Genomic DNA, 57,671 nt, shown 5'->3' with positions numbered 1-57,671 from the left:
ATCACGGCGCGGTCGCCGGGCAGCAACCGGCGCGCGGCCAGGTTCCCGGCCAGCCTGCGGGTGCGCTGCTCCAGGTCGGCCCAGGTGACGGCGCGGCGCGCGTCGCGGAAGGCGACGCGGTCGCCGCGCTCCGCCGCGTGCAGGCGCAGCAGTTCGGGCAGGGGACGGATCAGGTCGCTTCGCAGCATCTCTCCCACATCCGGTTTCGGGGGCCCGGTCATCCGCGCAGCCACCCACCTTGGCCCGTGCGCGCAGCGGGCGCACGGGCCAGATCCACCCGGACGGGGGACGAAATTGCCGCTGGATTACCGGCCGCGCCCCACCCGGTGGAAGGAGGCAACCGGCGGGCACAGCTCCAGCAGGTCCGCGGGGGCGCGCAGCACCGCGTCGGGCTCGGCGGCCAGCAGCGCGGCCACCTCGCTCTCCCCCCACAGCGCGGCCACGGCCGTCACGCCCGCGGCGCGCGCGCTGGCCAGGTCGGTGACCGCGTCGCCGACCATGAGCGCCTCGCCGGGGTCGAGCGCGAGGGCCGCCAGCCCGGCGAGCACGATGTCCGGGGCGGGCTTGGGCCGCTCGACCTCATCCGAGCCGACGACGATCTCGAACAGCCCCAGCAGCCCCACCGCGTCCAGCAGCGACCGGGCGCGCGGCCCGCTCTTGCCGGTGGCCACGGTGAGGCCGTACCCGCGAGCGCGCAACTCGCGCAGCAGCTCGGGCACGCCGGGGAAGACGGTGACCCGGTGCGCGAGCCGGTAGCTCTCCCGCACGAACGGGCCCTCCATCTCCAGCGGCAGCCCCATGATCCGCATGATGTCGGGGAAGTACCGCCCGAGGTGCCGGTTGTACTCCTCGAACGGCGGCTCGCCCGGCCCGACGACCTCCGCGTAGGCCAGGTGGAACGCCTCGCGCATCACCGCGAAGCTGTCCACCAGCACCCCGTCCAGGTCGAACACGACCCCGCGCGGCGCGGCCCTCACGCCGGGACCCCGACCGGCTCGCGGGCGTAGACCCGCTCGACGACGCCCACCACCCAGCGGGACTCGCGGGCGGTGCGCCCGCGCGCGGCCGGGTCGGTCAGCGCGGCGGGGAGCCCGGCGAGCTGCCGCAGGTACTCCGAGCCGACGGGTTCGCGCTCCACCGGCACGCTCGTGCGCACCCCGGCCGAGGTGCGCACGAGCTGCGGCTCGGGCACCCGGTTCGGGCTGAAGCCGAAGGTGCAGCGCAGCACGGCGGTCCCGGCCGCGCCCTCGACGGCGATGGTGGTCTCGTCGCGCGGCTCGTGCGAGGCCCAGCGGGCGCGCAGCGACACCGACACGCCGCCCGAGGTGACCAGCAGCGCCCGCGCGGTGTCCTCCACGTCCCGCTCCCCCGCGCGCTCCCGGTCGCCGCGCCAGGCCGCGACGCTGTCCCCGGCGGACAGGAAGTCCGCCGAGGTGGCGCCCACGACGGTGGCGGGCTCGGGCGTGCCCAGCAGGGGGATCGCGGTGTCCAGCAGGTGCCAGCCGAGGTCGAGGAGGGCGCCGCCGCCCGCGTGCCGCCGGGTGGTGAACCAGGGGGTGCCCGGCACGCCCCTGGCGCGCACCCAGGACAGGTCGACGTGCCGGATCGGGCCGAGGGCGGGCACGAGGTCGTAGAGCGCGCGCACGTCGGCCCGGTGCCGGGCGGCGCTGCCGCCGAGCAGCAGCCCGCCGCCGGACGACTCGGCCTCGGCGAGGCTGTCGGCCTCGGCGGAGGTCAGGCACACCGGTTTCTCCACGAACACCGCGAACCCGCGCAGCAGCAGGTCGCGGGCCAGGTCGTGGTGCAGGTGGTTGGGCACGGCGAGCACGACCAGGTCCACCCGCGACCGCTCCAGGGCGCCCGCGTCGGCGTGCGCGGCGGCGTGCGGCGCGCTCTCCAGGAAGCGCGCGCGGGCCTGCGGGTCCGGGTCGACGCCCGCGACGACGGTGGCGCCGGGCAGGGCGGCGAGCCGGGGCAGCCAGACCGCGCCCGCCGCCCAGCCGAGTCCGACGAGGGCGACCCTCACACCTCCTCCAGGGCGCTCGCGACGGCCTCGGCCACCAGCGGCATCTGCTCCTCGGTTCCCAGCAGCAGCCGGTGGTGCAGCCACACGCAGTCGCGGCTCAGCGCGTCCGAGACCGGGCAGGCGCGGGCGAGCGCGTCCACCGTGGTGTCGGGGGCGGAGCGCTCCCAGAACGCGTCGGTGCGGTAGATCGCGCGGAACCCGGCGAACGCCGGGACGCCGCGCTCGATCAGCGCGTCGACCAGGCGGGCGCGGCGCTCCTCGCCGATGCCGGGGACCTGGAACATGGCCATGTAGTGCGGGTTGCGGTCGCAGCGCGGGTCGGCGCCCTGCGGGACGACGCCGGGCACCTCGGCGAGCAGCCGGGACAGCTCGGGCCAGCGGCGGGCGCGCACGTCGATCTGCGCCTCGAGCCTGCCGAGCTGGGCGCGCAGCACGGCGGCGGAGAACTCGTTCATGCGGAAGTTCGACCCGGACGTGCTGTGGCGGTAGGCCCGGTCGGTGAGCGGGCGCCCGCAGGCGTGCCGCAGGAACGCCTCCTCGTAGTGGTCCCCGTCCGGGAAGAGCACGGCCCCGCCCTCGCCTGCGGTCATCAGCTTGCCGTTCTGGAAGCTGAAGGCGGCGATCGACCCGAGCGCGCCGACGGGCTTGCCGCGCCACCGCGCGCCGTGGGCGTGCGCGGCGTCCTGGAGCAGCGGGACGCCGGTCTCGGCGGAGAGGGCGCGCAGCGCGTCCATGTCGGCGAGCTGGCCTGCCATGTGCACGGGCATGATCACCCTGGTGCGCTCGGTGATCGCGGCCCGCACGGCGGCCGGGTCGAGGCAGTAGGTGTCCGGGTCGACGTCGACGGGGACGACGACGGCCCCGAGCCGCTGGGCGGCCTGCGAGGACGAGATGAAGGTGAACGCGGGCACGATCACCTCGGTGCCGGGCCCGGCGCCCATGACCTCCAGGACGAGCTCGAGGGCGTGCGTGCCCGTGGTCACCGCCAGCGCGTGCCGGGCGCCGTGGGCCTGCGCGAACTCGCGCTCGAACGAGGTGACCTCGTCCCCGGCGATCCGCCACCACCGGCCGCTGTCGAGCGTGCGCAGCAGCGCCTCGCGCTCGGTCGAGTCGAACTGCGGCCAGGCGGGGAACTCCAGCTTGTGCGGGGCCTTCAGGTGCACGGCGGTCGCCCTCGTCTCTGCTCTGGGGTCGTTTCTCGGGTCCGGTACGCGGCCGAAGCTAACGGCGGTCGGGAGAGCCCCCCAACCCCCTGACAACCCCCTAGGTCCCCCCTGGATCAAGCCGGTTGCCCGCCACTCCCACCACGGGGCGGGCCCCGTCAGCACAATCGCACCAGTCCGCTTCACGTCTCCGCGCTCTGCGAGGTGCCCCGGTGCCAGACCTGCTCCTGCTGAACGGCCCGAACCTGGGAATCCTGGGCCGCCGCGAACCCGAGGTGTACGGAACCGCGACGCTCGCCGACATCGAGGACGCGGTGGCCGACGAGGTCGCGGACCGGGGGTGGAAGGTCGTGGCGCGGCAGCACGACGGCGAGGCCGAGATGATCGGGACCATCCAGGACAGCTACGACACGGTGGGCGCGATCGTGAACCCCGGCGCCCTGATGATCGCGGGCTGGTGCCTCCGGGACGCCCTGGCGAACTACCCGGCCCCGTGGGTGGAGGTCCACCTGTCGAACGTGTGGGCCCGCGAGCCGTTCCGCCACCAGTCGGTGATCGCGCCGCTGGCGACGGGTTTGATCGCGGGCGTGGGCGCTCTGGGCTACCGCCTTGCGGCGCGAGCGCTGCTGGAGCGGGTGGCAGGCTGACCGACTGACCGGCTGAGCGCCCTGGTCAGCCGGACTGTGGACGGCGCCTGGCGGCACGTCCTCGATCGGGTGGTCGTCAAGGACGGCTCCGCCGGTGGACCGGGGTGGGTCGACGACGTCGACTCCGGTGTCGTCCGGTTCCAGGGGCGGACCGACCACCAAGATCCGCCTCGCGGTCTGCGGACGCGGTCTGCCGACGCGCGTCCCGATCACCCAGTGCCAGGCCGGGGACAACCCTCAACGGGTGAGACCGCGCGCACTCGGCGGCGGGCCGGTCGGGGTGGGCCGGGTGTCCACAGGGGATGGGCGGGTCGACCGGGCGGGGATCGGGGTCCCGGCGCGGCCGACCACACGCGGGAGCGCGCGATCCTATCCGCGGCGGCCGGTGCCGGTCACACATTTTCACCTCGGCGCAAAAGCCCAGGCCACCCCCGCTTGAACGGATTCCGAACAACACCAGAATTGCGCGCCGAGGATCCGGTCGAGGAATACTGAATTCTCGCGTTCCCGTACTTGACACACGTGGCCCCACTACCGCGATGACCCCCATGCGGTCGGCACCGGCCACGCTCAGTGAGCAAAAAACATTCGGTGTCCGAGGTAGTTGAACTGGGGCGACAGCGGAACCCGGTCTGCCGGAATCGATTCAGCACCCCCTGGAGCCCGGCAACCCCTCACCGGGGGCACCCCAAACAGCCTATTGTCACCCAGTTTGCCCGATTGCAACACTCTGCCCACTGGGTGAGATGAACGGCGAAGGGGAATAAGCTCCGGCACAACCTCCTGCGGACGCGGCCGATTTCGGTCGCCAATCCGCTCCAGAGCCGTGCACTCATTCAGCGCTCGCACCTCGCACCTCATTTCGCACGCACATCGCAAACACGGGAGAAGACCGCTCCGGGCCCAGTGCCCCGGTGCGCTGACGCGCGCCCGGAAACGCCCGGCGGTCGGTCCCGGCACCGGACTTGGGGGTTCATCGTGCCCGACACCGCACGGCGGCGGTTAGCCAGCTTCTCCTTGAGCACGAAGGCCGACGTCGACCTCGCGCGACGGTCCAACAGCACGGCGGTGCGGTTCGCGCGGGCGGACGCCCTGCTGCACGAGCTGTTCCTCGACGCGGCCCGGACGCACGCCGGGCGAACGGCCGTGGCGCATCCCGAGGGAGCGCTCTCGTACGCCGAGCTCGCCGACCGCGCGAGCGCTGCGGCGCACCGGCTGCGGGACGCGGGCGTGGCCACCGGCGACGTGGTCGCGATCGTCATGGAGAAGGGCTGGGAGCAGGTCGTCGCGGCGCTGGGCGCGCTGATGGCAGGCGCGGTGTTCGTGCCGGTCGACCCCGCCAACCCGGCCGAGCGGCTGCACCACCTGCTGGAGCACTCGCTGAGCCGCGCGGTGCTCACCCAGCCCGCGCTCGTCGACCGCCTCCCGTGGCCGGAGGGCCTTCCCGTGCAGGCGGTCGACGCCGAGGCCCCGGCGACGCCGCAGGAGCCGCCGACCGTCCACAGGGGACCGGACGACCTCGCGTACGTGATCTACACCTCCGGGTCGACCGGCCTGCCCAAGGGCGTGATGATCAGCCACCGGGGCGCGGTGAACACCATTCTGGACATCAACTCGCGCTTCGACGTCGGCCCCGACGACCGGGTGCTCGCGCTGTCCGCGCTGAGCTTCGACCTGGCGATCTACGACGTGTTCGGCACGCTCGCCACCGGCGCGGCGATCGTGGTGCCGAAGCCGTCCGCCCGACCCGACCCGGTGCACTGGGCCGGTCTCGTCGCCGAGGCGGGCGTCACGGTGTGGAACTCGGTGCCCGCGCTGATGGAGCTGGCCGTCGCCGCGGCGAAGCCCGGCCAGCTCGACCCGCTGCGGCTGGTCCTGCTCAGCGGGGACTGGATCAGGGTCGGCCTGCCCGCCGACGTCGCCGAGGCCAACCCGCGCGCCCGCGTGATCAGCCTCGGCGGCGCGACGGAGGGCTCGATCTGGTCGATCCTGCGCCCGGTGGACGAGGTCGACCCGGCGTGGCCGAGCATCCCGTACGGCAGGCCGATGGCGAACCAGACCTTCCACGTGCTCGACAAGGCGATGGCGCCGTGCCCGGTCGGCGTGCCCGGCGAGCTGCACATCGGCGGCGCCGGTGTCGCGCTGGGCTACTGGCGCGACCCCGAGCGCACCGCCGCGCGGTTCGTCACCCTGCCCGCGACGGGCGAGCGGGTCTACCGCACCGGCGACCTCGGCCGCTACCTGCCCGACGGGGAGATCCAGTTCCTCGGGCGCGACGACTTCCAGGTCAAGGTGCAGGGCTTCCGGATCGAGCTGGGCGAGGTGGAGGCCGCGCTGCGCGGGCACCCCGGCGTGCAGGACGCGGTGACGGTCGCCGAGCGCGACGCGGCCGGGTCGGGGCGGCTGGTGTCGTTCGTGCTGGCGGAGGACGCCGGGCTCGACGGGGCGGCGGTGCGCGCGCACGCGGCGGCGTCGCTGCCGCCGTACATGGTGCCGAGCGCGGTCGTGGTGGTGACGTCGTGGCCGCTCACCGACAACGGGAAGGTCGACCGGGGCGCGCTGCTGCGGGCCGTGCCGCGCGAGGGCGCGGTGTCGCGGGCGCCGGAGGGGCCGTTGGAGGAGCTGCTGGCGGGCCTGTGGGCCGAGGTGCTGACCCGCGACGAGGTGGGCGTCGAGGACGACTTCTTCGCGCTGGGCGGGCAGTCCCTGCTCGCGACGCGGATGGTGCTGGCCGTCAACGCGCTGTTCGACGTCGAGGTGCCGGTGCGCGCGGTGTTCGAGGCGCCGACGGTGGCCGCGTTCCGAGGCTGGCTGGCCGAGGCCGGGCTGGACGTCGCCGCGCTGGAGGCCGCCGCGAGCGGGATCCTGGCGGGCGACGGGCAGGACGACGAGCGGGGCGCCACCCACCCGGTCGGCCGGTGACGCGCCGATGACGACGTCCGTCTCCCGCGCGGGGCGCGGGTCGCTGCTGCGCGCCCTGCGCGCGTCCTCGGGCATCGAGCGCCGCCCCGACGCCGAGCGCGCGATCCCGTCCACGGGCCAGCAGCGCCTGTGGTTCCTCGACCGCCTGTCCCCCGGCGCGGCCTACAACGTGCCGCTGGCGTTCCGGCTGCGCGGCGCGCTGGACCTCGCGGCGCTGCGCGCGGCCGTCGCCGGGGTGCTCGCCCGCCACGAGGCGCTGCGCTCGACGTTCACCGAGGTGGACGGCGCGCCCCGACTCGTCGTCCACGACGAGGTCGTGGTGGTCGTCGACCCGGTGGCCGTGGACCCGGCGCGGTGGCGGGACTGGCTCGCGGGCGTCGTCACCGCGCGGTTCGACCTCGCCGAGGGCCCGCTGGTGCGGGTCGGCCTGGCGCGCCTGGGCCCCGACGAGCACCTGCTGTGCGTGGTGGTGCACCACGTCGTGTTCGACGGCTGGTCGCTCGACGTGCTGGTGCGCGAGCTGTCCGCCCTGTACGCCGGGGAGGCGCCCGCCCCGCCCTCGGCCCAGTTCCCGGACTTCGCCGCCTGGCAGGCGGAACGCCTCGCGGGCGGCCGGGGCGAGCGGGACGCGGCGCACTGGCGGGCGGCGCTGGACGGCGCGACCGACCCCCTCGAACTGCCGCTGGACCTGCCGCGCCCGGTCGTGGCGACGCAGCGCGGCGGTGACGTGCCGCTGGCGCTGTCCGAGGAGACCTCGGCCGGGCTCCGCGCGCTGGCCGCCGAGCACGGCGGGACGCTGTTCCCGGTGCTGCAGGCGGGTTTCCAGGCGCTGCTGGGCCAGTACGCCGGGCGCGGGGACGTCGTGGTCGGCACCCCCGCCGCGGGGCGGACGCACCCCGGCACTGAGGGCGCGATCGGGTTCTTCGTCAACACCGTGCCGCTGCGCGTGGACGTGGCGCGCGCGGGCTCGTTCCGCGCGCTGGTGGCGCGCTGCCGCGAGGTGGTGCTGACGGCGTACGAGCACCAGGACGTGCCGCTGGAGGCGCTGACCGGCGCGGACGGGCAGAACCCGGTGCGCGCCTGGGTGCAGCTCGACGGCGCGCCGAGGTCGTTCACCACCGGCGACGGCCTGTCGTGGGAGCCGGTGCCGGTCAGCAACGGCGGCGCGCGGTTCGACGTGGCGATGACGTTCACCGACGGCGGCGGGCCGGTCACCGGGGTGCTGCGCTACGCGCGGGACCTGTTCACCCGCGCGACCGCGGAGCGGGTGGTCGCGCACCTGGTCGCGCTGCTGGACGCCGTGGCGGCCGATCCCGACCTGGACCCGTGGCTGGTCCCGCTGTGGACGCCGGAGGAGCGGCGGCTGGTCGACGAGGTCAACGGCGCCGAGGTGGAGCTGCCCGAGGCCGCGCTGTGCCTGCACGAGCTGACCGCCGCGCAGGCCGCGCGGACCCCGGACGCCGTCGCGGTGCGGGACGACGACGTCGCGTGGACCTTCCGCGAGGTCGACGAGCGCGCCAACCGGCTCGCCCGGCGGCTGCGGGAGCTGGGCGCGGGCCCCGGTTCGGTGGTCGCGGTGTGCCTGCGGCGCTCCGCCCACCTGGTGCCCGCGCTGCTCGGCGTGCTCAAGGCGGGGGCCGCGTACACGCCGCTGGACCCGGACCACCCGGTGGCGCGGCTGCGGCACGCGATCGCCGACGCCCGGCCGGTGGCGCTGGTGACCGACGCCGGGCTGGCGGGCGGTCCGCTCGCGGACGCGCTCGCCACCGCGCCGTCGGCCGTGCTGCTCGACCGCGACGCCGACGCGCTCGCCGCGCTGCCCGGCACGCCACCGGGGACCGGCGTGACGACCGGGCACCCCGCCTACCTGCTGCACACCTCCGGGTCCACCGGGCGGCCCAAGGGCGTGCTGGTGCACCACCGGGCGGTGGTGAACCACATGCTGTGGATGGCCGACGTGCTGCGGCCGACCGAGGCGGACGTGGTGCTGCAGAAGACGCCGTTCAGCTTCGACGTGTCGCTGTGGGAGCTGTTCCTGCCGCTGCTGACCGGGGCCGGGATGGTGCTGGCCAGGCCGGGCGCGCAGCGCGACCCGGACGCGATCGCCGAGCTGATCGACCGCGCCGGGGTGACGCTCGTGCACTTCGTGCCGTCGATGCTGCGGGCGTTCCTCGACCACGTCGGCCCGCGCGCGCTCGCGGGCGTCCGCGCGCTGCTGTGCAGCGGCGAGGCGCTGCCGCGCGAGCTGCGCGACCGCGTGCTCGGCTCGTTCGACGGCGAGCTGCTGAACCTGTACGGGCCGACCGAGACGGCGATCCACAGCACGTGGGCGCGCATGACGCCCGACGACGTCGGCACGTCCGTCCACATCGGACGTCCGGTGTGGAACACGACCGCGCACGTGCTGCGGCCCGACCTGCGCCCCGCGCCGTTCGGGGTTCCCGGCGAGCTGTTCCACGGCGGCCGGGCGGTCGGGTCCGGCTACCTGGGCCGCCCCGGTCTCACCGCGGAGCGGTTCGTGCCCGACCCGCGCTCCCCCGGCGGGCGGCTCTACGCGACCGGTGACGTGGTGCGCTGGCGGCCCGACGGCGTCCTGGAGTACCTGGGGCGCGAGGACCACCAGGTCAAGGTGAACGGGCAGCGCGTCGAGACCGGCGAGGTGGAGGCGGCGCTGGCGGCGCACGCCGGGGTGCGGCAGGCCGCCGTGACGCCGGTGCCCGACCACGCGGGCGGCACCGCGCTCGCCGCCTACTTCGTCCCGGCGGGCCCGGACGTCCCGACGGCGGCGGAGCTGCGCGAGCACCTGGCCGCGCACCTGCCCGCCGGGTGGCTGCCGAGCCACTACGCGGCGCTGGAGTCCTTTCCCACCACGAGCAGCGGCAAGCTCGACCGCGGCGCGCTGCCCGCCCCGAGCGCGGAGCGCGCCGGGCCGTCGGCCGAGCCGGTGACCGCCGCCGAGCGACTGGTCGCGCGGGTGTGGCGGGAGGTGCTGGGCCGCTCCTCGGTGAGCCGGGACGACGACTTCTTCGCGCTGGGCGGGCACTCGCTGCTGCTGATCAAGGTCGTCGCGCGGATCGAGGGCGCGACCGGGGTGCGCCTCGGCGTGCAGGCCGCCTACGAGGCCCCGGTGCTGGCCGACCTCGCCCGGCTGGTGGACGGCGGGCGCGGGGTGCGCTCGCTGCCGCCGGTGCGGCCCGCCTCCGGCGAGCCCGTGGCGTCCTACGGGCAGCAGCGCATCTGGTTCCTCGACCGGCTGACGCCAGGCGGCTCGGCCTACAACGTGCAGCTGGTGCTGCGGCTGCGCGGTGAGGTCGACGCCGGGCGGCTGCGCGCGGCGCTGACCGAGGTCGTGCGCCGCCACGACGTGCTGCGGACCGTGCTCGACGACCGGTCGGGCGCGCCCGTGCCGCGCGTGCTGCCCGCCGGGGGAGTCCCGCTGCCCGTGCTGGAACCGGGCGGCGACGACCGGGACGAGGTCGTCCGGCGGTGCGCGGGCGCGGAGGCGCGGCGGCCGTTCGACCTGGCGGCGGGGCCGGTGCTGCGCGCCGCGCTGATCGGGTTCCCCCGTGATCCGGTGCTGGTGCTGACGGTGCACCACATCGCCACCGACGCGTGGTCGCTGGACCTGCTCGTCGACGAGCTGACCGCGCTGCACCACGGGCACGCGCTGCCGGAGCCGGGCATCGGCTACGCGGACTACGCGGCGTGGCAGCGCGAGCGGGTGGCGGGCGAGCACCTGGCGGCGGAGCTGGAGTTCTGGCGGGCCGCGCTGGACGGCGCGCCGCCGGTCCTGGAGCTGCCCTCCACGCGCGTGCGGCCCGCCGCGGCCACCCACCGGGGTCGGGTGCTGCGCTTCCGCGTCGGGGCCGACCTGGTGGCGGCGGTGGACGCGCTGGCCGCGCGGCGCGGCGCGACCCGGTTCATGGTGCTGCTGGCGGCGTTCGCGGTGGTCGTGGGCAGGAGCGCGGGCACGCCGGACGTGGTCGTCGGCACGCCGGTCGCCGGGCGCGGCAGGCCGGAGCTGGAGCCGCTGCAGGGGTTCTTCGTCAACACCGTGCCGCTGCGCGTGGACCTGTCGCGGGCGGCCACGTTCGCCGACGCGCTGGCCGAGGCGCGGCGGACGTCGCTGGCCGCCTTCGAGCACCAGGACGTGCCGTTCGAGAAGCTGGTCGAGCACCTGGCCCCGGAGCGCGACCTGGCGCACCAGCCGATCCACCAGGTGATGTTCGAGGTGCACCGGACCCGGCCGGACGCCGACGCGTGGGCGTCGGTGCTGCCGGTGGGCGTGGACAACGACACCGCGAAGTGCGACCTGACGCTCGTGGCCTCGGACCGGGGCGGCGAGCTGGACTGCGGGTTCCGCTACGCCGTGGACGTGCTGACCGGGGAGGACGTGGACGCGCTGCGCGAGCGGTGGCTGCTGCTGCTGGCCGCGGTCGTGGCGGAGGCAGCCGACACCGAGGAGCTGTCCGGGCTGGGCCTGCCCGCGCCGGTGCGCGCCGACGGCGGTCCCTCGGTCGGGCTGGACGCGCTGACCCTGTTCCGGGACCGGGCGCGGACCCGGCCGGACGCCGAGGCGCTGGTGTGCGGCGACGAGCGGGTGGCCTACCGCGACCTGGAACGCCGGGTCACCGCGCTGGGCGACCGGCTGCGGCGGGCGGGGGCCGGGCCGGAGCGGCTGGTCGCGGTGCACCTGCCGCGCGGGACCGACCTGGTGGTGGCGCTGCTGGCCGCGTGGGACGCGGGCGCGGGCTTCGTCGCGCTGGACCCGGAGCTGTCCCCGGCGCGCAAGGCCGCGGTGCTCGCCGACGCGCGCCCGGACCTCGTGGTCACCGCCGAGCCGCTGGACACCACCGCGATCCCGGTGCCGCCGACCGGCGCGCGCCCGGACGCGGCTCCCCGCGAGCCCGCGCACCCCGACCACCGGGCGTACGTGGTCTACACGTCCGGGTCCACCGGCACGCCCAAGGGCATCGCGGGCACCCGCCGAGGCGTCGCGAACTACCTGGCGGACCTGGCGACGCGGCTCGGGCCGGAGGACACCGCGCTGGCGGTCACGACCGTGTCGTTCGACGCGGTGCTGCGCGACCTGCTGCTCCCGCTCGCCCTCGGCGCGCGGGTGGTCGTGGCGCCGGGCGGCGGCGCGGACCTGGACGGCGTGGTGGACGCGCTGGTGGCCGAGCGGGTCACCGCGCTGCCCGCGATCGTGCCGTCGCTGCTGCGGGCGGTCACCGCGCGCGCCGCCGAGCGCGGCGTCACCGCGCCGGACCTGCGGTCGGTGCGGGTCAGCGGCGAGGTGCTGAACCCGGCGGACGTCGCCGGGGTCGTCGCGATCGCCCCGAACGCGCGCGTGGTGAACCTGTACGGGCCGAGCGAGACGACCATGACCACGACGTGGCACGCGGTGGACGCGCCGGACGCCGCGTCGCGCGTCCCGGTCGGCAGGCCGATCGGCGGCGCGGCCGTGGAGGTGCTGGACGCGGCGATGCGGCCGGTCGGGGTCGGCGTGCCCGGCCGGGTGCACATCGGCGGCGCGGGGCTGGCCCGCGGCTACCACGGCAAGCCGGGGCTGACCGCGGCGCGGTTCGTGCCGCACCCTCGGCGGCCGGGCGAGCGCCTGTACGACACCGGGGACCGGGGCCGGTTCCTGCCGGACGGGACGCTGCAGTACCTGGGGCGCGCCGACGACGACCTGAAGGTCAACGGCGTGCGCGTCGACCCGGCCGAGGTGGAGGCGGCGCTGGCCGCGCACCCGGCCGTGGCCGAGGCCGCCGTGCGCGCCCACGACCCGGACGGCCGCGGCCCCCGGCTGGTGGCGTGCGTCGTGGCCGCGGCCGGGCACGCGCTGCCCGCGTGGCCCCGGCTGCGCGCGGACCTGGCCGAGCGGCTGCCGACGACGCACGTCCCCGTCGGCTACGTCGAGCTGGACCGGCTGCCCAGGACCGCGACCGGCAAGCTGGACCGCCGGGCGCTGCCCGTCCCCGAGGTCGGACCGGAGCACGGGGCGGGGCCGCGCAACGAGGTCGAGGAGCTGATCACGCGGATCTGGGCCGACGTGCTCGGCCTCGACTCGGTCGGCGTGGCGCAGGACTTCTTCGCGCTGGGCGGGCACTCGCTGCTGGCCGCCCGCGCGACCGCGCGGATGGGCGAGGTGCTCGGCGTCGCGGTGCCGCTGCGCGCCCTGTTCGAGCACTCCACGGCCGCCGACCTGGCGGCGTGGGTCGACGACCTGGGCGAGGGGGCCGTGCCGGACCCGGTGGCCGGGGACGCCGACCGGTCGGCGCTGTCGGCGGCCCAGCGGCGGCTGTGGCGGCTGGAGCGCGGCGCGGGCCGGTACGCGCTGTACAACGTGCCGGTCGTGCGCAGGCTGCGCGGCGCGCTGGACACCGCGGCGCTGGCCGCCGCGCTGAGCGGGGTGGTGCGCCGCCACGAGGCGCTGCGCACCGTCTTCCCCGAGCGCGCCGGAGGGCCGGTGGCGCGCGTGCTGGAGCCGCGCGCGGTGGTGCTGGACGTCGTGGACGACGTGCCGGAGTACACCTCGCGGCCGTTCGACCTGGCGCGCGGTCCGCTGCTGCGCGCGGGCCTGCACCGGCTGGGGCCCGACGACCACGTGCTGTGCGTGGTGGTGCACCACCTGGTCGCGGACGGCTGGTCGGTGGGCGTGCTGCTGCGCGAGGTCACGACGCTCTACCAGGGGCTGCCGCTGCCCGAGCCGGTGCTGCAGTACGCGCACTTCGTGCGCTGGCAGGACGGTCTCGGCCCGGCCGAGGAGGACCTGGCGCACTGGCGGGCCGCGCTCGCGGACGTCGAGCCGCTGATCGAGGTGGCGGCGGACTACCCGGCGCTGACCGGCGAGCGGCGACCGCCGAGGGGCCGGGTCACGCTCGTGCTGCCCGACGACGCGGCGGCCGGGGTGCGGGCGCGGTGCGCGCGGCTGCGGGCGACGCCGTTCATGGTGCTGATGGCCGCGTTCCAGGTGGCGCTGGGCGAGCGCTTCGGCAGGGCCGGGTTCGCCGTGGCCGCGCCGTCGGCCAACCGCGACCGGGCCGGGCTCGACGGCATGATCGGCTTCCTCGCCGACATGGTGCTCCTGCGCGCCGAGCTGCACGACCGGCCCGGCCTTGACGAGGTCGTGGCGCGGGTGCGCCGCCAGGCGCTGGACGCGCACGCGCACCGGCGCGTGCCGTTCGAGGCGCTGCTCGACGCGCTGGCGCCCGACCAGGCCGACAGCCACGCGCCCGTCGCGCAGGCGCTGTTCAACATGCAGGACTTCCCGCACGACCGGGTGCCCGTCCCCGGCCTGGAGGTCGAGCGCACGGGCGCGAACGAGGTGTGGGCGCGCTACCCGCTCACCCTGTTCGCCCACGACCGCCCCGACGGCGTGCTGCTCGACCTGGTCCACGACCGGGAACTCGTCGACGGGCGGCTGGCCGGGGAGCTGCTGGACGCGATGTCCCGGCTGCTGGCCGAGGACTGGGGAGGAACGCGGTGAACCCGCTGCGCGAAGGACCGTTCCTGCGGCTGTGGAGCGGCCAGACGATCGCCGAGCTGGGCTACCACCTGTCGCTGGTCGCGCTGCCGCTGGTGGCGGTGCTGCAACTGGGCGCGACCCCCGCGCAGATGGGGCTGATCGTCGGTGTCGGCATGGCCCCGTTCGCGTTCGCGTGGCCCTTCTTCGGGGTGCTCGTGGACCGGGTCGACCGGCGCAGGCTGCTGCAGATCACCTACGTCGGCAGGGCGGTGCTGCTCGGCTCGCTGCCGGTGGCCGCGCTGCTGGGGTCGCTGGGCGTCGCGCAGCTCGTCGCGGTGCAGTTCCTGGTGAGCCTGCTGCACGTGGCGTTCAGCGTGGTGCACCCGTCGCTGCTGCCGTCGGTGGTGCCCGCCGAGCACCTCGTCGCGGCCAACAGCCGGGTGGAGATGACCCGCTCCGGCGCGATGATCATCGGGCCGTCGGCGGCCGGGTTCCTGGTGGAGCTGCTGTCACCGGCGAACACCGTCGCGATCGACGCGGTGTGCTACGTCGTGGCCGCCGCGCTGCTCGCGGGCCTGGCGCTGCCGTCGAAGCCCGAGGTGGCGAGGCCGGCGGGCACGGTGTGGCACGACATCCGCGAGGGCTTCTCCTCGGTGTTCGGCGACCCGGTGCTGCGGCCCATGGCGATCTCCTCGGGGATCATGAACGCCTTCTTCTACATCCGCACGCCGCTCGTGCCGCTGTTCGTGCTCACCGAGCTGGGCGGCAGCGCGGGCCAGCTCGGGCTGGTGCTCGCCGCCGCCGGGCCGGGCGCGCTGGTCGGCTCGGCGCTGGCGCGGCGCGTCAACGAGCGCTACGGGCTCAGCCGGGCGGTGACCGGGGCGGCGTTCCTCGCGGGCGTCCCGGTGCTGGCGGTGCCGCTGGTGCCAGACAGCGGCGCGTGGAGCATCGGGGTGCTGGTGGTCAGCGCGTTCGCCGTGGGCGTTGGCGTGCAGGTGTACAGCATCAGCCTGGTCAGCGCGCGCCAGCTCATGACCCCGGACCACCTGCTCGGCCGGGTCAACGCCACGTTCCGCTGGACCGCGTGGGCGGCGACGCCGTTCAGCGCGCTGCTCAGCGGCCTGCTCGCCCAGGTCGTCGGGCTGCGCGGCGCCATCGCCGTGGCCGCCGCGGGCCTGCTCCTGCCGGGGCTGTTCCTGCTGTTCTCCGCGGTGCGGCGCACCGCGATCACCGCTGAAGGGGGGCGGGCATGACGCTGGCCTCCGTCGGCTACCTCACCCGACACCGCGCCGCCATCGACGCCGCCCGCCTGCGCGTGGCCGACCACGTCCGGCGCACGCCGCTGCGCGCGCTCGACGGCGGGACGCTGCTGAAGCTGGAGTCCACGCAGGTGGCGGGCTCGTTCAAGATGCGCGGGGCGTGCAACGCGCTGCTGTCGCTGCCCGACGGCGTGCCCGGCGTGGTCGCGACCAGCTCAGGCAACCACGCGCGGGCCGTCGCCACGGCCGCGCGGATCGCCGGGCTGCGGGTCACCGTGGTGATCCCGCAGGACGCCGTGCCCGCCAAGGTCGACGCCATCCGCGCGCTGGGCGCGGAGGTCGTCGACGAGGGCGTCACCTTCGGCAACCGCGACGGGCTGGCCCGCGCGCTGGCCGCCGAGCGCGGGTGGCCGTTCGTGCACTCCTCGGACGACTGGGACGTCATCCACGGGCAGGCGACCGTCGCCGAGGAGGTCGTGGAGGACCACCCCGGTGTGACGGCGGTCGTGGTGCCGGTGGGCGGCGGCGGGCTGCTGGCCGGGACGGCGCTGGCGGTGCGGTCGCGGCTGCCCGGCGTCGCGGTGATCGGCGTCGAGCCCGAGCGCGCCGCGGACGCCGCGGCGAGCCTGCGCACCGGGCGCCTGCACCGCCTGGCGGCGACCCCGGACACCGTCGCGGACGGGGCGCGGGTCGTGTCGCTGGGCGAGCGGACGTTCGAGGTGATCGTGGAGCGCGGCCTGGTCGACGGGATCGTCACGGTGTCCGAGGCGGAGATCCTGGCGGCGTGGGAGGCGCTGGGCGACGTGCCCGCGGAGCCGACGGGCGCGCTGCCGCTCGCGGCGGTGCTGGCGGGGAGGGTCCCCGGCGGTCCGGGGACGGTGCTGGTCGTCAGCGGGGGCAACGTCCCCCGCCGGGCAGGTGGGGAGGCGTGAGGGTGGGTCCCGGTTCGGTGGCGCCGGTGGTCTTGGAGGCGCCGGTGGTCTCGGTGTTCCAGGAGGCGCCGGTGGTCTCGGTGGTGGAGTCGTTCGCGGAGCGGTGCGCGCGGACGCCGCACGCGGTCGCGGTGGTGCACGAGGGCGAGGAGCTGACGTTCCGCGAGCTGGACCGGCGCGCGTCGGCGCTGGCGACCCGGCTGCGCGGGCTGGGCGCGGGCCCTGAGGACGTGGTCGCGGTGTGCCTGCCGCGCGGCCCGGACCTGCCGGTGGCGCTGGTGGCGATCTGGAAGGCGGGCGGCGCGTACCTGCCGCTGGACCCGGACTACCCGGTGGACCGGCTGCGCCACATGGTCGCCGACGCCCGGCCGGTCGCGCTGGTGGTGGACACCGCCGAGCGGGCGGCTGTGCTGCTCGACGGCGGTCCGTGGCGGCCGTCGGGGACGGTCCGGCTCGCCGAGGAGGACGTCCACGCCGGACGGTCCCCGGTGGAGCGCGCCGAGGACTTCGCCGCGCCCTGCCCGGACGGCCTGGCGTACGTGATCTACACGTCCGGTTCCACCGGGCGGCCCAAGGGCGTCATGGTCTCGCACCGCTCGCTGGCCGGGTACCTGGACTGGAAGCGCGGGCTGCTGCCGCTGGACGGCTCGGACGCGGTGCTGCTGCGCACGGCCGTCAGCTTCGACCCGTCGATGGCCGAGCTGTGCCTGCCGCTGGTCACCGGCGCGCGGCTGGTCGTCCCGAGGCAGGACGCGCACCTGGACCCCGCGCACCTCGCCGAGGTGATCGACGCGGAGCGGGTGACGTTCGTGCAGTTCGTGCCGTCGCTGCTGCGGGTCTTCCTCGACGCGATGCCGCGCGGGGCGTGCGCGAGCCTGCGCTGGGTGGTGTGCTCCGGCGAGGAGCTGCCCCCGGCGCTGGTGGACCGGGTGGCCGACGAGCTGGACGTCGACCTCTACAACATGTACGGCCCCACCGAGGCCACCATCAACACCACGTTCGCGCTGTGCCCGCGCGGCACCTCGCCGGTGCCGATCGGGTTGCCGGTGGACGACTGCGTCCCGCGCGTGCTCGGCGAGGACCTGCGCCCCGTTCCGCCCGGCGAGGTCGGCGAGCTGTTCCTCGGCGGCGGCGCGGTGACCAGGGGCTACCTCGGCAGGCCGGGGTTGACGGCCGAGCGGTTCCTGCCGGACCCGGACGCGCCGGGCGGGCGGCTCTACCGCACCGGCGACCTGGTGCGGCGGCGGCCGGACGGGGCCCTGGACTACCTGGGCCGGGTCGACCACCAGTTCAAGGTCAACGGGGTGCGGGTCGAGGCGGGCGAGATCGAGGCGGCGCTGCGCGCGCACCCCGGCGTGGCCGAGGCCGTGGTGCACCTGCACGAGGTGGGGCGCGGCGGGCCGAGGCTGGTCGCGCACGTGATCCGGGCCGACGGCGCGGGGGTTCCCCCGGTGGGCGCCGACGCGCTGCGCGCGCACCTCGCCGCGGCGCTGCCCGCGGCGGTCGTGCCGTCGCTCTACGCCTTCACCGACCGGTTCGCGCTCACCCCGGCGGGCAAGGTCGACCGGGCCGCGCTGCCGCTGCCCGAGGTGTCGGCGCGCGCGGCGGAGTACGCGCCGCCGACCACCGATCTGGAGCGCCTCCTGGTCCGGGCGTGGGAGTCGGCGCTGGAGGTCGAGCGCGTCGGCGTGCACGACCGGTTCCTCGACCTGGGCGGGCACTCGGTGCCCGCGATGCGGATCGCCGCAGCGGTGTCCCGCGACCTCGGCACCCGGCTGACCATGGCGGAGCTGCTGACGGCGGGCACGGTCGCGGAGCTGGCGCGCGAGCTGTCCTCCCGCGCTCCCGGCGCGGGCGGCGACGAGCAGGCGCCGCTGCCGCGCGACGGGCGCGCCCCGGTGCTGTCGCACGCGCAGGAGCAGTTGTGGTTCGTCGACCAGCTCGGCGGCAGCGGCGGGGCCTACCACGTGACGCTGGCGATGACCGTCACCGGCGGGCTCGACGTGGCCGCGCTCGACCGCGCGGCCACCGAGGTGGTGCGCAGGCACGAGGTGCTGCGCACCGCGTTCCGCAACGAGGGCGGCAAGCCCGTGCCGGAGGTCCGCCCGCCGTCGCCCGTGCGGGCCGCGACGCGGGACGTGGAGCGGTCCGATGTGGACGGTGCGCTGGCCGAGGAGGTCGCGCGGCCGTTCGACCTGGCGAGGCCGCCGCTGCTGCGCCTGCTCGTGCTGCGCGTGGCGGAGCGCGAGCACGTGGTGTGCCTGGTGCTGCACCACATCGTCTCCGACGGGCTGTCGCTGGACGTGATCGCGGAGGAGCTGGCGGTGCTGTGCGCGGGCGGCTCGCCGCCCGAACCGGCGCTCCGGTACGCCGACTACGCGGCGTGGCAGCGCGGGCGGCTGGCGGGCGCGGGCCTTGAGGCGGCGCTGCGCGACCGCGTGGCGGCGCTGGCGGGCGCGCCGCTGGTGCTGGACCTGCCGTCGGCGCTGGTCCGGCCGCCCGTGCAGGACTTCCGGGGCGACGCCGTGGAGTTCGCCGTCGACGCCGGGCTGTGGGCGGGGCTGCGCGGGCTGGCCTCGGCCGAGCGGGTGACGCCGTTCGTGGTGCTGCTCGCGGCCTACCAGGCGCTGCTCGGCCGCTACACCGGCCGGGACGACGTGCTCGTCGGCACCCCCGTCGCGGGGCGGGACGGCGCGGGCCTCGACCGGCTGGTGGGGCTGTTCGTCAACACGGTCGTGCTCCGCGCCGACCTGTCCGGCGAGCCCGGTTTCCGCGAGCTGCTGGGCCGGGCGCAGGCGGGCGCGCTGGAGGCGTTCGCGCACCAGGACCTGCCGTTCGAGCTGCTGGTGTCCGCGCTCGCCCCCGAGCGCGACCTGGCGCGGCACCCGGTGGTGCAGGCGCTGTTCGTGGTGGAGAACGACCCGGCGCGGCACTTCGCCGTGCCCGGCCTCACCGCGACGCGGCTGCCGGTGCGCGCCGCCGGGGTGAAGTGCGACCTGCGGCTGTCGGTGGTCGACGACGGCGGCGGGCTGGCCGCGACGCTCCAGTTCGACTCCGACGTGGTGGACCGGGCGTGGGCGGAGGTGTTCGCGCGCCAGCTCCTCGTGCTGCTGCGCGCCGTCGCCGCCGACCCGGACCGGCCGGTGGGGCGCGTCGCGCTGGACCCGCCCGAGGACGCGCCCGAGGACGCCGCGAGCGGCGCGCCCGCTCCGGAGGTGGACGGCGACCTGTGGGGCCGGGTGGCCCGCTGGGTCCGCGCCGAACCGGACCGCACGGCCGTGACGTGCGACGGCGACGGCGTCACCTACGGCGGCCTGGACGAGCGCGTGCGCGCCGTGGCCGACCGGCTGCGCGCCGGGGGCGTCGGCGCGGACGCGCTGGTGGCCGTGCTGCTGCCCAGGGGGATCGACCTGGTCGTGGCGCTGCTCGCGGTGTGGCGGGCCGGGGCGGCGTTCGTGCCGCTGGACCCCGACCACCCCGGCGGGCGGCACGCGGCGGTGCTGGCGGGCTGCCGACCCGTCGCCACGCTCACCGACGCCGGGCACGCCGACCGGCTCCCGCCCGGCGCGGGCGCGGTCCTGCTGGTCGGGGACGGCGGCCCGGCCGAGGCGGGGGCCGGGGACGTGGCCGCGCACCACCCGGAGGCCCTGTCGCACGTCGTGCACACCTCCGGTTCCACCGGCGCCCCCAAGGGGATCGCCGCGACCCGGCGCGGGGTGGCGAACTACTTCGCCGACCTGGAGGCGCGCGGGTGGGCGGGCCCCGGTGACGTGGTGGCGGCGCTGACCACGGTGTCGTTCGACGCGAGCCTGCGCGACCTGCTGTTCCCGCTGACCGTGGGGGCCCGCGTCGCCGTGCTGCCCGACGGCGCGCACGACCTCGACCGGCTGGTGGAGGTGCTGGCGGGTGAGCCGGTCACCGCGGTGCTCGCGGTCGTGCCGTCGGTGCTGCGGCTGGTCACGCGGCACCTGGCCCGGCGCTCGGTGGTGCTGCCCGCGCTGCGGGCGGTGCTGGTCAGCGGTGAGCCGCTGCACGCCGCCGACGTCGCCGACCTGGCCGCCGCGGCTCCCGGCGCGCGCCTGGCCACGATGTACGGGCCCACCGAGACGACCATGACCAGCACGGTGCACGTGGTCGACGACGCCGCGCCGGGCAGGCACGTTCCGGTCGGCTACCCGATCGCCGGGACGGGCGTGGAGGTGCTGGACTCCCGGCTCGAACCGGCAGGCGTCGGCGTCCCCGGCGACGTGCACATCTCCGGCGCGGGCCTGGCGCGCGGCTACCTCGGCAACGCCGCGCTCACCGCCGAGCTGTTCGCGCCGCACCCGAGGATCGCGGGCGCGCGGCTGTACCGGACCGGCGACCGGGCGGTGCGGCTGCCCGACGGGAACCTGCTGCACCTCGGCCGCGTCGACGCCCAGCTCAAGGTCAACGGCGTCCGCGCGGACCCGTCAGGGATCGAGGCCGCGCTGACCTCGCACCCGGCGGTGGCGCGGGCTGCCGTGGCGCTGCGCGGGCAGCTCACCGGGTACGTGGTGGTCGCGCCGGGGCACGACGTCCCGGCGCCGGTGGCGCTGCGCGCCCACCTGGCCGACCTGCTGCCGCACGCGCTCGTCCCGACCGCGTTCGTGGTGCTCGACGAGCTGCCGACGACCAGCAGCGGCAAGCTCGACCGGCGCGCGCTGCCCGACCCGGTCCTCGGGGAGCGCGGGAGCGGCCGGGCCCCGGAGTCGGCGGCCGAGCGGCTGCTGGCCGAGGTCTGGCGGGACGTGCTCGGCGTGGCCGACCTCGACGCCGACTCGAACTACTTCGCGCTGGGCGGCGACTCGGTGCGCGGCATCGAGATCGTGGCGCGCGCCGCCGCCGCAGGTCTGCGCCTGGCGCCGAGGGAGCTGTTCCGGCACCAGACGATCGCCGAACTCGCGCTGGTCGCGGAGCGCGCGGCCCCGGCCGGGCCGCAGCGGCGCGGGACCGACGCGCACCCGCTGTCGGCCGCGCAGCAGGGCGTGCTGTTCCACGTGCTCGGCGAGTCCGGCAGCGGCGTCTACATCAGCCAGACCCAGTGGCTGCACGACGACCTGGAGCCCGCGGCGTTCACGGCGGTGTGGCACGACCTCGTGCGGCGCCACCCGGTGCTGCGCACCAGGGTCGAGCAGCGCGGCACCGGCGAGCCGCTGCAGGTCGTGGTGCCCGACGCGCGGCCGGAGGTCCGCGAGGTCGACGGCTCGGCGTGGCCGCCGGACGGGATCGCCGGGCGGCTGCGGGCACTGCTGGAGGCGGACCGGCACGAGGGCTTCGACGTGGGCCGCGCCCCGCTGCTGCGGCTCACGCTCGTGCGCCTGCGCGAGCGGGCGGTGGCCGTGCTGACCAGCCACCACCTCCTGCTGGACGGGTGGAGCATCCTGTGCCTGCTGGAGGAGTTCTTCGACCGCTACGCCGCGCGCCTGGCCGGGCGCGAGCTGCCCGCGCCGGAGCTGCCGTGGCGGCCGGGCCCGGCGGTCGAGCCCAGCGCGGACGAGGAGCGGTTCTGGCGGGCCCGGCTGGCGGGCTTCCGCTCCCCCACCGGGCTGCCGAGGTCGTTCGCGGGCGCGGGCCGGGGCAACGCGCAGCGGGAGCGCCGCCTGCCCGCGGAGCTGGGCGCCCGGTTGTCCCGCTGCGCCAGGGAGAACCGGGTCACCGCGAGCACCGTCGCGCAGGCGGCGTGGGCGCTGCTGCTGTCGCGGTACGCGGGCACCCCGGACGTGGTCTTCGGCGGCACCGCCTCCGGGCGCACCGCCGAACCGGGCACGACGCGCGAGCTGGGCATGTTCATCAACACCCTGCCGGTACGGGTGCGGGTCCCGGACGGCGGGGACGTCGGCGAGTGGCTGCGCGAGGTGCAGCGCGATTGGGCGGGGATCCCGTCGGAGCGGACCCCGCTGGTGCGCGTGCACGGGTGGAGCGAACTGCCGCGCGCGGTGCCGCTGTTCGACACGATCCTCGTGGTCGAGACCTACCCGGCGAGCGCGGACGTGCGGCGGCGCCTCGCGCCGGACGTGGACTGGCTGTCCCCGGCCAAGACGTGGACGAACTACCCCTTCACGCTCGTCGTCACCCCCGACGAGGAGATCCGCCTCGAAGCGGTGTTCGACCGCTCGGTCCACGACGACGCGGCCGTGGACCGGGTGCTGGAGAACTTCGAGGCCGCGCTGGACGTCATCACCACCGAGCAGTGAACCGGAGGAACGCGGTGCAGGACGAGGAGATCAGCTACAAGGTCGTCGTCAACGACGAGGAGCAGCACTCGATCTGGCCGGAGGACCGCGAGGACCCGCCCGGCTGGCGCGCGACGGGCTTCCGGGGCACTCGGCAGGAGTGCCTGGCCCACGTGGACGAGGTGTGGACCGACATGCGCCCGGCCAGCCTGCGGCGGGCGATGGAGGCGCGGTGAGGTGACCGCCGGGGCCGGCCCGCGACGGCAGGGCCGGTCCGAGGCGGACCGGCCCTGCCGTCGTGCGGCCCGGTTCGGGCCTGGGGGTTGTCCTGCGGGTCGTCGTCGTGGCCAGGGCACGAGGGCGGCGATGGTGGGTTCGGCCTGGTGGCAGGCGGCTGGTGTGGCGGGTGGCAGGGGCCGGGGCGGGCGACGCGGATGCCGTCCGGCAGCGGCGGCGCACCCCCCTTTTTCCCAGGCACCGGCAGCGTGCCGGTGGACCCGGACGACACCGGAGTCGTCACTCACGGCCCACCATGCACCAGAACTGTCAGACGCCCTGTTCACCGACTTGCAGGACACCACCGAGGCCGAACATCTCGCCGGTCCCGCGCACCCGGTCGTCGCGCTACTCCCGATTTCCCTTACCCGCCAGGACAAGTGCCCCGTGCAACGAGGACTCGGCCCCGAGCACCGCCGGTCGCACCGACGGCACCGGGTGTCCGGTCCTGCCCAGCCCCGCGACCCGCTCGGCGACAGCGGGCACAAGTCCGGGCAACGCGGTGGTGACGCCACCACCGATCAGCGCCAACTCGGGCCGGACCAGCTCCCCCACCCCGATCACCAGCGCGGCCAGCGCGGACGCGGCGTCCTCGAAGGCCGCCACCGCCCACTCCTCCCCGCGCGCGACACCGTCCCGAACGTCACCCAGCCCCTCGACCCGCCCGCCTCGGGCAGCAGCCCCGCGCAGGATCGCGGGCCCGGACGCGAACGCCTGCACGCACCCGCGCCGCCCGCAGTCGCACCGGGCGCCACCCCGCTCGACGACCACGTGCCCGACCTCGCACGAGGCGCCCGAGTTCAGCGGCAGTCCACCCGAGACGATCCCGCCACCGACCCCGGTGCCCACGCCGACGTACAGCAGATCACCGCACCCTGCGGCGTCGGCCTCGGCGAGCGCCGCGAGGTCGCCGTCGTCCCCGTGCCGCACCGAGGCGCCGGGGAACATCGCACCCAGCGCACCGAGCACGTCCACCCCGACCCAAGCGGGTCGTCCCGGCCAGGCGACCACGGTTCCGGAGCGATCGAGCGTGGCGGGCACCGCGACCCCGACGGACACCACACCACCCTCCGCATCCCCTACTTCCCCACAAGCCCGCTCGATTGTCCGAGCGAGCAGAGCGAGGTCCTCGCGGGCGGAAGCACCGGTCTCCCACAGCACCACGCTGTCGTGCGAACCACCGTCCCCACCGACAACCCGAACAGCGGCCTTGGTCCCCCCAAGATCAACCCCGACCACCCCACCCGCACCACTCACACCGCCACCCCGCCCCCGCGACGCCCAGCCACCGAACCCCCCACAACCCCGAGGCGCGGCCACCCGCCCCGCACCCCGGCAAACAGCGCCCCAGCTCGCAGCGCCACGCTCACAGCTCACAGCTCACAGCTCACAGCTCACAGCTCACAGCTCACCGACACATGTTCTCGGCTGCCCAGCCCGAGTTCTCAGCGCACGGCGACCCGGATGACCTCCCGACACGAGCCGTCCGGCCACCCCGGTATGAGCCCGTCCGCACGCCCCGGTACGAACCTCCGCACCCCCGGTACGAGCTGTCGGTACTAGTCCGCAGCCGTTCGCACGTTGGGCACCCGAACGTCGTCCGTTCGTCCCGAAGCCACCCGTTCCCCAACCGCCCGCCGCGCCCGATCGTTCATCTCCACCAGCGCGAACCGGGTCGCCTCAACAGCAGCCCTGGTGGCGCCCAGGGCTTCGCGGCAGGACTCCGCGCCCTGCCCTCGGAGTACATCACCCCCGCCCTCGGCGCCCCGCTGCTCCCAGGCCTCGCACAGCAGCGCGACTGCGGCCAGGCAGGACGCGGCAGCCGCGACCAGCGGATCACGTCCCTCACCCACCAGCGCCAACCGAGCGACGAGCCGCTCCACCTCGGCCTTGGCCAGCACAGACTCCACCGCCCCTGCGGCCACGCCACGTCCTCCTCCACCACCACACCAAACCCGGCGAACGACCCACCACTCGGAACGCCGTCCGCAGCAGCCTCACCGCACATGGCACAGCCGCACCCTGCTCCGCCTTGCCACGCGCCACGCCACGTCGCCTTGCGCCGCCGCGCCTGCTTGCTATGCCCTGCCATGCCTGCGTGCCGTGCCACACGCTGCCGTGACGCACGCCGCCTAGCCGCGTGCCCCGTCCCCTCCCCGCGTACGAGTACGAGTCCCAGACGAGCCCGAGTCCCCGGCGAGCCCAGGCCCTAAGCAGGTCCCAGCACGAAGTACCGGTCGGTCCACAGGTCGAGCAGTTCCCGCCTCAGGTCGTCGTCCACCTCGTCGCCCGCCAGTTCGGCCACCGTGCTCGTCCCGTCCACCCGCGCCAGCAACCCGTGCGCCCGCGCGGAGACCGCCTTGCGCGGGCCCTCCGCGTACTCCAGGAAGACCTCGTGCTCCTCCACCCGGCCGCCGCCGACCGGGAAGCGCACCCGGCCCACCACCCTGGTCTCCGGGCGGAACCGGATCACCGCGTCGTCCAGGGCTCCCAGGAAGTCCGGGCGCCTGCGGACCACCGAGTCGCCGACCACCAGGTAGTCCAGCTCCGTGGTCAGGAAGCTGGTCAGCACGTCCTCGAAGGTCTGCACGATCGGCTCGGCGTGGTTGTTGAACGAGGTGTTCAGCAGCACCGGCGTGCCGGTCAGCTCGCCGAACCGCTCCACCAGCCGGTGGAACGCCGGGTTCGCCCGCGAGGTCACCACCTGCACCCGCGCCGTGCCGTCCACGTGGGTCACCGCGCCCAGCCCGGCCCGGTGCTCGGGCCGCACGGGCACCACGAACGACATGAACCCCAGCTCGGCCTCGACGTCCGGGATCTCGAAGTACTCGGCGGCGGCGTCGGGGGTGACCACGGGCGCGAACGGCCGGTAGCTCTCCCGCTTCTTCACCATCGCGTTGATCCTGGTCTGGTTCGCGGCGGGCCTGGCGTCGGCGACGATGCTGCGGCTGCCCAGCGCGCGCGGACCGAACTCCGACCTGCCGCGCGCCCACCCGAGCACCGCGCCGTCCGCGAGCAGCCTGGCCGAGGTGTCGACCAGGTCCTCCACGTCCGCCGCCCGGTGCACGAGCTCGACGAAGCCGTCCCAGCTCTTCAGCTTGAGCACGACGTCCCGCTCGTCCCCGAGCCCGCCACCGAGGTCGGCCCGGTGGAGCGCGACGCGGGGCACCCGCCCGGACAAGCGGTGCTCCACCGCCAGGGCGGCCCCGGTCCCGGCCCCGGCGTCGTGCGACGCGGGGTGCACGAACACCCGGTCGAACAGCCCCGACCGCAGGATCACCCCGTTGAGGCTGGAGTTGTGCGCGACCCCGCCGCCGAAGCACAGCGCCCGCTCACCGGTCCGCTCGGCCCAGTGCCGGATCACGTGCAGCGCGACCTGCTCCACGTTCTCCTGCAGCGCGGCGGCGAAGTCCTTGTGGTCCTGGGTGAACTCCTCGCCCTTGCGGCGCGGCGCGAACCCGGTCGCGAGCATCTCCGGGATGAACGAGTTGGGCGTGACCAGGTTGCCCGCCAGGTCGTACCCGCCGTCCTCGGTCAAGGTGCGCAGCGACTCGAACACCGACCGGTACCGGGCCGGGTCGCCGTAGGGCGCCAGCCCCATCACCTTGTACTCGTCGCCGAAGCCGTAGCCGAGCAGCTGCGTGCCGAACAGGTACCAGAACCCCAGCGACTGGTGCACCGGGTACGAGGCCAGCGACTCGACCCCGCCGGGCCCGATCCGGTAGACGGTGCCGGACGAGCTCTCCCCCCGGCCGTCGAACACGACGGTCAGCGCCGACTCGAACCCGGAGTGCCCGAACGAGGACATCGCGTGCGCCAGGTGGTGCGGCACGTAGTGCAGCTTCTCCGGCGGCAGGTCCCAGCCCAGCTCGCTGCGCAGCCGGTCGCGCACCAGGTCGCGCGAGTACCGCAGCGGCACGGCGGGGCTCTGGCAGTAGAGCTGGCCGAGCACGTTGTCCACGTGGTCCTCGGGGAAGTAGAACGCCACCGCGTCCACGTCCTCGGGCCGCAGCCCGGTCTCCTCGAAGCAGGCCCGCGCCGCCGCGCTGGGGAACCGGGTGGTCTTCTTGATCCGGTTGTACCGCTCCTCCTCCACGGCGGCCAGCAGCTCGCCGTCGCGCAGCAGGCTCGCCGACGAGTCGTGGAAGAAGAACTCCAGCATCCCCGGCACCAGCTCCTCGGCCGAGGTCGAGAAGTTGCCGTTCAGGCCGAGCACGAGCATGGTCTCTGTCACCGGGCCAATCCGTGTGGAGGGGACGGGGGTAGCGGAACTCCACTTCGGACGGTAGACCGCGCGGGCGTGGTTGGCAGTTGCCGTTTCCACCGCTTGTCAATCAGGTGGTAATCCCTTGCGCCACAGACGATTGACAGCCCGAGGAACCCCTGGTTTCACTGCTGTCCGCACGTCCCCGGCGCGAGGAGGCCCCCGTGAAGTACATGCTGCTCATCCACACCAGCGACGAGCGGTGGCAGACCCTGACGCAGGCCGACAAGGAGGAGTTCCTGGCCGAGTACGCCGCGTTCACCGAGGAGATCGAGGCCACCGGCGAGCACTGCCACGGCTCCCCGCTCACCCACCGCAGGAACGCGGTGTCCGTGCGGGTGCGCGACGGCCGCGCCGACGTGGCGCGCGGCCCGCTCACCGACGAGGACCGCTACCTGGCCGGGTACTTCGTGGTGGACTGCGCCGACGAGGACCGCGCGCTGGAGATCGCGGCGCGCGTGCCCGACGCGAAGCTGAACGTGGTGGAGGTCAGGGCGCTCGCGGCGGTCTGACGCGCGGGCGGGCTCACCCCGCCGGGTCCGGGGCGGGCGACCGCCTCGGCCGGTGGGCGCGCCGCAGCAGCGGGCGCTCCACCCACCGGTGCAGCAGCAGGCTGAGCCCCTGGGTGAGCGCGTACAGCGCCGCCACCAGCAGCAGCCCCTCCCCCAGGCCGAGCAGCCGGTCCCCCGTGACGTGCTTGGCCACCGCCAGCAGCGGCCAGTGCAGCAGGTACGTCGCGTAGCTCATGTCCCCCGCGACCCGCACCCACGGCCGGGCCAGCCAGGACGGCCGCCCCTCCAGGTCCCGCACGGCGATGATCGGCACGAGCAGCGCCAGCGGGACGGCCGCGATCGCGCTGCGCGCGTACACCTGCGGCAGCACCGGCAGCAGCGCCCACACCGCCGCCACCCCCAGCAGCGGCCACAGGGCCCGCACCGGCCGCCACTGCCCGGTGGCCACGATCCTGGCGAGCACGACCCCCATCAGGAACTCCGGCAACCGGGTCAGCGGGAAGAAGTTCACCAGCCACGCCTGCTCGAACGACAGCGGCGGCCACAGCGCCCACGGCGGCCCGTCCACCAGCGCCCCGATCACGCCGGGCAGCACCAGCACCACCGCGGCGAGCGCGCCGAAGCACGCCCACAACCGGTGGTCGGGCACCCGCAGCAGCGGCCGGGACAGCAGCGGCAGCAGCAGGTAGAACACCACCTCGCAGGACACCGACCAGTTGATCCCGTTCACCGACAGCAGGTAGTCGGGCAGCGGCACGAGCGACTGGAGCAGCGACAGGTTGACCAGCGCGGGCCCGACCTCGGGCAGGGCGCCGAGCAGCGGCAGCGGGCCGAGCGCCGCCAGGAGCAGCAGCACCGCGCCCCACGTCAGCACGTGGGTGGGCAGGATGCGCACGACCCGGCGCCGGAAGTAGGGGCCCACCCCCTCGCGCCACGGCTCCGACCACACCAGCACGAACCCGCTGAGCACGAAGAACAGCGACAGCGCGGCGGGCCCGTAGGGCAGCAGGAACCCGAGCGAGTTGATCGGGTCGTCGGCGAAGAACCGGGCGGAGCCGAGCGCGTGGGCCACGAACACGAGCACGGCCAGCGGCGCGCGGATCCCGGTGAGGGAGGGCAGCCGAGGGGGGAGGACGGGACCGGGGGTCATTGCTGGGCTCCCTGTCTGTGGGGATCAGCGCGCGTGCTGCCGGGGTTGCGGGAGCACGGGCGGGGGCTCGGTCGGGCGGCACCCGCCCGACCTGAGCCCGTGGTGGACCAGCCGCAGCGCGTCGTGACCGGGCACGCGCTCCAACCAGTCGGCCGCTCGCCGGTGCTTCTCGGCTCGGGCGTGCTGGGGGATGGTCAGGTAGGCGACGTCGCGCACGAGCGGGCTGCGGAACGCGTAGGCGGTGGCGCGCTCGGCGTCCCGGTCCCGGCGCAGGACCTCGCGCCGCTCCAGGTGCTCCAGCGCGCGCGCCACGTCGGGCACGGCGCCGCCGCCGAGCGCGCGCACCCCCTCCTCGCACAGGTCGTCGCCGAGGACGGCCGCGTCGAGCAGCACCGCCTTGGCGTCGGCGGGCAGGCTGTCGATGCGGGCCGCCACGACCCTGCGCACCAGCGGCGGCAGCGGCGGCGACTGCCCGCCGCCCCCCTGCGGGGTTCCCGCGTCGGCGAGCACCCTGGCGTACTCGACGGCGAACAGCGGGTTCCCGCCGATGTGGGCGATCACCGCGCGGTAGGCGGCGCGCGCCTCGTCGGTCGTGGCGGACGCGGGACCGCGCCGCCCGCACAGGGCGGTGAGCAGCCGCTCGACGTCCTGGTCGGCGAGCGGGTCGAGCGTGATCGTGCTGGCCTCGGCCTTGCCGCCGCCCCAGGACGGGCGCCGGTCGAACAGCTCGGGGCGCGCGGTGACCACGACCAGCAGCGGGAACGACGTCGCCTCGGCGGTGAGGTGGTCGACGAAGTCCAGCAGCGCCTCACCGGCCCAGTGCAGGTCCTCCAGGACGAGCACGAGCGGGTCCGCGCCGCCGAGGTCCTCCAGCACGTGCCGCCACGCCGCGAACGAGCCGTCCGGGAGCGCGTCGGGCACGTCGAGCCCGAACAGGACGCGCAGCCTGGCCAGCAACCGGTCCGCGCGCTCGCCCGCGCCGCCGCTGCCGCGCGCTGCGGCGGCGAGCTTGGCGGCGACCAGCCCGACCGGGTCGGCGGGGCCGATGCCCATGCGCGGGGCGAGCGCGGCGGCGAGCGGGGCGAGGTCGCCCCCTCCGCCGAGGCGGGGGCAGCGGACCACGACGGTCGTCGAGGTCTCGGCCACGCGCTGGAACTCGTCCACGAGCCTGCTCTTGCCGATGCCCGGCTCGCCGAGCACGGTCACCAGGTGGGTCCTGGACCTGCGGCCGACCTGCTCCAGCAGCCCGCGCAGCAGGGCCAGCTCGCGGTCCCGGTCCACCAGCGGCGGCACCGCCGGGGGCCCGCCCGCGCCCTGCCTGGCCCCGATGGCCCACGAGCCGCGCACCGGGTCGTGGGAGCCGTCGTAGCCGATGGCGCCCTCGCTGGCGCCCCTGGTCTCCTCGCACACCCGGACCTCGCCCGGCGAGACGTGCGCGAGCAGCCTCATGCAGCGGTCGAGGACGCCGCCGCCGACCTCGGGCGCGCGCTCGGGGTGGCGCCGCACCAGCGCGTGCCCGGTGGCGACGGCGGCGGTGACGCCGAGCGCGGCGGGCTCGGACCCGCGCGGTCCGCAGGCGAGCCGGTCGCGCACGGCGAGCGCGGCGCGCACCGCCCTGGTGGCGTCGTCCTCGCCGCTGCGGGTGGAGCCGAACAGGGCGACGATCAGCGACGCCGCCTTGGCGGTGACGACGCCGCCCGCGCGCTCTACCTCCTCGCGCACCGCGGCGGCGACGCCGCTCAGCGCGTCGTCCACCTCCTCGGGCGGGGCGGCGGCCACGTCGTGCTCGAACCGGGTGAGGACCATGAGGACGCTGACGTGCTTGAGCTCTGCGGTCTGCGCGGGCGGCACGGGCGGCGGGGGCACCGGCGCGGGCGGGGTGAACGCGGCGGGCGCGGGTTCCGGGGGCGCCTGCCGCTGCTGGGCGATCCCGACCGGGGGCGCGGCGACCGGCCCGCCGACCTCGGCCGGTCCGGACCGCGCGGCGGCCAGCGCCTCGCGCCGGGCCGGTGCGGGGAGCCGGTGCGGGACCTCCTGGTTGAGGATCGCCCGCTCCAGCTCGCGCAGCTCGCGGCCGGGGTCGAGCCCCAGCTCCTCCACCAGCCTGGCCTTGGTGCGCCGGTACGCGCCGAGCGCGTCGGCCTGCCTGCCGCAGTGGTAGAGCGCCCGCATGAGCTGGCCGCACAGCCGCTCGCGCAGCGGCTCGGCCTCGACCCACCGCTCCAGCTCGTAGATCATCTCGCCGTAGCGGCCGGACGCGAACTCGGCCTCGACGCAGTCCTCCAGCGCGGCCAGCCGGGTGTTGCGCACGGCCACCAGCTCGGGCCACTCCACGCCCTGCTCGACCAGGTCGGCCAGCAGCGGCCCGCGCCACAGCCCGATCGCGTCGCGCAGGGTGCGGGCGGCGCGCTGCCAGGAGCCCGCCGCGAGGTCGGCGCGCCCGGCGTGGACGAGCCTGCGGAAGCGGCTCAGGTCCACGTCCTCCGGGTCCACGCGCAGCAGGTAGCCGGGGGTGTGGGTGAGCAGGGCGGGCGCGCCGGGCCCGTCACCGGCGGCGGACAGCACGCCGCGCAGGGCGGCGACCGCGTTCTGGAGCATCTTGCGCCCGGTCGGCGGCATGTCCTGCGGCCACAGCGCCTTGAGCAGGCTGCTGGTGGGCACCACGCTGTTCGGGTGCAGCAGCAGGTAGCCGAGCGCGGCACGCTGCTTGGCACCGCCGAGCGCCACCGGCCGGGACCGGTCGACGACTTCGAGCGGCCCCAAGAGCTGAAAGCGCATCACTGGTCTCCAAGGCGCGTGGTTGCTCCGGGTCGCTTGCCGCCGCTCCGCTGGGGCGGGTCCGCTCGGGACCGTCGGGACGGTACTCGCGACCGGTGCGCGCTCGGGAGTTCGCAGCGGCTTTTTCCCCCTACCGTATGTATCGACACGCTCACTGTGCGCACTGGTGCGGAAACCTCAACCGGTGCGCCGGGCCAGGGTCATGCCGTCGGCGTGCGCGAGCAGCACGGCCTGGACCCGGTCGTCGGCGGCGATCCTGCGGTTGAGCTCCCGGACGCCCTCGGTGTCGGGGTCCACCGCGGCGGGATCGGCGACCCGGCCTGCGAACAGGGTGTTGTCCACGACGACCAGCCCGCCGGGGCGCACCAGCTCGACGGCCAGCTCGTAGTAGCGCGGGTACCCGGCCTTGTCCGCGTCCACGAACACCAGGTCGACCCGGCCTGCCAGCTCGCCGGTCAGCCCGGCGAGGCTGTCGGCGGCGTCGCCGACCAGCACCTCGATCCGGTCCGCGACGCCCGCGCGCTCCCAGTGCGGCCGGGCGATCGCGGGCCACTTGGGGCTCAGCTCGCAGGTGATCACCCGTCCGCCGTCGGGGAGGGCGGAGGCCAGGCACAGCGTGCTGCACCCGGTGAAGGTGCCGACCTCCACGACCAACCGGGCGCCGGTGAGCGCGACCAGCAGGGCGAGGAAAGCGCCTTCCCCCGGTGGGACGGGGAGGACGCCGCCGCCGGGGAGCAGCGCGGTCTCGGCGCGCAGCTCGGCCAGCGCGGCGGGTTCCGGCTGGGAGACCTCGCGGACGTAGTCGAGCAGCGCGGGCGTGACGACGACCTGCTCACCCACGGGCGGGCACCTCCAGCAGCGACGGGGCTTCGACGGTGACCGCGCGCGGGGCGGGTCGGGGCACGGGGAGCAGGTGCAGCCGCCGCACCGGGTTCGCGGCGGCACGCGCCTCGGGGACGGTGGCGGCGGCGCTCCGGGAGGCGCTGCCCTGGACGGCGGGAGCACCGGCGGCGAGGGGCCCGGCGGCGGGGTTCTCGGCGGCCGGGTTCCTCGGATCGCCGCTCATCGCCGCCAGCTCGGCGCGGCAGGCGCAGTCGGCGTCGTCGTACCCGGCGAAGCGGTAGGCGATCTCCATCATGCGGTTGCGGTCCGTGCGCCGGAAGTCGGCCACCAGGTGCGCGCCCGCGTCCAGCGCCTGCCCGGACAGCCAGTCCAGCAGCACGCTGCCCACGCCGTAGGGCACCACGCGGCACGAGGTCGCCAGCAGCTTCAGGTGCCACGCGGTGGTGTGCCGCTCCAGCAGGACGATGCCGATCGCGCCGTGCGGCCCGAACCGGTCGGTCAGGCTCGCCACCAGCACCTCGTGCGCCGGGTCGTCCAGCAGGGCGCGCAGCTCGCCGTGCGGGTAGTGCACGCCGGTGGCGTTCATCTGGCTGGTGCGCGCGGTCAGCTCCTCGACCCGGTGCAGGTCCTCCGGCTGGGCCCGGCCGATCCGCAGCACCAGTCCCAGCGAGCGCAGGAACTCCTCGTCGGGCCCGGTGAACGCGGCCTGCTCGGCGCCGCGCGCGAAGCCCGCCCGGTAGAGGGCGCGCCGGTTGCGGGCGTCCTCCGTGACGACGGCGGGGCTGAACTCGGGCAGCGAGCACAGCTCCAGCACGCGCTCGGCCGGGTAGCAGCGCACCTCGGGCAGGTGGAAGGCGACCTCGGCGCGCTCGGCGGGCCGGTCGTCGACGAACGCGATGGCGCGGTGCGCGAAGCCGAGCCGGTCGGCGATGCGGGCGACGGCGGCGGACTTGGCGCCCCAGCCGATCTCGGGCAGCACGAAGTACTCGGCGACGCCCAGCGCCTCCAGGGCGGCGAGGGCGGGCTCGGGGTCGTTGCGGCTGGCCACGGACTGGAGCACGCCGCGCGCGTCCAGCTCGACGATCGCGGCCCGGACCCGCTCGTCCAGCACCGGCGCGTCGCCCTCGGCGAGGGTGCCGCGCCAGAGCGTGTCGTCCAGGTCCCACACCAGGCACTTGACCAGGCCACCGCTCGCGCTGCCACCGCCTGCGCCGCCGACGTTGGCACTGCCGCTTCCAGCGCCGTCACCACCCACGCCGTCACCACCCAGGTCGCCGCCAGTCACACCGGCACCCAGATCGCCGCCCCCCACGCCGTCACCACCCGGATCGCCGCTACCAGCACCGCCACCGCCCACACCGCCGCCACTGAGGCCGTCGCCGCCCGTGCCACCGCCCACGGCACCGTCACGGAGGTCGCCGGTACTCACGCTGCCGCCACCCAGATCGCCAGCGCCCACGCCGCCACCGAGGTCGCCGCCCGCACCACCGCCCACGCCGTCGCCGTCCACGCCGCTGCTACCCGCGTCGCCCACGCCCACGCCGCCGCCGCTCACGCCGTCGCCACCGCGTGCTCGGCGAGCACGAGCCTGCACATCTCGTTGCTTCCCTCGATGATCTCCATGAGCTTGGCGTCCCGGTAGGCGCGCGCGACCGGGTGGCCGTCGTGGGCTCCCGCCGAGGCGAGCACCTGGACGGCGGTGGCGGCGGCGCGCGCGGCGTGACCTGCGCTGACGTGCTTCGCGAGCACGGTCGCGGTGACCAGCTCGGCGGAGCCCTCGTCCCAGCGGCGGCTGGCGTGCTCGCACACCCTGGCGCTGACCTGCTCGGCGACCAGCAGGTCGGCGAGGTGGCCCGCGACGAGCTGGTGCGCGGCCAGCGGGGCGCCGAACTGGTGGCGGGTGCGGGCGTGCTCGGCGGACGCGGCCAGGCAGGCGCGCAGGATGCCGACGCAGCCCCACGCCACGGACAGCCTGCCGTGGGCCAGGACCGTGGTGACCAGCAGCGCCGGGGAGATGCCCGCGCCGCCCAGCACCGAGGTGGCGGGCAGGCGCACGTCGTCCAGCTCGACGTCGGCGTGGCCCGCGGCCCGGCAGCCCATCGGGTGGGCGACGGGGGTGATCGTGACGCCGGGCGCGGTCGTCGGCACCAGCGCGACCGCCGCGCCGTCGCCGCGCCTGCCCGCCACGAGGACCAGGTCGGCGTAGCGGGCGGCGGTGGTCCACACCTTGTGGCCGCGCACCAGGACCGTCCCCGGTTCGCCGGGGTCGTCCTCGATGGTGGTGGTCATGGCGGACAGGTCGCTGCCCGCGCCGGGCTCGCTGAGCGCCACGGCGGCCAGCTCGCCCCCGGTGAGCCTGGGCAGCACGGCGGCGCGCTGCGCCTGGTCGCCGAGGCGGCGCACGGTCCAGGCGGCCATGCCCTGCGAGGTCTGGACGCTGCGCACCGAGCCGCACAGCGCGCCGGTGCGGGCGGTCAGCTCGCCGTTGTCCAGGCTGCTGAGCCCCAGGCCGCCGTGCCGCTCGGCGACCTCCCCGCACAGCACGCCCGCCGCGCCGAGCTCGCGGAGCACGTCCACCGGCAGCTCGCCCGCCAGGTCCCACTCCCCCGCGCGGTCCGCGACCAGCCGCTCGACCAGCGCGGTCGCCTCGGCCACCCGGTCAGCCACCGGCGCCTCCCGCGCGGAGCCGGTCCACGAGCGCGGTCATGGCGCGCACCGTGCGGAAGTTGTCCAGCCGCAGGTCGGAACCCGCGATCTCGACGTCGAAGAGCTGCTCCAGGTGCACGACCAGCTCCATCGCGAACAGCGACGACAGGCCGCCCTCGGCGAACAGGTCCCGCTCGGCGTCCCACTCGGCGCCGGTGCGGGCGCGCAGGAAGTCCAGCACCGCGCCCTGGACGTCGTCGGTCCGCGACTCCGTGCCCGTGGTCATCGCCCCACCCCTTCGCTGTCGTGTCGGCCCCGGTCGGGCGAGCCGCCGTCGCGCGAGCGGCGCTCCGGGGAGCCGTAGTCGTAGAAGCCCCGGCCGCTCTTGCGCCCGAGGTGCCCCGCGTCGACCTTGGCGAGCAGCAGGTCGCACGGCTCGCACCGCGCGTCCCCGGTGCGCTGGCGCAGCACGCGCAGCGAGTCGACGAGGTTGTCGATGCCGATCAGGTCGGCGGTGCGCAGCGGGCCCTCGCGGTGGCCGAGGCAGTCGCGCATGAGCGCGTCGACGGCGGCGGCGTCGGCGGTGCCCGACTCCACCACCCGCGCCGCGTCGTTGATCATCGGGTGCAGCAGGCGGCTGGTGACGAAGCCCGGCGCGTCGCCGACCTGGACGGGGGTGCGGCCGAGGCGGGCCAGCAGGGCGGTGAGCCCGGCGAACGCCGCGTCCGAGGTCAGCGGGCCGCGCACCACCTCGACCGAGGGGATCAGGCAGGGCGGGTTCATGAAGTGCGCGCCGACCAGGTCGGCGGGCCTGGGCAGCGCCGGGGCCAGCTCGCCCATCGGGATGGACGAGGTGTTGGAGACCAGCGGGGTGCCCGGCGGGACGGTGGCGCAGACCCCGGTCAGCGCCTTGGCCTTGGTCTCGACGTCCTCGGTGACCGCCTCCACCACGGCGATCGGGTCGCGGGCTCCGCTCGGGTCGGTCGCGGTGGTCAGCTCGCCGAGCGGGCCGGTGGCGACGCCGAGCAGCTGGGCGGTCCGCAGGTGCGCGCGCACGTCGGCGCGGGCCGCGTCGAGCCGGTCGGCGTCCGGGTCCACCAGGAGCACGGACAGGCCCCCGGAGAGCGCCAGCGCGGCGATGCCGCAGCCCATGACGCCCGCGCCCAGCACCAGCAGCGGGCGCTCGCCGGGCACGGGGCCCGGTTCACCGCGCGACAGCCCGCCACCTGACGGGACGTCGGGCGGAAGGGCTGGCAGGTCGTCGGTCGGGTCGCCGGGCACGGGACCTCCGGAAGGGCGGGGAGTCGGATGTGGACAGTGGAGCACCGCGCAGGCCCCTCGCGCACTGGTCGGCTCCACCGGGCGCCCACACTCCGGCAACCGGCTCGCCGATGGGTGACTTGTTACCCGGTGGTGGAACCACGGATTGCCGCCGCCCGGCGGGCTTCCTAGCGTGGGTTCCGGCTGTCACGATCGCGCGGGGAACCGGCTTCGCGCCGCCCGGCGGCCGGGGAGGTCGTGGCCTGATGCTCGACGTGATCGTGATGGGTGGTGGGCCCTCGGGCGCCGTGTGCGCGTCGGTGCTCGCCCGGCAGGGCCGCTCGGTGCTGGTGCTGGAGCGGCAGGAGTTCCCCCGGTTCCACATCGGCGAGTCGATGCTGCCGTACATGGTGGGCCTGCTGGAGCGGCACGGCCTGCTGGACGCGGTGCGCGAGCAGGGCTACGTCGTCAAGCGCGGCGGCGAGTTCATCGACCCCACGGGCACGAAGTTCTTCCGCGCCGGGGTGTTCCGCGCCGACTTCGCCAAGACCGGCGAAGGCCGTCACCACGAGACCTTCCAGGTCGAGCGCTCGCACTTCGACCGGGTGAACCTGGACCAGGCGCGCGCGGCGGGTGCGACCGTGCGGGAGGGCGCGCAGGTCGTCGGGCTGCTGGAGGAGGGCGGCCGGGTGGTGGGCGTGCGCTACCGCGAGGGCGGCGTCGAGCGCGAGGAGCGCGCCCGGTACGTGGTGGACGCCACCGGCCGCGCGGGCGTGGTGGCCAACCGGTTCGGGCTGCGGCGGATGATCGAGGACCTGCGCATGGTGGCGGTGTTCCACCACCGCGACGGGCTGGACGAGGCGCACAACCCCGGCCACGAGGGCGACATCCAGGTCGGCAGTCACGCGGACGGGTGGATCTGGGCGATCCCGCTGTCGGCGGACCGGATCAGCGTGGGCACGGTGATGCACCGCGACCGGCTGCGCGGGCGCACCCCCGCCGAGGCGTTCGCCGAGCAGGTCGAGCGGGTGCCCAGGATCAACCAGCGGCTCACCGGGACCTCCGCGACCTCGGACTTCTGGGTGGAGACCGACTACAGCTACCACTCCGACCAGGTCGTCGGCCCCGGTTGGGCGATGGTCGGGGACGCGGGCTGCTTCGGCGACCCCATGTTCTCCGGCGGGGTGCTGGTGGGCATGGCCACGGGCGCGGAGGCCGCCGAGGCGCTCGGCCGGGCGCTCGACTCGCCCGCCGACGAGGAGCAGGCGCTCACCGGCTACTCGAACTTCTTCAAGACCGGTTACGACACGTACGTGCGGCTGATCTTCTCCTTCTACGAGGGCGAGCTGCTGCCCGCGCTGGCCGAGGCGCACTCCGAGGTGGGCGACATCTCCGAGGAGGAGATGGAGATGTACGTGGTGCGGCTGCTGGGCGGCGACTTCTGGAGCGCGCGCAACCCGGTGGCGAACGCGCTGCGCGCGAACCCGGCGTGGGCGACGTTCTCGCCGTTCGAGCCGGTGCACCGCTGCCCGGTGTACCCGGAGCTGGACGTGGCCGAGCTGGGCGGGCTCGCGGGCGCGGTCGCCCGGTGAGCGAGGTCGAGCGGGTCCCGGTGCTGGTGGTCGGCGCGGGGCCGACCGGGTTGGCGCTGGCGTGCGGGTTGCGCGCGCTCGGCGTGGAGGCGCTGGTGGTCGACCGGGCGGTCGCTCCGGCGACCACCTCGCGGGCGCTGGGCGTGCAGCCGCGCGGGGTGGAGGTGCTGCTGCGGCTGGGCGCGCTGGGCGACCTGCCGGGGCTGGTGATCCCGCTGCGCGAGGTGCGGATGCACAGCGACGGCAGGCTGGTGTCGGTGATGCCGGTGGAGCGCATGGCGCAGGCCACGGGGCGCGCGCCGCTGCTGGTGTCCCAGGTGGAGGTGGAGGCGTCGCTGCGGGACCGGTTGGCCGGGCTGGGCGGCGCGCCGGAGTGGGGCGTCGAGCTGGTGGACTGCGCGCAGGACGGCTCCGGGGTGACCGCGGTGCTGCGCGGTGGCGGCGGCGAGCGGCGGGTGCGGGCGGACTGGGTGGTGGGGTGCGACGGCGCGCGCAGCCTGGTGCGGGAGCTGGCGGGCATCGGGTTCCCCGGCGAGCAGGTGGCCGAGCACTTCCTCATCGCCGACGTGCGCGCGGACTGGGCGGTGGACCGGGGCGTGATGGGCAGCTGGACGCGCGGTCGCGACATGATCAGCGTGTGCCCGCTGCCCGGCGAGGACCGGTGGCGGCTGATGGGGCCTGCGCCCGCCGGGACGGCCGGGCGGCTGCGCGAGGACGAGGTGCGGGAGCTGGTGCTGCGCCAGCTCGTCCGCTGCACGCCGCACCCCGCCGACGCGATCACGCGGGTGGAGTGGCTGTCGTCGTTCCGGATCCACCGCAGGCTCGCCGAGGCGCACCGCCGGGGCAGGCTGCTGCTGGCCGGGGACGCCGCGGCGATCCACCACCCGTTCGGCGGGCAGGGCATGAACACCGGGCTGGGCGACGCGGAGAACCTGGCGTGGAAGCTGGCGCTGGTCGCGCGCGGCCGGGCTGGGCAGGCGCTGCTGGACACCTACGCGGCCGAGCGCAGGCCCGTCGCGGAGGGGGTGCTCGCGGGCACCGGGGTGACGACCGGCCTGGTGTCGGCGGACCACCCGCTGGTGGCGCTGGTGCGGGACCGGGTGGTGCTGCCGCTGATGAACACCCGGCTCGCGCAGGGGTACCTGTGGCGCCGGGCCTCCCAGCTGGGGGTCGGGTACCGGCGCGGACCGCTGGCCGCTCCGGGCGCCCGGTGGGGGTCGGGGCCCGTTCCCGGTGACCGGATGCCCGACCTGGCGTGCCGGGACGGTGGTGGGGTGACGGCACTGCACGCGGCGCTGCGCGGGCGGTGGGCGGTGCTGGCGCCGGACGGGCTGGGTGAGGCGACCGAGGAGGCGGTGCGGGGACTGCTCGGCGCGGACGCGGTGGTGGGGCTGGTCCCGGTGGCGGGCGGGTTGGCGGAGGTGCTGCTGGTGCGGCCGGACGGGCACCTGGCGTGGCGCGGGCGGCCCGACCCCGGCGCGGTGTCGGCGTGGCTGCGGGCGGCGCTGAGCCTGGTCGAGGAGGGGGCGCTGCGGTGACGCCGGAACCGGTGGAGGCGCCCGAACCGGTGGAGATGCCCGACAAGAGCTGGACGTCGCTGGGCAACGCGGGGGCGCGGGCGCAGGAGTCCGCGCGGGCCGACCGGTTGTTCGACGACCCGCTGGCGCGGGCGTTCCTGGACGCGGCGGGGAGCGGGAACCCGCTGCTGCCCGACCGGGGCAGCGGTGATCCGGGGCTGCTCGGGCGGATCGCGGACGTCATCGTGGTCAAGACGGTGTTCTTCGACGGGGCGCTGGCGCGGGCGGCGGCGGCCGGGGTGCGGCAGGTGGTGCTGCTGGCCGCCGGGTTGGACGCCCGCGCGTTCCGGCTGGCCTGGCCCGAGGGGACGGTGGTGTTCGAGGTGGACCTGCCGGAGGTGCTGGGGTTCAAGGAGCGCGTGGTGCGGTCGGTCGGGGCGCGGCCCTCGTGCGACCGGCGGGTCGTGGCGGCGGACCTGCGGTCGGACTGGGTGGCGGCGCTGCTCGCCGCCGGGCTGGACCGGGAGGCTCCGGTGGCCTGGTTGGCGGAGGGCGCGCTGGGGCTGCTGGACGCGGCCGGGTGCGAGGCGCTGATGGCGTCGGTGCTCGGGGCTTCCGCGCCGGGGAGCCGGTTCGCGCTCGACCACACCCACGACGGGTGGAAGGCCGGGGAGGAGCTGGGACAGCACCTGGAGGGGACCGGGATCAGCCTGGACGACCTGGTCAAGGGTGGTCCGGAGGAGCCTGGCGGGGTGTGGTTGGCGCGGCACGGGTGGCGGGTGAGCGGGACCGACGTGGTCGCGGAGGCGGCGCGGCACGGGCGGCCCGCGCCGTTCCTGTTCCGGGAGGCGGACCGGCGGGCGAGTGCGACGATCCTGTTCGAGGCCGAGCTGGGGTGAGCTGGGGTGGGGCGGGCCGAGCTCGACTGGGCCGGGCGGGCTGGACCGCCGGGTGAGCGGGTCGGGCCGGATGAGCAGGAGCGAGCCGGGCGCGTGAGGGCGGGCTAGGCGAGTAGGACCGGACCGGGCCGAGCGGGACCAGGACGGGTGAGCCTGGCCCCGCCTCGGCGGCGTGACCCGCGTCAGCCCGCGCGGATTCCGGTGCGGATCTCGGCGCTCACGCGCGCGTGCTCCGCCGGGTCCAGCAGGGTGGTCACCGTCTCGTGGCCGTCGCGGACCACGAGGTGCCGCTTGCCCACCAGTGCCCGGTGGCCGTCGTCGACCGCGCGGCACAGCAGGGTGGTCCCGGCGATCACCGCGCGGTCCAGGTAGCGGCGCAGCCTCGGGGTGAAGCCGTCCCAGTCGGACAGCGTCCTGGGGGTCGTGGCGAACTCGTAGAGCGGGCGCCAGTCCGTGGTGCGGCTCCTGCGCAGCACGAGGTGCCTGCCGTCCTGCTCCACCACGCGGAACGCGCACCCGTGCTGGGGCTGCTCGTCCGGGGACAACCTGATCGGGTCCAGGTAGGACGGTCCGGCGAAGCCCACGTCTGCCAGCAGCACCTCGCCGTCCAGGCGCACGGCGGTGAACCGGTGCGCCAGGTCGGGGCTGAAGCCGCCCTCCTCGTCGGCGACGCCCGCCGACAGCACGGTCGTGGTGTAGCCCAGGTCGGTGAGCAGCCGGTGGAACAGCAGGTTCAGCTCGAAGCAGATGCCGCCCCGCCCTGCCGTGACGACCCTGGCGAAGGTCTCGTCCACGTCCAGGTCGGCGAGGTTGTCGGGGACGGGGCCGTCCTGGGCGGTGGTGTTGTCGTAGTGCAGCGCCCGCAGGTGGGCGCGGTGCAGGGCGGTCAGGGCGGCCCGGTCGGGGCGGGTGGCCGGGACGCCGAGCCTGGCCAGGTAGGTGTCGGTGTCGTACACGTCAGGCCGTCCCGCTGGGGTGGGGCGCGCGGAGCGCGGTGTGCAGGTGCGCGGACAGCGCCCTCGGGGTCGGTTCCTCGTAGACGGCCGCGGCGGTGACGCGCACGCCGGTGCGCTCGGCGAGCAGGTTGCGCAGCTCGACGGCGGTGAGCGAGGTGAAACCGGTGTCCCAGAAGGGTTCGTCCGGGTCGACGGACTCCGGTCCCCGGTGGCCGAGGACGGTGGCGGTGGCGGTGCGCACGAGCGCCAGCAGCAGGTCAGGCAGGTCGTGGTCGGCGGCGTCGCGCAACCGGTCGACCGGGTCGGGGGCGGCCTCGGCGCGGGCGCTCCTGCGCCGCACGGGCACGAGGCCGCTCAGCAGCGGCGGCACGTCGTGCGGTGACGCGGCCAGGCTCAGCGGGGCCAGCAGCGTGCGGCCGTCGGCGAGCGCGGCGTCGAACAGGGCGGTGGCCTCGGCGTCGTCCAGCGGGTGCAGCCCGGCGCGGGAGGTGTCGGCCCCGGCCGCCATGCCGGAGCGCCACGGCCCCCAGGCCAGGGAGAGCGCGTGCAGGCCCGCCGCGCGCCGCCGCGCGGCCAGGCCGTCCAGGAAGGCGTTGGCCGCCGCGTAGTTGGCCTGACCGGGGGTGCCCAGCACGCCTGCCGCCGAGGAGAACAGCACGAACAGGGTCGTGGCCCCGTCGCGGGTCAGCTCGTCCAGGTGGGCGGCGACCAGCGCCTTGGGTGCCAGCACGGCGTCCAGCCGGGCGGGGGTGAGGGCGGGCAGGACGCCGTCGTCCAGGACGCCCGCGGTGTGCACGATCCCGCCGGGGCGGTGCTCGGCGAGCAGCGCGGCGAGCGCGGACCGGTCGGTGAGGTCGGTGGGGACCAGGTGGGCGCGGGCGCCGAGTCCGGCGAGGTCGGCGGCCAGTTCCGGTGCGCCGGGGGCGGTGGGGCCGCGCCTGCTGGCCAGCACGAGGGTCCGCACTCCCCCGGCGGCCAGGTGGCGGGCCAGTGCCGAGCCGAGCGCGCCCGTGCCGCCGGTGATCAGGACGGTGTCGGGGAGGGCGGGCGGGCAGTCGTGGCGGGGTGCGGTGCGGCGCAGGCGCGGCACGTGGAGCGCGCCGTCACGGATGACCACCTCGGGTTCTCGGGTGGTGGGGAGAGGTTCGGGGCCGTCGCCGTCCTGGACGACGAGCAGGATCCGGCCGGGGTCCTCGGCCTGCGCGGACCGGACCAGGCCGCGCACGGCGCACTGCCACGGATCGGCGGGGCGGTCGGTGCGCACGACCAGGCGGGGCGCGTCGCTCGCGGCGAAGCGCTGGAGCGCGTCGAGCGCTTCGGCGAGCGTGGCCCCGCGCAGGTCGGCGTGGACGGTGGGCGGGGCCCCGCGCTGGTTGGTATGGACGGTGGGCGGGGTGGCGGCTCGGGCTGCGGGTGCGGCGGGCAGGTCGGCGGGCGCAGCCAGCAGATCGGCGGGTGCGGAGGCCTGGGGCGGGAGGGGGACCTCGACGACCTCGAACAGCGAACCCCGCGTGAGCGCGCGCCGGGGCGCCGACGCTCGGGTGACACCGCCCACCGACACGACCGGGTCGCCCGCGCCGTCGAGCGCCAGGAGCGGTGAGGTCCCGCGCACTCGCAACGCGGTCGCGCCTGTGGCGTGCAGGATCACGTCGGTGCAGCGGGCGGGATGCGGCAGCAGAGCCTCCCAGAGGGCGGGGTGCAGGCCGAACCCGGTGGAGTCGGCGTGGTCGGGCAGCGAGAGCTCCGCGAGCCGCGCCGGTTCGGCGGCGTCCGGAGCGGGTCGCACGCCGTTGGCCCCTGCCACGAGGGCGGCGGACCCGGTGGAGTCGGCGTGGTCGGGGAGCGAGAACTCCGCCTCCCGCGCCGGTTGGGCGGCGGACCGCGCGCCGTTGCCCCCCACCGCGAGCGCGGCGGACCCCGTGTGCTCGGCGCCGTTGAGCAACGAGAACTCCGCGCCCCGCGCCAGCTCAGCGGCGAACCGCCCGCCATTGGTTCCAGCCACGAAGGCCTCAGACCCGTTGAGCGGCAGTGGTTCCGGGTGGTTCGTCATCGGGGCGAGCACGCCCGTCGCGTGGTCGGTCCAGGCGGGTTCGTCGTCCGGCCTGGAGTGGACGGTCACCGTGCGGCGGCCGTTCGCGTTCGGGGCGGTCACGCGGACCCTGACGTGCCTGGGGCCCGCGTCGAGCGGGATCGGGGCGGTGAGGTCCAGTTCCGCCACCACCGGGCAGCCCACCTCGTCACCCGCCCTGATGACCGGTTCCAGCAGCGCGGCCAGCGGGGACGGGCCGAGGCCGGAGCGGCCCGCGTGCCAGCGCGCGGACAGCAGGACCTCGTCGCCCGGCAGCACGTCCAGCGCGTCCACCAGCGGGTGGCCCGTCGCGGTGGTCGCGGGGGTCGCGTCGAGCCAGTAGCGGGTGCGCTGGAACGGGTAGGTGGGCAGGTCGACCCGGCGTGCGCCTGTCCCCTCGAACGCGGGGCGCCAGTCGACCGCCGCACCGCGCGCGTGCAGCGCGGCCAGCGCGGTGAGCAGGGAGGTGACCTCGTCGTGGTCGGCGCGCAGGGTGGGGGCGCAGGTCAGCACCTCGGCGGCGTGTTGGGTGAGCACGGCGTCGGGGCCCAGTTCCACGGCCGTCGTGACGCCGTCCGCCGCCAGGGCGCGCAGGGCGTCGGCGAAGCGGACCGCGCCGCGCGCGTGCTCGGCCCAGTGGTCGCGGTCGACGCGGGTCAGGGGGCGGCCGGTGGTGGTGGAGATCAGCGGGGTGGTCGGGGCGCCGGTGGCGAGGCCGCGCAGGGCGTCGAGCACCGGGTCGACGTGCGACGAGTGGAACGCCCGGTCCACCGGGAGCCGCTTGCGCCTGCCGCCCAGGCGGGCCGCGACGGCCACGACCGCCTCGGCGTCGCCGGAGAGCACGACGGCCTCCGGGCCGTTGACGGCGGCGACCGCGACGGGCAGGTCGCCGATCGCGTCCAGCGCCTCCTCCTCGGTGACCTGGACGGCGACCATCGCGCCCGGTCGCAGGTCGCGCATGAGCACGCCGCGCTCGGCGACCAGCGCGCACGCCGCGTCGAGCGGGAACGCGCCCGCGACGTGCGCGGCGGCGATCTCGCCGACCGAGTGACCGGCCACCGCGTCCGGCGCGAGGCCGAACGCGCCCAGCTGGGCGGCCAGGGCGGTCTGCAGCGCGAACGCGGCGGCCTGCGCGTGCAGGGTGCCGTCGAGGCCGGGGCGCTCCCCCAGCGCGACGTCGCGCACCCGGTGCTCGGCGCGGCCGTCGAGCGCGCGGTCGAGTTCGGCGCAGGTGGCGTCGAAGGCGTCGCGGAACGCGGTGAAGCGGGCCCGCAGCGCGCGCCCGGTGCCCGGCCGGTAACCGCCCTGGCCGGTGAACAGCCACGCCGTGCCGCCGGGCGCCGGGACGCCGGAGGCGACGACCGCGCCGTCGAGCAGCACGGCGCGGTGGCGCAGGGTGGCGCGCGTGGTGACCAGGGACCAGCCGACGTCGACCGGGTGGTGCGGCAGCGCGGTGATCCGCTCGACCTGGGCGGCCAGCGCCCGCTCGTCGCGCGCGGACACCACCAGCGGCACCAGCGGTTCGGACGCGTCGGCCACGTCGGCGGCACGCGGGTACCCGTCCGGCATCACCGGGACCGGCCCGCCGGGGTTCGCTCCGGTGCTCTGCCCGGCGCCCGCCTCCGGGACGCCTGCGGCCACCGCGCGCCCGGCTGGCGCACGGTCGTCCGACGCGGCGTCCGGCGAGGACAACGACTGGCCCGACCCACCGGAGTCGGCGCCCACAGCCCACGCACGCCCGTCCAGCGCAGCGTCCACCGGCGTCGCCACCGAGCCCGCCTCGCCGGGTTCCACACCACCACCCAGCGAACGCCCATCACCCGGCACCCCCACCGGCTCGACCTCCACCCCAGGCCCGGCTACGTCCTGCGGCGCCTGCTCCAGCACCGCGTGCGCGTTGGTCCCGCTGATCCCGAACGACGACACCGCCGCCCTCCGGGGCCGCCCGGTCTCCGGCCACGGCCGCGCCCCGGTCGCCAGCTCCGCCGCGCCCGCGCTCCAGTCCACCTGGTCCGACGGGTGCTCGGCGTGCAGCGTCGCGGGCACGACCCCGTGCCGCAGCGCCTGCACCAGCTTGATCAGCCCGGTGACCCCGGCCGCGCCCTGGGTGTGCCCGAGGTTGGACTTCACCGAGCCCAGCAGCACCGGCGCGCCCCGGTCCTGGCCGTAGGTCGCCAGGACCGCCTGGGCCTCGATCGGGTCGCCCAACCGGGTGCCGGTGCCGTGCGCCTCCACCACGTCCACCTCGGCCGGGGAGAGCCCGGCGTCGGACAGGGCCGCGTGGATCACCCGCTGCTGGGCCGGGCCGTTCGGCGCGGTCAGGCCGTTGGACGCGCCGTCGGAGTTGACCGCCGTGCCGCGCAGCACGGCCAGCACGGTGCGCCCGTTGCGCCTGGCGTCGGACAGCCGCTCCAGCAGCACGAGCCCGACGCCCTCGCCGAACGCGGTGCCGTCGGCGTCGGTCGAGAACGCCTTGCAGCGGCCGTCCGCCGCGAGCCCGCCCTGGCGGTCGAAGTCGGCGAACAGGCCGGTGGTGGCCATGACCGTCACCCCGCCCGCCAGCGCGAGGGAGCACTCGCCCGAGCGCAGCGACCGCACCGCCAGGTGCACGGCCACCAGCGACGACGAGCACGCGGTGTCGACGGTGAGCGCGGGCCCCTCCAGCCCGTAGGTGTAGGCGAGGCGGCCGGAGACGACGCTGCCGGAGTTCCCGGTGCTCAGGAACCCCTCGGTGTCCGGCGGGGCGCCCGCCGCGCGGCTGAGGTAGTCCTGGTTCATCACGCCCGCGAACACCCCGGTGTCGGTGCCGCGCAGCGAGGTCGGGTCGATCCCGGCGCGCTCGAACAGCTCCCACGAGGTCTCCAGCAGCAGCCGCTGCTGCGGGTCCATCGCCAGCGCCTCGCGCGGGCCGATGCCGAAGAACCCGGCGTCGAACGTGGTCGCCCCGTCCAGGAACCCGCCCCGGTACGGGGTCGCGGGGTCCCAGCCCCGGTCGTCGGGCGGCCCGGTGGTGGCGTCCGCGCCGTCGAGCAGCAGCCGCCACAGCTCCTCGGGCGAGGTGACCCCGCCGGGCAGCCTGCACCCGACCGAGACGATCGCGATCGGCTCGCCGGACGCGGTCGTGACCGCGCGCTCCCGCCGGGGCGCGGCGGGGGCGCCCATCCGCTCCACCAGGTGGGCGGCGAGCGCGGCCGGGGTGGGGTGGTCGAACACGAGCGTGGCGGGCAGCCGCACGCCGGTGGCGGCGGTGAGCCGGTTGCGCAGCTCCACGGCGGTGAGCGAGTCGAACCCGGCCTCCTTGAACGCCCGGTCCGCGTCGACCGGCTCCCCGGCCGGGTGGCCGAGCACCGCGGCGGCCTCGGCCCTGACCAGGGCGAGCAGGTCACCGGGGGTGCGCGCGGGGCGGACGGCGGCGGCGGCCGGACGGGCGGCGCGCACGACGTCGCGCAGCACCGGCGGGACCTGGCCGGTCGCCGTTCCGGTCAGGCCCGCCGCGACGAACGCGGGTCCGGCGAGGGCGGCGTCGAACAGGGCGAGGCCCTCGGCCTCGGGCAGCGGGCGGACGCCGGACGCGGCCATGCGCTCCCGGTCGGTCCCGGACAGGGAACCGGTGAGGCCGGTGTCTTGCGCCCACAGGCCCCAGGCGATCGAGGTGGCGGGCAGACCGGCGGCGCGGCGCTCGCGGGCCAGGCCGTCCAGGTAGGCGTTGGCCGCCGCGTAGTTGCCCTGCCCCGGTGCGCCGAGCACGCCGGAGGCGGAGGAGAACAGGGCGAACAGCGCCAGGTCGGAGGTCAGCTCGTGCAGGTGGGCGGCGGCGTCGGCCTTGGGGGCGAGCACCCGGCGCACGCGCTCCGGGGTGAGCGCGGTGATCGTGCCGTCGTCCAGGGTCGCGGCCAGGTGCACGACGCCGGTGAGCGGGTGCGCGGCGGGGATCGCGGCGAGCGCGGCGGCGAGCGCGGCGCGGTCGGCGACGTCGCAGGCGCGGACCTCGACGTGGGCGCCGGCGCCGGTCAGCTCCGCGACCAGGTCGGCGGCGCCGGGCGCGTCGGGGCCACGGCGGCTGAGCAGCAGCAGGTGGCGGGCGCCGTGGGCGGTGACGAGGTGGCGGGCGACGGCCGCGCCGAGCACGCCGGTGCCGCCGGTGAGCAGGACGGTGCCGCCGGGGTCGAGGGCGAGCTCGGCGGGGGCCGGGGCGGCGCGGCGCAGCCTGGGCGCGGTGCACCGCCCGGCGCGCACGGCGACCTGGGGCTCCGGTCCGGCGGCGAGCGCGGTGAGCAGGTCGTCGGTGGCGGAGCCGTCGGTGTCCACGAGCACGATCCGGCCCGGCTCCTCGGCCTGGGCGGAGCGGACGAGGCCGTGCACGGCGGACACGGCGGCGGTCGCGCCGTCCGGCCCCTCGCCGCCCTGGGTGACCACCAGCAGCACCGAGTCGGCGCGCCCCGGATCGGCGAGGAAGTCCTGCACCACGGCGAGGACGGCGCACACCGCGTCCCCCGCGGTGGTGGCGGCGGGGACGTCGTGGCGCAGCACCGGACCGGGGCCCGGCGCGGCGGGAGCGGGCACGTCGGTCCACACCACCTCGAACAGCGACCGCACCGACCTCCCGGCGCCCAGGTCGCCTGCGGGCCGCAGCACCAGGGAGTCCACGGTGACCACCGGGTTCCCGTCGCCGTCGGACGCGGTCAGCGCCACCTCGCCCGCCGACGGGGTGGTCAGCCGCACGCGCAGCGCCCGCGCCCCGGTGGCGTGCAGCGCCACCCCGGTCCAGGTGAACGGCAGCAGCACCGGGACGCCCTCGGGCGCGGTGACGGCCGCCGCGTGCAGCGCCGCGTCCAGCAGCGCCGGGTGCACGCCGAACGCGCCGGGCTCGCCGGGCAGCACGACCTCGGCGAACACCTCGCCGTCGCGGGTCCAGCAGCGGCGCAGCCCCCGGAACGCGGGCCCGTACCCGTAGCCGGTGGCGGCCTGGCGCTCGTAGAACCCGGTCAGGTCGACCTCGCGCGCGCCGGGCGGCGGCCACTCGACCGGGCCGTCGGCGGGCGTCCCCGGCGGCACGGCCGTCGCGGCGGTGAGGTGCCCGCGCGCGTGCCTGGTCCAGTCCCCGCCCTCCCCCGAGTGCAGCTCGACCGGTCGGCGGCCGGTGGCGTCCAGCGGGCCCACCCGCGCCTGGAGCGGCGTGGTGCGCGGACCGAGCGGGAGCGGCTGCTCCACGACCAGCTCGTCCAGCACCGGCAGGCCGACCTCGTCGCCCGCGCGGATCGCCAGCTCCACCCACCCGGTCCCCGGCAGCAGCGCGGTCCCGGACACGGCGTGGTCGGCCAGCCACGGGTGGGCGCGCGTGGAGGCGCTGCCGGTGCACACCACGCCGTCACCGCCCGCGAGCACGACGGCGGTGTCGAGCAGGGGGTGGTTCGCCGCGCGCAGGCCCGGCTGGTCGGTGGCGGCGCGGCGGGCGTCCGGCCAGCAGCGCTGCCGGTGGAACGGCGTGGTGGGCAGGTCGACGCGCCGCCACCGGTCGCCGGACCCGGCGTTCCAGTCGACGGGGACGCCGCGCGCGTGCAGCTCGGCCGCCGAGAGCCGGAACCGGTGCAGCCCGCCCTGGTCGCGGCGCAGCGTGCCGGTGACGACGACCGCGCGCCCGTCGGCGCTGTCCTGCACCGCGCCGGTGAGCACGGGGTGCGCGCTGACCTCGACGAACGCCCGGTGACCGGTGTCGAGCAGGGTCGTGGTGGCGGCGTGGAAGCCGACCGCGCCGCGCAGGTTCGCGAACCAGTACCCGGCGTCCAGCTCGGGGCCGTCGAGCCAGGTGCCGGTGGTGCTGGACAGGAACGGCACGTCCGCGCGCCGGGGCCGGACGGGGGCGAGCGCGGCGGCCAGCACCTCGCGCAGCACGTCGACGCCCGGCGAGTGCGAGGCGTAGTCGACCGGGACGCGCCGGGCCCGCACGCCGGACGCGGTCAGCGCGGCGAGCGCGGCCTCCACGTCCGCGACGGGACCGGACAGCACGACGGACTCCGGCCCGTTGACCGCCGCGACCGCGAGCCCAGGGAACTCGACCTCGTGCGCGGGCATGGGGACGGACAGCATCGCGCCCCGGCCGGACAGGTGCTCGGCCACGGCGCGGCTGCGCAGGGCCACGACCAGCGCGGCGTCCTCCAGGGTGAGGGCGCCCGCGACGCAGGCGGCGGCGATCTCGCCCTGGGAGTGCCCGACGACGGCGTCCGGTTCGACGCCGTGCGCGCGCCACAGCTCCGCCAGCGACACGGCGACGGCGAACGCGGCGACCTGCACGGTCTCGACCCGGTCGAGGGGGCCGCCGGTGAGGGCGGCGCGCAGGTCGACGTCGGTGTGCGGGGCGAGGGCGGCGGCGCAGCGGTCGACCGAGTCGGCGAACACCTCGGACTCGGCGAGCAGCCGGGCGCCCATGCCGACCCAGGCGGTGCCCTGGCCGGGGAAGACGAACGCGGTCCTGCCGTCCACGTCGGCGATCCCGGTGACCAGGTCGGGGTGGGGCTCGCCCGCCGCGAGCGCGTCGAGGGCGGTCCGCGCACCGGCCCGGTCCTCGGCGACGACCACGGCGCGGTGGGTGAGCCGGGCGCGCCCGGCCGCGAGGGATCCCGCGACGTCGGCGAGCGCGACCGGGCCGTCCAGGAGCGCGCCGACCCGACCGGCGAGCGCGCGCAGCGCGGGTTCGGCGCGCGCGGACAGCGGCAGCGGCAGCGCGCGGTCGTCCCTGGGCGGGACCTCGGGCGCGGGGACGGCCTCCAGCACGGCGTGGGCGTTGGTGCCGCTGACGCCGAACGCGGACACGGCGGCGCGCCGGGGCCGCCCCCGGTCCGGCCACGGGCGGTGCTCGGTGGCCAGCGCGGCGTTCCCGGCGCTCCAGTCGACCTGGGCGCTCGGCCGGTCGACGTGCAGGGTGCGCGGGACCTCGCCGCGCCGCAGCGCCTCCACGACCTTGATCAGCCCGGCCGCGCCCGCCGCGCCCTGGGTGTGCCCGAGGTTGGACTTGACCGAGCCGAGCAGCACCGGTTCGGCCCGGTCCTGCCCGTAGGTGGCCAGGATCGCCTGCGCCTCGATCGGGTCACCCAACCGGGTGCCGGTGCCGTGCGCCTCCACGAGGTCCACGTCGGACGGTCGCAGGCCCGCGCTCTCCAGCGCCGTGCGGATGACCCGCTGCTGGGCGACGCCGTTCGGCGCGGTCAGCCCGTTGGAGGCGCCGTCGGAGTTGACGGCGCTGCCGCGCAGCACGGCCAGCACCGGGTGCCCGGCGCGCTCGGCGTCGGACAGCCGCTCCAGCAGCACCAGGCCGACGCCCTCGGACCAGGCGGTGCCGTCGGCGGCGTCGGCGAACGACTTGCAGCGCCCGTCCGGGGCGAGCCCGCGCTGGCGGGAGAACTCGGGGAACGCGCCGGGCAGCGACATGACCGTGACGCCGCCCGCGAGCGCGAGCGAGCACTCGCCCGAGCGCAGCGCCTGCGCGGCCAGGTGCAGGCCGACCAGCGAGGAGGAGCAGCCGGTGTCCAGGGTGACGGCCGGTCCGTGCAGGCCGAGCACGTAGGCGACCCGGCCGGAGATGACGCTGGGCGCGATGCCGGTGCCCAGGTGGCCCTCCATGCCGTCGGGCACGGGGTGCAGGCGGGTGGCGAAGTCGTAGTAGACGACCCCGGTGAACACCCCGGTCCGGCTGCCGCGCAACGAGGTCGGGTCGATCCCGGCGCGCTCGACGACCTCCCAGGCGGTCTCCAGCAGCACGCGCTGCTGGGGGTCCATCGCCAGCGCCTCGCGGGGGCTGATGCCGAAGAAGGCGGCGTCGAACTCGGTGGCGTCGTGCAGGAAACCGCCCTCGCGGACGTAGGAGCGGCCCTGCGCCTCGGGGTCGCCGTCGAACAGGGCGTCGAGGTCCCAGCCCCGGTCGGTGGGGAACCCGGAGATGACGTCGCCGCCTCGCGCCACCAGGTCCCACAGGTCCTCGGGCGAGGCGACGCCGCCGGGGAACCGGCAGGCGGTGGCCACGACCGCGATCGGCTCGCGGTTCGCGGCCTCCAGGGCGCGCAGGCGCTGCTGGACCCGCTCGTTCTCGGCCAGCGCGCGCTTGAGGTAGTCGCGCAGCTTCTTCTCGTCGGACACGTGTCCCTCTCAGGCGCCGGTCGGGCCGAGCCTGCTGTCCGCGAGGCGGAACAGCTCGTCGTCGCTGATGTGGTCGAGGTCGAGGTCGTCGGGGCCGCCGGTCAGCTCCTCCCAGCGGCCCAGCACCTCGCGCAGGCGGGCGGTGACCCGCTCGCGCAGCGCGTCGTCCTGCGCTGCGGCGGGCAGGGCGGCGGCGAGGGCGTCCAGGCCGCGCAGCGCGGACGCGGGGTCCCCGGCGTCCGGGGCCGCGCTGTCACGGGCCGTGCTGTCACGGGTGGCGGCGAGGTGCTCGGCCAGGTGCGCGGCGAGCGCGCGCGGGGTGGGGTGGTCGAAGACGGCGGTGGGGGTCAGCTTCGCGCCGGTCGCGGCCGAGGCGCGGTTGCGCAGCTCGACGGCGGCCAGCGAGTCGACGCCCAGGTCGCGGAACGCCACGTCGACGGGCACCGACTCGGGCCCTGGGTGGCCGAGCGCGGCGGCGGCGTGCGCGCGGACCAGGTCGGTGAGCCTGCGCAGCCGCTCGGGCTCGGGCAGCGCGGCCAGCTCGCCCGCGAGGCCCCGGTCCGGCTCGTCGGCGGGCGCGACCGGTTCGGGGCGGGCCTCGGGCAGGTCGGCGAGCAGGGGGCTGCGGCGCAGCGCGGTGAACCGGGCGGCGAACGCCTCCCAGCGCACGTCGGTGACGACGGTGGTGGTCTCGTCGTGGGCGACGGCGTCGAGCAGCGCGGACACCGCCCGGTCGGGGGGCATCAGGCGCAGGCCCGCCTGGGCGAGCTGGGCGGCGATGTCCGGGGTGGCGCTGGACATGCCGCCGCCGTCCCAGGCGCCCCAGGCGACGGAGGTGGCGGTCCGGCCGCGCGCGCGGCGGCGCTGGGCGAGGGCGTCGAGCCGGGCGTTGGCGGCGGCGTAGGCGCACTGGCCGCCGCTGCCCCACACGCCCGCGTTGGAGGAGAACAGCACGAACGCGTCGAGCGGGCGGTCGCCGAGCAGCTCGTCCAGGTGCTCCGCGCCGAGCGCCTTGGCGGCCTGGACGTGGGCGAACTCCTCGGGGGTGGTGTCGGCGACGGGGGTCTGGGCGTTGGCGCCCGCCGCGTGCACGACGGCGGTGACCCGCTCACCCGCGCGGTCCAGGTCGGCCAGCAGGGCGGCCAGGGCGGCGCGGTCGGCGACGTCGCAGGCGGCGGTGGTGACGCGGGCGCCCAGGGCCTCCAGGTCGGCGGCGAGCGCGGGCGCGCCGGGGGCGGTCGGGCCGCGACGGCTGGTGAGGACGAGGTGGTCGACGCCGAGGGCGGCCAGGCGGCGGGCCACGTGCGCGGCGACACCGCCGGTGCCGCCGGTGACCAGGACCGTGCCGCGCGGGGTCCACGGGGCGGCAGGCGGCTGCGGGTCGGCGCGCACGAGCCTGCGCGCGAACACCCCCTCGGCGCGGATGGCGACCTGGTCCTCGCCGCCGTCGTCGGCGCCCGGTCCGGCGAGGACGGCGGCGAGCCTGCGGCGCTGGCGCGGGTCGGCGGGGTCGGCGAGGTCGACCAGACCGCCCCACCGGCCGGGGTGCTCCAGCGCGACGACGCGGCCGAGGCCCCAGGTCGCGGCCTGGGCGGGGTCCGGCGGGCCGTCGTGCGGGGAGATCGCGACGGCCCCGGTGGTGGCGCACCACAGCGGCGCGGTGACGCCCGCGTCGCCGAGCGCCTGGACCAGGGCGAGCACGTCGACGCCCGGCGTGGCCAGGACGCCCGCGACGGCGGTGTGCGGGCGGAGCAGGTCGGCGAGGGCGGCGCGGTCGGCGGAGCCGGGGTCGAGCGTGGCGCCGGCCAGCAGGTCGGGGTCCGGGCCGACGACGAGCCAGTCGCCGCGCGGGGCGGGCTCGGGCGGTTCGGGGAGGGTGCGCCAGGTGATCCGGTAGCGCCAGGAGTCCAGCAGGGCCCGCTCGCTCCTGCGGTCGTGCCAGGCGGTCAGCGCGGGCAGGACGGCGTGCAGCGCGGCGCGCTGGTCGGGTTCGGTGAGCTCCAGCTCGGCGCACAGGCCGTCGGCGTCGCGCGCCGCCGCCCAGAGCGGGTCGTCGCCGCCCGCCTGCCCGGCTGCGGGTTCGGCTTCCTGGAGCCAGTGGTGGGCGCGCTGGAACGGGTAGGTGGGCAGGTCGACGCGGCGGGCGTCCAGGCCGTCGAAGACGGGGGTCCAGTCGACGGGGACGCCGCGCACGTGCAGCTCGGCGGCGGAGCGCAGGAAGCGGTCGAGACCGCCGTCGTCGCGGCGCAGCGTGCCGGTGGCGGTGGAGGTGGCGCCGCCGAGGACGTCCTGGATCGCGGAGGTGAGCACGGGGTGCGCGCCGACCTCCACGAACACCGCGCAGTCCGCCCCGGCGAGGGTGCTGACCGCGTCGGCGAAGCGGACCGGCCTGCGCAGGTTGGCGAACCAGTAGTCCGCGTCCAGCTCGGGGCCGTCCAACCACTTGCCGGTGACGGTGGACAGCATCGGGGTCGTGGCGGGTCGGGGTGTGATCGGCGCGAGGTCGGCCAGCAGCCGCTCGCGCAGCACGTCCACGGCCGGGGAGTGCGAGGCGTAGTCCACCGGCAGCCTGCGCGCGCCCTCCACCCGCGCCACGAGCGGGTCGACGTCACCGGAGACCACCACCGAGCCGGGGCCGTTGACCGCCGCCACGGACACCCCGGTGCCGGTGATCAGCTCCTCGACCCGCGCGCGCGGCAGCGGGATCGAGGCCATGCCGCCGCCGTCCAGCCCGGCCGCGATGGCCTGGCTGCGCAGCACCACCACCCGCGCGGCGTCCTCCGGCGAGAGGGCCCCGGCCACGCAGGCCGCCGCGATCTCGCCCTGCGAGTGGCCGACGACGACGTCCGGGTGCACGCCGAACGAGCGCCACAGCTCCGCCAGCGCCACCATGACCACGAACGACACCGGCTGCACCACGTCCACCCGGCCCAGGTCGCCGCCGCGCAGCACGTCCACCACCCGGAAGTCCACCAGCGGCTCCACGGCCGCCGCGCAGCGCGCCACGGCCGCCGCGAACACCGGCGACTCGTCCAGCAACCGGGCCCCCATGCCCACCCACTGGCCGCCCTGGCCGGGGAAGACGAACACCACCCGGCCCGACACGTCCGCCCGGCCGGTCACCGCGGCGGCGGACGGGACCCCGGCGGCCAGCGCCTGGAGCCCTGCGGTGAGACCGGCCCGGTCGGTGGCGACCACCACCGCGCGGTCGACCAGGTCGGCGCGGCCGGTGAGCAGCGACCAGCACACGTCCACCGGCTCCCCCGGCAGCTCGACCAGGTCGGCCGCCGCCGCGCGCAGCGCCGCGTCCCCGCGCGCGGACAGCGGCAGCACCAGCGCGCCCGCCGGACGCCGCTCCCCCGGCTCGGGTGGCGCGTCGCCCTCCTCCACGACCAGGTGCGCGTTGGTGCCGCTCATGCCGAACGCGGACACCGCCGCGCGCCGGGGCCGGTCCCCGCGCGGCCACGGCGCCGGATCGGTCAGCACCCGCAGCGCGCCGGAGCCCCAGTCGACCTCGGGGGTGAGCCGGTCGGCGTGCAGGGTGCGCGGGGCGACGCCGTGGCGCAGCGCCTGCACGACCTTGACCAGCCCCAGCACCCCGGCCGCGCCCTGGGCGTGCCCGATGTTGGACTTGAGCGAGCCGAGCAGCAGCGGCCTGCCCTCGGGCCGGGCTCGCCCGTAGGTGGCCTGGAGCGCCGCCGCCTCGATCGGGTCGCCGAGCCGGGTTCCGGTGCCGTGCGCCTCCAGCAGGTCCACGTCGGACGGCCGCAGCCCGGCGTCCGCCAGCGCCGCCTCGATGACGCGCTGCTGCGCGGCCCCGTTCGGCGCGGTCAGCCCGTTGGACGCGCCGTCGGAGTTGACCGCGCTGCCCCGGACCACCGCCAGCACCGGGCGCCCGTTGCGGCGCGCGTCCGAGAGCCGCTCCAGCAGCACCACGCCGACGCCCTCGGCCCACGCCGTGCCGTCCGCGTCGGCGGAGAACGCCTTGCAGCGCCCGTCCGGGGCCAGTCCGCGCTGCCGGGCGAACTCCACGAACACGTCCGACAGGGGCATGACCGTCGCGCCGCCCGCCAGCGCCATCGCGCACTCGCCGCGCCGCAGCGACTGCGCGGCGAGGTGGATCGCGACCAGCGACGACGAGCACGCGGTGTCCACGGTGATCGCGGGCCCGTGCAGGCCGAGCGCGTAGGCGACCCGGCCGGAGGCGACGCTGCCGGAGCTGCCGATGGCCAGGTGGCCCTCGAACTCGTCGGCGACGCGCCTGCGGTTGCCGTAGTTCTGGTAGACGACGCCGGAGAAGACGCCGGTGTCGGAGCCGCGCAGCGACAGCGGGTCGAGGCCCGCGCGCTCGACCGCCTCCCAGGAGGTCTCCAGGAGCATCCGGTGCTGGGGGTCGATCGTGATCGCCTCGCGCGGGCCGATGCCGAAGAACCCGGCGTCGAACTCGGCGGCGTCGTGCAGGAACCCGCCCTCGCGGGTGTAGCAGGTGCCCGGCCTGGTCGGGTCGGGGTCGTAGAGCGCGGCCAGGTCCCAGCCCCGGTCGGTGGGGAACCCGCTGATCGCGTCGACGCCGCCGTCGACCAGCTCCCACAGCGCTTCCGGGGTGCGCGCGCCGCCGGGGGCGCGGCAGGCGAGGCCGGTGATCGCGATCGGCTCGTGGCCCGCCGACTCCAGCTCGGCGAGCTCGCGCCGCGCCTCGTGGAGGTCGGCGGTGACCCACCGGAGGTAGTCGACCAGCTTCTCGTGGGTCCCGTCGGTCATGGGTGCGCGCGTCTCCGAGGCTCGGGTGGGGGTGGGGTGGGGAGTCAGGCCGGGGTGGTCGCTGGGGGTCGTCAGGCCGGGGTGGTCGCTGGGGGGGGCGTCAGGCCGGGGTGATCGGACTGGGGTGATCGGACTGGGGTGATCGGACTGGGGTGATCGGACTGGGGTGGTCAGGCTGGGGTGGTCAGGTCGGCGTGCAGGGTGGTGGGCAGGTCGGTGCGGTGGGTGACGCGCAACTTGCGGAACACCCTGGTCAGGTGCTGCTCGACGGTGCTCGGGGTGACGAACAGCTTCTCGGCGATCTGCCGGTTGGTCAGGCCGGTGACGGCCAGGGCGGCGACCTTGCGCTCGGAACCGGTGAGGCCGCTGGTGTCGTGCTCGACGGGGTCGGCCGCGTCCGGTTCCAGGCGCGCGCACAGCGGGCGCGCGCCGCACGCCCTGGCCAGGTGCCAGGCCCTGCGCAGCACGGCGCGGGCGCGGCGGTGGTCGCCGAGCGCGTGGTGCGCGGCGCCGAGGCGGGCGAGGGTGGCGGCGAGCTCGTAGCGGTCGCCGCAGCGCTCCAGCGCGTCGGCGGCCTCGGTGAGCAGGTGCGGGCGGCGGGTCGCCGGGCTGAGCGGGGCCAGCGCGCGCAGCGCCAGCGCCCTGGGGCGGCCCGCGTCGGCGCCGGTCGCGGCGAGCTGGTCGAACACGAGCCGCCGGGCGCGGTCGTGGTTGCCGAGGCGGGTCCACGCCTCGGCGGCCCCGGTGCGCCACGGCGCGAGGCCGGGCAGGTCCAGGCCCCACGAGCGCAGGAGGTCGCCGCACGCGAGGAAGTCGGCGAGCGCCGCGTGGTCCCGCCCGGACGCGAGGTGGTGGTGGGCGCGCGCGTGCAGGTAGTGCGGGGCGGCGCCGCCGTCGAACAGGGCGTCCGGCACGGGCGCGGTGACGTGCCGACCCGCCTCCCGGCTCCGCCCGCGCAGGGTGTCGGCGAGGATCAGCGAGCCCAGCGGCAGGCCGACGCGGGCGCCCCAGCCGTGCGCGGGGACGGCGTCGAGCGCGGCGCGGGCGTGCCCGGCGGCGCCCGCGAGGTCGCCCAGGCGGAGCGCGATGACCGAGGCGGCGGCGGCGAACGAGGCCACCCAGGTGGGCGCGCCGCGCCCGCGGGCCTCGTCGAGCAGCAGCGCGCAGGCCCGCTCGGCCTCGACCGCGCGGTCGGCGCGCACCAGGGCGAGCAGGGCGAGCAGCGCCGGTTCCTCGGACCACGGGGAGGTGTGGCTGAGCTGGGCGTGCCGCAGGTAGTGCCCGGCGTCGGCGGCGGAGCGGCGCTGGTCCCCGAGCACGAACCCGCCGACCAGGTTGGCGGCCTCGCGCAACCACGGGTCGACGCGGCGCGGGGGTGGGGTGGCGGGGACGTGGGGGGTGGGGG

The 57,671-nt window shown here is 76.6% G+C and carries 29 protein-coding genes and 1 pseudogene (1 of these 30 running past the window's edge); 11 read left to right on the top strand and 19 right to left on the bottom strand.

Annotation, left to right across the window (positions count from 1 at the left end):
- The 4 genes from LV78_RS28065 to LV78_RS28050 all read right to left on the bottom strand — a co-directional run.
- Positions 1-188, bottom strand: the beginning of a protein-coding gene (locus LV78_RS28065) for a type I polyketide synthase (protein WP_253848669.1). 13,819 nt of this gene lie to the left of the window's left edge; the window shows 188 of its 14,007 coding nt (coding positions 1-188); it begins with the start codon at positions 186-188; its stop codon lies off the left edge, out of view.
- 117 nt (positions 189-305) lie between these two features.
- Positions 306-977: an HAD-IA family hydrolase gene (locus LV78_RS28060; protein ID WP_253848666.1), complete on the bottom strand. Its 672-nt coding sequence runs from the start codon at positions 975-977 to the stop codon at positions 306-308.
- The gene (locus LV78_RS28055) at positions 974-2,026 is read right to left on the bottom strand and encodes a Gfo/Idh/MocA family protein (RefSeq protein ID WP_253848664.1); all 1,053 of its coding nucleotides are present in this window, start codon (positions 2,024-2,026) and stop codon (positions 974-976) included. Before LV78_RS28055 ends, LV78_RS28060 begins: the two co-directional genes overlap by 4 nt.
- Positions 2,023-3,189, bottom strand: a complete 1,167-nt coding sequence (locus LV78_RS28050; protein WP_372495002.1) for an aminotransferase class I/II-fold pyridoxal phosphate-dependent enzyme — start codon at positions 3,187-3,189, stop codon at positions 2,023-2,025. The genes LV78_RS28055 and LV78_RS28050 overlap by 4 nt, the downstream gene beginning before the upstream one ends.
- A gap of 212 nt (positions 3,190-3,401) precedes the next feature.
- On the opposite strand from LV78_RS28050, the gene LV78_RS28045 reads away from it, so the two are divergent.
- The 7 genes from LV78_RS28045 to LV78_RS28015 all read left to right on the top strand — a co-directional run bounded on the left by LV78_RS28045 (position 3,402) and on the right by LV78_RS28015 (position 22,850).
- Positions 3,402-3,836, top strand: coding sequence for a type II 3-dehydroquinate dehydratase (locus LV78_RS28045; RefSeq protein WP_253848662.1), 435 nt, complete (start codon positions 3,402-3,404; stop codon positions 3,834-3,836).
- A gap of 1,017 nt (positions 3,837-4,853) precedes the next feature.
- Positions 4,854-6,758 (top strand): non-ribosomal peptide synthetase, encoded by a 1,905-nt coding sequence (locus LV78_RS28040; protein ID WP_253848660.1) that lies wholly within the window; start codon positions 4,854-4,856, stop codon positions 6,756-6,758.
- Positions 6,759-6,765: 7 nt separating this feature from the next.
- Positions 6,766-14,250: a non-ribosomal peptide synthetase gene (locus tag LV78_RS28035; RefSeq protein ID WP_253848659.1), complete on the top strand. Its 7,485-nt coding sequence runs from the start codon at positions 6,766-6,768 to the stop codon at positions 14,248-14,250.
- Positions 14,247-15,482, top strand: coding sequence for an MFS transporter (locus LV78_RS28030; RefSeq protein WP_253848658.1), 1,236 nt, complete (start codon positions 14,247-14,249; stop codon positions 15,480-15,482). Before LV78_RS28035 ends, LV78_RS28030 begins: the two co-directional genes overlap by 4 nt.
- Entirely contained in the window at positions 15,479-16,420 is a 942-nt protein-coding gene (locus LV78_RS28025) for a threonine ammonia-lyase (RefSeq protein ID WP_253848656.1), read from the top strand. Before LV78_RS28030 ends, LV78_RS28025 begins: the two co-directional genes overlap by 4 nt.
- Positions 16,417-22,635 carry a non-ribosomal peptide synthetase gene (locus LV78_RS28020; protein ID WP_253848654.1) on the top strand — a complete coding sequence of 2,073 codons (6,219 nt, stop codon included), beginning with the start codon at positions 16,417-16,419 and terminating at the stop codon, positions 22,633-22,635. Before LV78_RS28025 ends, LV78_RS28020 begins: the two co-directional genes overlap by 4 nt.
- Entirely contained in the window at positions 22,632-22,850 is a 219-nt protein-coding gene (locus LV78_RS28015; RefSeq protein WP_253848652.1) for an MbtH family protein, read from the top strand. Before LV78_RS28020 ends, LV78_RS28015 begins: the two co-directional genes overlap by 4 nt.
- Before the next feature lie 388 nt (positions 22,851-23,238).
- Here LV78_RS28015 and LV78_RS28010 read toward each other — a convergent pair whose 3' ends face one another.
- The 3 genes from LV78_RS28010 to LV78_RS28000 all read right to left on the bottom strand — a co-directional run bounded on the left by LV78_RS28010 (position 23,239) and on the right by LV78_RS28000 (position 27,124).
- Positions 23,239-24,129, bottom strand: coding sequence for an ROK family protein (locus LV78_RS28010; protein WP_253848798.1), 891 nt, complete (start codon positions 24,127-24,129; stop codon positions 23,239-23,241).
- 320 nt (positions 24,130-24,449) lie between these two features.
- On the bottom strand, positions 24,450-24,815 hold the full coding sequence (locus tag LV78_RS28005) for a hypothetical protein (RefSeq protein WP_253848651.1): 366 nt from the start codon (positions 24,813-24,815) through the stop codon (positions 24,450-24,452).
- A gap of 284 nt (positions 24,816-25,099) precedes the next feature.
- Positions 25,100-27,124 (bottom strand): carbamoyltransferase family protein, encoded by a 2,025-nt coding sequence (locus LV78_RS28000; RefSeq protein ID WP_253848650.1) that lies wholly within the window; start codon positions 27,122-27,124, stop codon positions 25,100-25,102.
- A gap of 203 nt (positions 27,125-27,327) precedes the next feature.
- Between LV78_RS28000 and LV78_RS27995 the strand changes: the two genes are divergently transcribed.
- Positions 27,328-27,666: a YciI family protein gene (locus LV78_RS27995; protein WP_253848797.1), complete on the top strand. Its 339-nt coding sequence runs from the start codon at positions 27,328-27,330 to the stop codon at positions 27,664-27,666.
- 13 nt (positions 27,667-27,679) lie between these two features.
- Here the strand turns inward: LV78_RS27995 and LV78_RS27990 are convergent, their stop codons facing one another.
- From LV78_RS27990 to LV78_RS27960, 8 genes are all read right to left on the bottom strand, one after another.
- Positions 27,680-28,816: an acyltransferase family protein gene (locus tag LV78_RS27990; RefSeq protein WP_253848649.1), complete on the bottom strand. Its 1,137-nt coding sequence runs from the start codon at positions 28,814-28,816 to the stop codon at positions 27,680-27,682.
- Between the two features lie 24 nt (positions 28,817-28,840).
- Positions 28,841-31,594 (bottom strand): ATP-binding protein, encoded by a 2,754-nt coding sequence (locus LV78_RS27985; protein WP_253848648.1) that lies wholly within the window; start codon positions 31,592-31,594, stop codon positions 28,841-28,843.
- Between the two features lie 177 nt (positions 31,595-31,771).
- Positions 31,772-32,434, bottom strand: coding sequence for an O-methyltransferase (locus tag LV78_RS27980; protein ID WP_253848646.1), 663 nt, complete (start codon positions 32,432-32,434; stop codon positions 31,772-31,774).
- Positions 32,427-33,620 carry an HAD-IIIC family phosphatase gene (locus LV78_RS27975; RefSeq protein WP_253848796.1) on the bottom strand — a complete coding sequence of 398 codons (1,194 nt, stop codon included), beginning with the start codon at positions 33,618-33,620 and terminating at the stop codon, positions 32,427-32,429. Before LV78_RS27975 ends, LV78_RS27980 begins: the two co-directional genes overlap by 8 nt.
- A gap of 98 nt (positions 33,621-33,718) precedes the next feature.
- Positions 33,719-33,847: a hypothetical protein gene (locus LV78_RS41090; RefSeq protein ID WP_301307470.1), complete on the bottom strand. Its 129-nt coding sequence runs from the start codon at positions 33,845-33,847 to the stop codon at positions 33,719-33,721.
- Positions 33,848-33,988: 141 nt separating this feature from the next.
- Entirely contained in the window at positions 33,989-35,104 is a 1,116-nt protein-coding gene (locus LV78_RS27970; protein WP_253848644.1) for an acyl-CoA dehydrogenase family protein, read from the bottom strand.
- A complete protein-coding gene (locus tag LV78_RS27965) occupies positions 35,097-35,369 on the bottom strand; it encodes an acyl carrier protein (protein WP_253848643.1) in 273 nt (90 codons plus the stop codon). The genes LV78_RS27970 and LV78_RS27965 overlap by 8 nt, the downstream gene beginning before the upstream one ends.
- Entirely contained in the window at positions 35,366-36,364 is a 999-nt protein-coding gene (locus LV78_RS27960; protein WP_253848641.1) for a 3-hydroxyacyl-CoA dehydrogenase family protein, read from the bottom strand. Before LV78_RS27960 ends, LV78_RS27965 begins: the two co-directional genes overlap by 4 nt.
- A gap of 245 nt (positions 36,365-36,609) precedes the next feature.
- On the opposite strand from LV78_RS27960, the gene LV78_RS27955 reads away from it, so the two are divergent.
- Genes LV78_RS27955 through LV78_RS27945 form a run of 3 tightly spaced genes read left to right on the top strand, consistent with a single transcriptional unit; the run spans position 36,610 to position 40,351 of the window.
- Positions 36,610-37,935 (top strand): NAD(P)/FAD-dependent oxidoreductase, encoded by a 1,326-nt coding sequence (locus LV78_RS27955; protein WP_253848640.1) that lies wholly within the window; start codon positions 36,610-36,612, stop codon positions 37,933-37,935.
- A complete protein-coding gene (locus tag LV78_RS27950; RefSeq protein ID WP_253848638.1) occupies positions 37,932-39,473 on the top strand; it encodes an FAD-dependent monooxygenase in 1,542 nt (513 codons plus the stop codon). The genes LV78_RS27955 and LV78_RS27950 overlap by 4 nt, the downstream gene beginning before the upstream one ends.
- Positions 39,470-40,351 (top strand): class I SAM-dependent methyltransferase, encoded by an 882-nt coding sequence (locus tag LV78_RS27945; protein WP_253848637.1) that lies wholly within the window; start codon positions 39,470-39,472, stop codon positions 40,349-40,351. Before LV78_RS27950 ends, LV78_RS27945 begins: the two co-directional genes overlap by 4 nt.
- Positions 40,352-40,533: 182 nt before the next feature.
- Here the strand turns inward: LV78_RS27945 and LV78_RS27940 are convergent, their stop codons facing one another.
- The 4 genes and pseudogenes from LV78_RS27940 to LV78_RS27915 form a co-directional block, all read right to left on the bottom strand.
- The gene (locus LV78_RS27940; protein WP_253848636.1) at positions 40,534-41,307 is read right to left on the bottom strand and encodes an arylamine N-acetyltransferase family protein; all 774 of its coding nucleotides are present in this window, start codon (positions 41,305-41,307) and stop codon (positions 40,534-40,536) included.
- A gap of 1 nt (position 41,308) precedes the next feature.
- Positions 41,309-51,487: pseudogene (locus LV78_RS41080) on the bottom strand (SDR family NAD(P)-dependent oxidoreductase); the annotation flags it as partial.
- A gap of 27 nt (positions 51,488-51,514) precedes the next feature.
- Positions 51,515-56,266 (bottom strand): type I polyketide synthase, encoded by a 4,752-nt coding sequence (locus LV78_RS27920; RefSeq protein ID WP_253848635.1) that lies wholly within the window; start codon positions 56,264-56,266, stop codon positions 51,515-51,517.
- 170 nt (positions 56,267-56,436) lie between these two features.
- Positions 56,437-57,671, bottom strand: a 1,235-nt coding sequence (locus tag LV78_RS27915; protein WP_253848634.1) for a helix-turn-helix transcriptional regulator, incomplete at its 5' end; no start/stop codon positions are given.

Origin of the sequence: Actinosynnema pretiosum (genome assembly GCF_024171695.1) — a bacterium.
Lineage (GTDB): Bacteria > Actinomycetota > Actinomycetes > Mycobacteriales > Pseudonocardiaceae > Actinosynnema > Actinosynnema pretiosum.
The sequence above is the reverse complement of the archived record's forward strand: the minus strand, read 5'-3'. Positions and strand labels throughout refer to the sequence as shown.

Bases quoted from the DNA above. Each gene is read 5' to 3' on its own strand.
- LV78_RS28025 (WP_253848656.1), top strand. From the start codon at position 15,479: ATGACGCTGGCCTCCGTCGGCTACCTCACCCGACACCGCGCCGCCATC.
- LV78_RS27985 (WP_253848648.1), bottom strand. From the start codon at position 31,594: ATGCGCTTTCAGCTCTTGGGGCCGCTCGAAGTCGTCGACCGGTCCCGG.
- LV78_RS27965 (WP_253848643.1), bottom strand. From the start codon at position 35,369: ATGACCACGGGCACGGAGTCGCGGACCGACGACGTCCAGGGCGCGGTG.
- LV78_RS27955 (WP_253848640.1), top strand. From the start codon at position 36,610: ATGCTCGACGTGATCGTGATGGGTGGTGGGCCCTCGGGCGCCGTGTGC.
- LV78_RS27990 (WP_253848649.1), bottom strand. From the start codon at position 28,816: ATGACCCCCGGTCCCGTCCTCCCCCCTCGGCTGCCCTCCCTCACCGGG.
- LV78_RS27995 (WP_253848797.1), top strand. From the start codon at position 27,328: ATGCTGCTCATCCACACCAGCGACGAGCGGTGGCAGACCCTGACGCAG.
- LV78_RS28035 (WP_253848659.1), top strand. From the start codon at position 6,766: ATGACGACGTCCGTCTCCCGCGCGGGGCGCGGGTCGCTGCTGCGCGCC.
- LV78_RS27920 (WP_253848635.1), bottom strand. From the start codon at position 56,266: ATGACCGACGGGACCCACGAGAAGCTGGTCGACTACCTCCGGTGGGTC.